This window comes from Ruegeria denitrificans, assembly GCF_001458295.1.
In the GTDB taxonomy this organism is placed as follows: domain Bacteria; phylum Pseudomonadota; class Alphaproteobacteria; order Rhodobacterales; family Rhodobacteraceae; genus Ruegeria; species Ruegeria denitrificans.
The window spans coordinates 56,994-114,664 of record NZ_CYUD01000001.1; the positions used below are offsets into that span (position 1 = coordinate 56,994).

Annotated in this window: 49 protein-coding genes and 6 pseudogenes (1 of these 55 only partly in view); 42 read left to right on the forward strand and 13 right to left on the reverse strand. The window is 53.0% G+C overall.

The features are described from left to right. Positions 1–109: 109 nt before the first annotated feature. Positions 110–838, forward strand: a complete 729-nt coding sequence (locus tag RUE5091_RS00270; RefSeq protein WP_058279892.1) for a dockerin type I domain-containing protein — start codon at positions 110–112, stop codon at positions 836–838. A gap of 147 nt (positions 839–985) precedes the next feature. Here RUE5091_RS00270 and RUE5091_RS00275 read toward each other — a convergent pair whose 3' ends face one another. Both RUE5091_RS00275 and RUE5091_RS00280 read right to left on the reverse strand, forming a co-directional pair. Beyond that, positions 986–1,417 carry a hypothetical protein gene (locus RUE5091_RS00275; protein ID WP_058279893.1) on the reverse strand — a complete coding sequence of 144 codons (432 nt, stop codon included), beginning with the start codon at positions 1,415–1,417 and terminating at the stop codon, positions 986–988. Positions 1,418–1,437: 20 nt separating this feature from the next. Beyond that, entirely contained in the window at positions 1,438–1,950 is a 513-nt protein-coding gene (locus RUE5091_RS00280) for an NYN domain-containing protein (RefSeq protein ID WP_243470686.1), read from the reverse strand. A 1,017-nt stretch (positions 1,951–2,967) separates the two neighbouring features. Here RUE5091_RS00280 and RUE5091_RS00285 point away from each other — a divergent pair. The 4 genes from RUE5091_RS00285 to terL (RUE5091_RS00300) all read left to right on the forward strand — a co-directional run bounded on the left by RUE5091_RS00285 (position 2,968) and on the right by terL (RUE5091_RS00300) (position 8,655). Beyond that, a complete protein-coding gene (locus RUE5091_RS00285; protein ID WP_058279895.1) occupies positions 2,968–4,485 on the forward strand; it encodes a hypothetical protein in 1,518 nt (505 codons plus the stop codon). 825 nt (positions 4,486–5,310) lie between these two features. Then, complete coding sequence (locus tag RUE5091_RS00290; protein ID WP_058279896.1) at positions 5,311–6,828, forward strand: site-specific DNA-methyltransferase; 1,518 nt, start codon at positions 5,311–5,313, stop codon at positions 6,826–6,828. Further along, positions 6,828–7,256: a DUF5681 domain-containing protein gene (locus RUE5091_RS00295; protein ID WP_058279897.1), complete on the forward strand. Its 429-nt coding sequence runs from the start codon at positions 6,828–6,830 to the stop codon at positions 7,254–7,256. Before RUE5091_RS00290 ends, RUE5091_RS00295 begins: the two co-directional genes overlap by 1 nt. After that, positions 7,243–8,655 carry a phage terminase large subunit gene (terL, locus tag RUE5091_RS00300; protein WP_082643496.1) on the forward strand — a complete coding sequence of 471 codons (1,413 nt, stop codon included), beginning with the start codon at positions 7,243–7,245 and terminating at the stop codon, positions 8,653–8,655. The genes RUE5091_RS00295 and terL (RUE5091_RS00300) overlap by 14 nt, the downstream gene beginning before the upstream one ends. A 297-nt stretch (positions 8,656–8,952) precedes the next feature. On the opposite strand, the gene RUE5091_RS00305 is transcribed toward terL (RUE5091_RS00300), so the two are convergent. Further along, positions 8,953–9,930 (reverse strand): LysR family transcriptional regulator, encoded by a 978-nt coding sequence (locus RUE5091_RS00305; RefSeq protein ID WP_058279899.1) that lies wholly within the window; start codon positions 9,928–9,930, stop codon positions 8,953–8,955. A gap of 242 nt (positions 9,931–10,172) precedes the next feature. Between RUE5091_RS00305 and RUE5091_RS00310 the strand changes: the two genes are divergently transcribed. From RUE5091_RS00310 to RUE5091_RS00380, 18 genes and pseudogenes are all read left to right on the forward strand, one after another. After that, positions 10,173–10,544, forward strand: a complete 372-nt coding sequence (locus RUE5091_RS00310; protein WP_058279900.1) for a DsrE family protein — start codon at positions 10,173–10,175, stop codon at positions 10,542–10,544. Positions 10,545–10,585: 41 nt separating this feature from the next. Then, positions 10,586–10,951: a rhodanese-like domain-containing protein gene (locus tag RUE5091_RS00315; RefSeq protein WP_058279901.1), complete on the forward strand. Its 366-nt coding sequence runs from the start codon at positions 10,586–10,588 to the stop codon at positions 10,949–10,951. A 266-nt stretch (positions 10,952–11,217) separates the two neighbouring features. Further along, entirely contained in the window at positions 11,218–11,376 is a 159-nt protein-coding gene (locus RUE5091_RS23940; RefSeq protein ID WP_503167652.1) for a YjiS-like domain-containing protein, read from the forward strand. 523 nt (positions 11,377–11,899) lie between these two features. Then, on the forward strand, positions 11,900–12,742 hold the full coding sequence (terL, locus tag RUE5091_RS00320; RefSeq protein WP_058279902.1) for a phage terminase large subunit: 843 nt from the start codon (positions 11,900–11,902) through the stop codon (positions 12,740–12,742). 98 nt (positions 12,743–12,840) lie between these two features. Further along, a pseudogene (locus RUE5091_RS23470) lies at positions 12,841–13,080 on the forward strand (IS110 family transposase); the annotation flags it as partial. Between the two features lie 303 nt (positions 13,081–13,383). Next, positions 13,384–13,563 (forward strand): annotated as a pseudogene (locus RUE5091_RS22840) (IS6 family transposase); the annotation flags it as partial. A gap of 200 nt (positions 13,564–13,763) precedes the next feature. Further along, positions 13,764–14,081 carry a DUF1622 domain-containing protein gene (locus RUE5091_RS00325; RefSeq protein ID WP_165590728.1) on the forward strand — a complete coding sequence of 106 codons (318 nt, stop codon included), beginning with the start codon at positions 13,764–13,766 and terminating at the stop codon, positions 14,079–14,081. Between the two features lie 323 nt (positions 14,082–14,404). Continuing rightward, positions 14,405–15,757 (forward strand): Na(+)-translocating NADH-quinone reductase subunit A, encoded by a 1,353-nt coding sequence (locus RUE5091_RS00330; RefSeq protein WP_058279904.1) that lies wholly within the window; start codon positions 14,405–14,407, stop codon positions 15,755–15,757. A 6-nt stretch (positions 15,758–15,763) separates the two neighbouring features. After that, the gene (locus tag RUE5091_RS00335; protein WP_058279905.1) at positions 15,764–16,984 is read left to right on the forward strand and encodes an RnfABCDGE type electron transport complex subunit D; all 1,221 of its coding nucleotides are present in this window, start codon (positions 15,764–15,766) and stop codon (positions 16,982–16,984) included. Further along, positions 16,981–17,763, forward strand: coding sequence for a Na(+)-translocating NADH-quinone reductase subunit C (locus tag RUE5091_RS00340; protein WP_058279906.1), 783 nt, complete (start codon positions 16,981–16,983; stop codon positions 17,761–17,763). Before RUE5091_RS00335 ends, RUE5091_RS00340 begins: the two co-directional genes overlap by 4 nt. 25 nt (positions 17,764–17,788) lie before the next feature. Next, entirely contained in the window at positions 17,789–18,469 is a 681-nt protein-coding gene (locus RUE5091_RS00345) for an NADH:ubiquinone reductase (Na(+)-transporting) subunit D (RefSeq protein WP_058280329.1), read from the forward strand. Next, the gene (gene nqrE, locus RUE5091_RS00350) at positions 18,466–19,074 is read left to right on the forward strand and encodes an NADH:ubiquinone reductase (Na(+)-transporting) subunit E (RefSeq protein WP_058279907.1); all 609 of its coding nucleotides are present in this window, start codon (positions 18,466–18,468) and stop codon (positions 19,072–19,074) included. The genes RUE5091_RS00345 and nqrE overlap by 4 nt, the downstream gene beginning before the upstream one ends. Before the next feature lie 2 nt (positions 19,075–19,076). Further along, the gene (gene nqrF / locus RUE5091_RS00355; protein WP_112297125.1) at positions 19,077–20,306 is read left to right on the forward strand and encodes an NADH:ubiquinone reductase (Na(+)-transporting) subunit F; all 1,230 of its coding nucleotides are present in this window, start codon (positions 19,077–19,079) and stop codon (positions 20,304–20,306) included. Between the two features lie 206 nt (positions 20,307–20,512). Next, positions 20,513–20,890: a CBS domain-containing protein gene (locus RUE5091_RS00360; protein WP_165590729.1), complete on the forward strand. Its 378-nt coding sequence runs from the start codon at positions 20,513–20,515 to the stop codon at positions 20,888–20,890. A gap of 10 nt (positions 20,891–20,900) precedes the next feature. After that, the gene (locus RUE5091_RS22845) at positions 20,901–21,551 is read left to right on the forward strand and encodes a cytochrome c3 family protein (RefSeq protein ID WP_112297126.1); all 651 of its coding nucleotides are present in this window, start codon (positions 20,901–20,903) and stop codon (positions 21,549–21,551) included. 124 nt (positions 21,552–21,675) lie between these two features. Then, the gene (locus RUE5091_RS00370; protein ID WP_058279909.1) at positions 21,676–23,208 is read left to right on the forward strand and encodes an ammonia-forming cytochrome c nitrite reductase subunit c552; all 1,533 of its coding nucleotides are present in this window, start codon (positions 21,676–21,678) and stop codon (positions 23,206–23,208) included. A gap of 114 nt (positions 23,209–23,322) precedes the next feature. After that, the gene (locus RUE5091_RS00375) at positions 23,323–24,345 is read left to right on the forward strand and encodes an FAD:protein FMN transferase (protein ID WP_082643502.1); all 1,023 of its coding nucleotides are present in this window, start codon (positions 23,323–23,325) and stop codon (positions 24,343–24,345) included. 252 nt (positions 24,346–24,597) lie between these two features. After that, a complete protein-coding gene (locus RUE5091_RS00380) occupies positions 24,598–24,984 on the forward strand; it encodes a hypothetical protein (protein ID WP_131726248.1) in 387 nt (128 codons plus the stop codon). Between the two features lie 134 nt (positions 24,985–25,118). Here the strand turns inward: RUE5091_RS00380 and RUE5091_RS00385 are convergent, their stop codons facing one another. Then, positions 25,119–25,958 (reverse strand): SDR family NAD(P)-dependent oxidoreductase, encoded by an 840-nt coding sequence (locus tag RUE5091_RS00385; RefSeq protein WP_058279912.1) that lies wholly within the window; start codon positions 25,956–25,958, stop codon positions 25,119–25,121. Positions 25,959–26,044: 86 nt separating this feature from the next. Beyond that, positions 26,045–26,530 (reverse strand): hypothetical protein, encoded by a 486-nt coding sequence (locus tag RUE5091_RS00390; protein WP_058279913.1) that lies wholly within the window; start codon positions 26,528–26,530, stop codon positions 26,045–26,047. 739 nt (positions 26,531–27,269) lie between these two features. Here RUE5091_RS00390 and RUE5091_RS00395 point away from each other — a divergent pair. After that, a pseudogene (locus RUE5091_RS00395) lies at positions 27,270–27,999 on the forward strand (IS6 family transposase). Between the two features lie 252 nt (positions 28,000–28,251). On the opposite strand, the gene RUE5091_RS00400 reads toward RUE5091_RS00395, so the two are convergent. Together RUE5091_RS00400 and RUE5091_RS00405 are read right to left on the reverse strand one after the other, a co-directional pair. Further along, positions 28,252–31,296, reverse strand: a complete 3,045-nt coding sequence (locus tag RUE5091_RS00400) for an efflux RND transporter permease subunit (RefSeq protein WP_058279914.1) — start codon at positions 31,294–31,296, stop codon at positions 28,252–28,254. A gap of 3 nt (positions 31,297–31,299) precedes the next feature. Next, entirely contained in the window at positions 31,300–32,559 is a 1,260-nt protein-coding gene (locus RUE5091_RS00405) for an efflux RND transporter periplasmic adaptor subunit (protein WP_082643504.1), read from the reverse strand. Positions 32,560–32,954: 395 nt separating this feature from the next. Between RUE5091_RS00405 and RUE5091_RS00410 the strand changes: the two genes are divergently transcribed. Together RUE5091_RS00410 and RUE5091_RS00415 are read left to right on the forward strand one after the other, a co-directional pair. Next, the gene (locus RUE5091_RS00410) at positions 32,955–34,220 is read left to right on the forward strand and encodes an MFS transporter (RefSeq protein ID WP_131726249.1); all 1,266 of its coding nucleotides are present in this window, start codon (positions 32,955–32,957) and stop codon (positions 34,218–34,220) included. A gap of 158 nt (positions 34,221–34,378) precedes the next feature. Beyond that, positions 34,379–35,530 carry a patatin-like phospholipase family protein gene (locus tag RUE5091_RS00415; protein WP_165590730.1) on the forward strand — a complete coding sequence of 384 codons (1,152 nt, stop codon included), beginning with the start codon at positions 34,379–34,381 and terminating at the stop codon, positions 35,528–35,530. 662 nt (positions 35,531–36,192) lie between these two features. Here the strand turns inward: RUE5091_RS00415 and RUE5091_RS00420 are convergent. Next, positions 36,193–36,534, reverse strand: a complete 342-nt coding sequence (locus RUE5091_RS00420) for a hypothetical protein (RefSeq protein WP_131726250.1) — start codon at positions 36,532–36,534, stop codon at positions 36,193–36,195. A gap of 382 nt (positions 36,535–36,916) precedes the next feature. Between RUE5091_RS00420 and gltS the strand changes: the two genes are divergently transcribed. Beyond that, complete coding sequence (gene gltS, locus RUE5091_RS00425; RefSeq protein WP_058279919.1) at positions 36,917–38,152, forward strand: sodium/glutamate symporter; 1,236 nt, start codon at positions 36,917–36,919, stop codon at positions 38,150–38,152. Positions 38,153–38,245: 93 nt separating this feature from the next. Here the strand turns inward: gltS and RUE5091_RS00430 are convergent. Together RUE5091_RS00430 and RUE5091_RS00435 are read right to left on the reverse strand one after the other, a co-directional pair. Next, positions 38,246–38,365: pseudogene (locus tag RUE5091_RS00430) on the reverse strand (transposase); the annotation flags it as partial. A 361-nt stretch (positions 38,366–38,726) separates the two neighbouring features. Further along, positions 38,727–39,164 carry an ion channel gene (locus RUE5091_RS00435; protein WP_165590731.1) on the reverse strand — a complete coding sequence of 146 codons (438 nt, stop codon included), beginning with the start codon at positions 39,162–39,164 and terminating at the stop codon, positions 38,727–38,729. Positions 39,165–39,501: 337 nt separating this feature from the next. Between RUE5091_RS00435 and RUE5091_RS00440 the strand changes: the two genes are divergently transcribed. The 4 genes and pseudogenes from RUE5091_RS00440 to RUE5091_RS23475 form a co-directional block, all read left to right on the forward strand. Then, the gene (locus tag RUE5091_RS00440) at positions 39,502–40,761 is read left to right on the forward strand and encodes a BamA/TamA family outer membrane protein (RefSeq protein WP_058279921.1); all 1,260 of its coding nucleotides are present in this window, start codon (positions 39,502–39,504) and stop codon (positions 40,759–40,761) included. 320 nt (positions 40,762–41,081) lie between these two features. Further along, entirely contained in the window at positions 41,082–43,217 is a 2,136-nt protein-coding gene (locus RUE5091_RS00445; protein WP_058279922.1) for an adenylate/guanylate cyclase domain-containing protein, read from the forward strand. A 61-nt stretch (positions 43,218–43,278) separates the two neighbouring features. Further along, a pseudogene (locus RUE5091_RS23915) lies at positions 43,279–43,353 on the forward strand (IS6 family transposase); the annotation flags it as partial. A 44-nt stretch (positions 43,354–43,397) separates the two neighbouring features. Then, positions 43,398–43,527 (forward strand): annotated as a pseudogene (locus tag RUE5091_RS23475) (integrase); the annotation flags it as partial. A gap of 163 nt (positions 43,528–43,690) precedes the next feature. Here the strand turns inward: RUE5091_RS23475 and RUE5091_RS00455 are convergent. Continuing rightward, positions 43,691–45,259 carry a tannase/feruloyl esterase family alpha/beta hydrolase gene (locus tag RUE5091_RS00455; protein WP_082643505.1) on the reverse strand — a complete coding sequence of 523 codons (1,569 nt, stop codon included), beginning with the start codon at positions 45,257–45,259 and terminating at the stop codon, positions 43,691–43,693. Positions 45,260–45,377: 118 nt separating this feature from the next. Here RUE5091_RS00455 and RUE5091_RS00460 point away from each other — a divergent pair, with 118 nt between their 5' ends. The 11 genes from RUE5091_RS00460 to RUE5091_RS22480 all read left to right on the forward strand — a co-directional run bounded on the left by RUE5091_RS00460 (position 45,378) and on the right by RUE5091_RS22480 (position 55,941). Beyond that, positions 45,378–46,211 carry an efflux RND transporter periplasmic adaptor subunit gene (locus tag RUE5091_RS00460; protein ID WP_131726251.1) on the forward strand — a complete coding sequence of 278 codons (834 nt, stop codon included), beginning with the start codon at positions 45,378–45,380 and terminating at the stop codon, positions 46,209–46,211. 339 nt (positions 46,212–46,550) lie between these two features. Then, the gene (locus RUE5091_RS00465) at positions 46,551–46,814 is read left to right on the forward strand and encodes a DUF3489 domain-containing protein (RefSeq protein ID WP_058279925.1); all 264 of its coding nucleotides are present in this window, start codon (positions 46,551–46,553) and stop codon (positions 46,812–46,814) included. Further along, positions 46,811–47,224 carry a DUF2924 domain-containing protein gene (locus tag RUE5091_RS00470; protein WP_082643506.1) on the forward strand — a complete coding sequence of 138 codons (414 nt, stop codon included), beginning with the start codon at positions 46,811–46,813 and terminating at the stop codon, positions 47,222–47,224. The genes RUE5091_RS00465 and RUE5091_RS00470 overlap by 4 nt, the downstream gene beginning before the upstream one ends. Then, entirely contained in the window at positions 47,224–48,852 is a 1,629-nt protein-coding gene (locus tag RUE5091_RS00475) for a recombinase family protein (protein WP_058280334.1), read from the forward strand. The genes RUE5091_RS00470 and RUE5091_RS00475 overlap by 1 nt, the downstream gene beginning before the upstream one ends. A 616-nt stretch (positions 48,853–49,468) precedes the next feature. Next, positions 49,469–50,893, forward strand: a complete 1,425-nt coding sequence (locus RUE5091_RS00480; protein ID WP_058279926.1) for a site-specific DNA-methyltransferase — start codon at positions 49,469–49,471, stop codon at positions 50,891–50,893. Further along, positions 50,893–51,315, forward strand: coding sequence for a DUF5681 domain-containing protein (locus RUE5091_RS00485; RefSeq protein WP_058279927.1), 423 nt, complete (start codon positions 50,893–50,895; stop codon positions 51,313–51,315). Before RUE5091_RS00480 ends, RUE5091_RS00485 begins: the two co-directional genes overlap by 1 nt. After that, positions 51,293–52,732: a phage terminase large subunit gene (terL, locus tag RUE5091_RS00490; protein WP_082643507.1), complete on the forward strand. Its 1,440-nt coding sequence runs from the start codon at positions 51,293–51,295 to the stop codon at positions 52,730–52,732. The genes RUE5091_RS00485 and terL (RUE5091_RS00490) overlap by 23 nt, the downstream gene beginning before the upstream one ends. Positions 52,733–52,847: 115 nt before the next feature. After that, positions 52,848–53,273, forward strand: a complete 426-nt coding sequence (locus RUE5091_RS00495) for a DUF6508 domain-containing protein (protein ID WP_058279929.1) — start codon at positions 52,848–52,850, stop codon at positions 53,271–53,273. Positions 53,274–53,577: 304 nt separating this feature from the next. Continuing rightward, a complete protein-coding gene (locus RUE5091_RS00500; RefSeq protein ID WP_058279930.1) occupies positions 53,578–54,891 on the forward strand; it encodes a hypothetical protein in 1,314 nt (437 codons plus the stop codon). Next, positions 54,881–55,489 (forward strand): hypothetical protein, encoded by a 609-nt coding sequence (locus RUE5091_RS23380; RefSeq protein ID WP_207383704.1) that lies wholly within the window; start codon positions 54,881–54,883, stop codon positions 55,487–55,489. The genes RUE5091_RS00500 and RUE5091_RS23380 overlap by 11 nt, the downstream gene beginning before the upstream one ends. A gap of 11 nt (positions 55,490–55,500) precedes the next feature. Then, positions 55,501–55,941 carry a thermonuclease family protein gene (locus tag RUE5091_RS22480; RefSeq protein WP_243470687.1) on the forward strand — a complete coding sequence of 147 codons (441 nt, stop codon included), beginning with the start codon at positions 55,501–55,503 and terminating at the stop codon, positions 55,939–55,941. Positions 55,942–56,185: 244 nt separating this feature from the next. On the opposite strand, the gene RUE5091_RS00515 is transcribed toward RUE5091_RS22480, so the two are convergent. Then, entirely contained in the window at positions 56,186–56,530 is a 345-nt protein-coding gene (locus tag RUE5091_RS00515; RefSeq protein ID WP_131726252.1) for a hypothetical protein, read from the reverse strand. 145 nt (positions 56,531–56,675) lie between these two features. Next, positions 56,676–57,671, reverse strand: the final stretch of a protein-coding gene (locus RUE5091_RS00520) for a sacsin N-terminal ATP-binding-like domain-containing protein (RefSeq protein ID WP_058279934.1). It continues 4,335 nt past the right edge of the window; the window shows 996 of its 5,331 coding nt (coding positions 4,336–5,331); its start codon lies off the right edge, out of view — the gene reads right to left on this strand; it ends in the stop codon at positions 56,676–56,678.

Sequence of the window (57,671 nt, forward strand, 5' to 3'; positions counted from 1 at the left end):
CGGGTTGCCGGGGGGCGTATGCTTAGATTTTTTTGTCAAAAAAGTGTCGAATTTTAAAGCCTTAAGCTGCTAAGGTGAGGGATGGTTAGTATCAAGTTGGAATTTGGGTATGGTTATCAAGAAAACACTTAACGCTCTGACTCCGTCTAAACAGTCGATGGATGTCAACGGTGACGGAAAAGTAGATTACAAGGACTTCGTCCGCGCCGCGAAGAAAATAGGAAGTAAGGCAATACCTCCAAAATCGGCTTTTGATGCCAATAATGATGGAGTAATAGACCATCGAGACGCCTTAATCGGCGCGAAGATTGCCGGAGCAACTGTCGTTGGAGCCGGAGCAGCATTGGCTGCGGGTGCCTATAGTGGTGCACTTATCGTCTCAGGTAGCGCAGCTGCTATTGCGACAGGCGTCGTTGGCGTTGCTGGAGCTGCCGCAGGCGGTTTCGCAGGCGCTGTTCTGGGCACGGCAACGACCTCGACTTACTTGGCCATGAAAACCGCGAGTGGGGCTATAATAATCGTTTCTGAGACCGCTGCAGTTGTCAGTCCCGGACTTGTTTCCGCGTTCTCAGCGGTTGGATCCACTGCAGGTGCAATGAATGGCACACTGATTGCAAAAGTAGCGGGCCTTCCGGTGATTGAGGCACTTGCCGTGAATGTGGGGGTTTCGAATGGTGCGTTGGTGATGATCTTTGGCATTCCAATAGCACGAGAAGTCGCTATCGCAGCTGGGCTGGTTTCTTTAGTTATCGTCGGCGGATATGCTTACTTGCTGCTCAACAAGGGCGTTGAGAAGAGCGATGTTAACAGCTTGTCCGGAAACCCTGTCGCCACGTAAGGTGCCCCCCACCAGAGCCAGCCCTCGTCAGCAGCCCGATAGAGCTCGTCAGCCCTAGCCAGCGGGTCTTTGGCAGTAGGAAGCGGTGGTCGACAGTCACTCTGGCGGAGGGAAACTGCCCCAGTGCACACGCTTCCTTCGTCCTCGCTAGCGCGCGCACTCGGCCCTGTATATGGCAACTTTGGTAGTCGCTGTGCCGATTTTATGAGATGTCCAAAGAACCTCACCTTCAGCGAAATTAAACGTATAGATGTCGGAGTAATTGGGATGCATTGCAGCGATCGTGAGTTTGCTTCCTGAACTTCCCACTGGAAAGACTGTGGCTCCATCTTCTCGGTATCCGTAAGAGCCTGCGGTGTCATCAAACTGGATGTCCCATTCGTCGCCTAGTTTCACCAAGACGATCTTTCCTTTGCTGATACCGTCATCCGCCCACTCAGGGCCGTCGGGGTTCACCAGTTCATCTTTGAAAAAATAACCTGTACCCTTCGAGGCTCCGCACCGTGCAAGAACTCCCTCTTGTGCATAGCCGATTTGAGCAACAAGTGTCAGGCAGACGATGGCGACGGTTCTAAACATCAAATGGGCTCCTATTTCCCTCAAGTTTTATTCACTGATCCGGCAGGGTCTGGAACATCCAGCCATAACTCACCGGACCTGTACCCGCCACGGATCAGGTATCCAGGCCGGTGGACTTCGGGATACTGGTCTGCCCAGTCACGGAAGCGGTCGTTCGTCACGATCTGAGCGCCTAGGTCACGCGCGGCGGCTAGGATTGCCGGGTCCGCCGGAGTGCCCTTCGGAACCACCATCACGCGCTCTTCCGGTATTCCCAGGAACTTGGCGAAAGCTCCGTTATGCTGGTACCGCCCGGACAGGAGGTAGCCAGCGTTGGCGTCAAACACGACCCCGGGCGTGTAACCTAGCCCCGATATCTGATTGACTGTTTCCTTGACCGTTTCAATCTGAGGAGAGCCGTCACACCAGTGCATGACGTTTGACCCATCCACGATGATCCATCGCGTACTCGACGCTTTCCAATGCTTGGCGCGCCTTGCGATAGCGCAGATGAGAAGAACGACGCTCGCCAGAAGACAGGGTGCGGTAACCATTAGGAAGTCCGACCAGTCGGGAACGAACAGGGTTGCCACTACGGCGATACTAGAAGCCAAAAGCAAGAAAATCGGAGCAATCATAGAGACTTGGTAACGTGCTTCGCATCGCCCGGCTAGGTGGAAAAACACCACCAGCCCCACCAACCGCCAGCACCAGCGACCAGTCTTCAGCACCCGGAATCGATCGTCAGCGGTCGTCTCAGCGCCAGTGAGCGGTCGGTTGGCGGTCTCGCAGTGGTCCTGTCAGCGGCCCCTCTAGCGGTCAGAAAAGCCCCGTGCTCACTGTTAGAAATGCCCCCGAAATTGCCCCAGTTCCGGTCACCGTTGGAAAAAGCTCATAGGTTTCATCGGACGACAAGGATTCCTACCACCCCAGCCAGTTCATCAGAACATCGAGACATAGACACCCGTGGCACCCGTTTGCTACGGAAAATGCCCCCGTTTATGCCCCCGCTCAGATCACACACGTCTTGCTAGCCTGTCTTGCTGTCTGCACGTCAGCGATGACCTCCCCCAGACAGAGGGAGAGGCCGATAGCGGTTATGGCTGAGTATAGTCGGGCATAGGGATAAGTAATGGAAAACGCAGGATAAAGAGGAGAAGAGAAACTCAAACCTCTCACACCCGATCATCCAGTTTTCTCATCCCCCCAGAGAATCCAGATACGCTATCCTCTCGTTGAAGATACGCTGACGGACCCGATAGGCGTGGGAGCGAGAAAAAAAAAAAATTATCTCCGTCAACTTGCAAAGCAGATAGTCATACCCATTTATTAATCTTGTTAACCGCCCGCATCCCGTGGGCACCATGATCAGCGTCTAGAGGCGCTATAGCGGTTTGGTCCGCTATGAGGCACCGGAAGGGCCTCCAAATCTCAAAGCACAACATAACCCACAGTCGAGTTGTATCTCGTCGATGGTTTGATGCCGTCTTCGGTTCCGCTCGGCTAATCACGTCTTCAGGGCCTCAGTGCGCTCTGGGCGTGGTCGCATATATTGAGGACCAAATTGACTCATGGAAGAAACATACGCTGGAAAGACCCTAGATGCTTTTCCGATCACAAATCCGCACTACTCCAAACTACTAGATGTTCACCGATATTCAGAACACCCGAATGTTACTCATCTGACCAAGCAGGTCTGGGCAAGATGTTATGGGGAACCAGAAAGCAGCAGCCCAAAGAAGGGTGGCGTAAGACCCAAGGCCAACAGTTTGACGCAGCTACGGGCTATATTGCTCGATCTTTATGTGGCTTGGGATGCCGACCCCGAGCTGTCTATTGGCGTAGCGATGAGCAACACAGCTTGGATCACCGACTCCCGCTATAACAAGATCGGGTTGTCTCGCTTAGCACCGAAGGTAATACATCGCTTGCATGAAGTTGGTTACATCTCATTGGCGGCTGGCAGCTATGCCGGTCCCGGAGCCAGCACAAACCGCACCACCCGGATTAGGGCGGCAGAACCGCTTAGGCAGATGTTTCGGGAAGCCAAGTTCGGACCACAGCATATCCTGACCCATCCGGGAAAGGAGTGCATTCTCATGCGATCCAGCGAGAAGTCAGAAAGAAGCATCGAATACAAGGATACTCCGGCGACTGAGCAGATGAGAGCAGATCTGATGAAGTACAACAGGCTGCTGCTGCGAACCTTCATCGACATACCCGATCAGGAGGACACGTTCATTGAGCGCCCGATTAAGTCTGGTGTCCGCGCGGGCGAGATAACCCGAGTTCCCATCTGTGGGTTCGATAACTTCGTTCACCGTGTCTTCAATCGCAACGACTGGTCATGCGGTGGCCGCTTCTATGGCGGCTGGTGGCAATTGGTCGGGTCAGAGGTAAGGAAGCGCATCCACATCAATGACGAACCCACTGTCGAAGTGGATTATCAAGCCCTTCATGTTGCGGTTCTGGCAGCAAAGAGAGAAGTGAAGCTGGAAGGTGATCCTTATGAGTTGGGTGATAATTTATTGCCTGACTTGGACACCGTGCAGCAGCGCAAGTTGGTGAAGCTGCTGATCCTCATGGCTCTTAATGCTAAGAACGAGCGGTCAGCTTACAGTGCGTTCCGGGACGCCTCTCCAGTTGGCTCGGTGGCCAAGTCGATGAAGAATGCGGAGCTTCGGTTGGTACTAGATGCTGCTATCAAGAAACACCCATTCCTTGAGGATGACCTCTGCGCGGACCGTGGGATATCGCTGATGAACACGGACAGTTTGATGGCTTCAATGGTGATCAGACACTTCACCAGACAGCGGATACCTGTCCTGTGCATCCACGACAGTTTCCTGATCGGTTACTCATACGCACAACGGCTCAAGACGACCATGACGCTTGCAGCCATGCGTGTTCTTGGTTGCCCGGTTGCCCTGTCCAATAATTATCTGGGGCTAGATGAGGTTGAACGAAGAACTCCCAGCTTGGTCGATGATTACATGGACATGCGTTATCTCCCTCGCTCCCACGCCTATCGGGTCCGTCAGCGTATCTTCAACGAGAGGATAGCGTATCTGGATTCTCTGGGGGGATGAGAAAACTGGATGATCGGGTGTGAGAGGTTTGAGTTTCTCTTCTCCTCTTTATCCTGCGTTTTCCATTACTTATCCCTATGCCCGACTATACTCAGCCATAACCGCTATCGGCCTCTCCCTCTGTCTGGGGGAGGTCATCGCTGACGTGCAGACAGCAAGACAGGCTAGCAAGACGTGTGTGATCTGAGCGGGGGCATAAACGGGGGCATTTTCCGTAGCAAACGGGTGCCACGGGTGTCTATGTCTCGATGTTCTGATGAACTGGCTGTGCTTGCAGTCTGCAGCTATCCAGTCTCGGGATTTCCCTGCTAACAGGGACTTTTACAAGGAAAACTGCCGGTTTCGGCCCAAAAGGCGAAATCTGCCTTCCTTTTATGATGAATTTTCAGTGGGTTGAGCGATAATTCCCTAAACTCCGGAACAGGGAATTTTATCTGCCGAGTAGGGACTGGTTTTTGAGAAAACAGGGACACGAAATCGTCCGCGTTCTTGCCTGGCTAAGAGCTCTGCTGGTCTCGCTCGGTTGAGTTGTCCCGGGCTTGGCGGTCACCCAAAAACGTGGCTGTCGCGATCAACAAGAAGGCTGGCCCGCAGCAATCATCAGCGGCCGCGATAAGACCAGTTCCTGTAACCCCAACAGCGCTTGTCAATATACGGTATGGCTCGCATTGACATATGCCATATCTGGTGTATTCTGGAGGCTCACCACAACCACCGCGCAAGCAACTCGGAAACTGGGTTGCTTGCTGAGAACAAAACGGCGGGTGTTGTGGTTCTCAATTGCCGCACTCACCGGATCAATGGATACGGAAAGGTACTGTGGCAATGGGTATCACAATCAAATACAAGCCTGCAAAAATGGGGCCCGGCGAGTTCCCGGAATGTACAGTGACGGAAACCTCGAGTGCAACCGACGTCAGGGGCAAGGAGCCGACGGCAGTTGCCTCGAAAACACTGCGCAACGACTTGCTGCCAGAATTCACGGTCGAGACAAGACCGCTTTCAACGCTTATTGCTGCGCGCCATCCAGTCAGGAAGTCCAGCAAAAGCCAGATTGCAAGGGTTGCGCAATCAATCCTTTCACAGGGATTTCGCGACCCCCCGCTGATCGAAAAGGACGGGGAAATTATCGACGGGCATATCCGTGTTGAGGCTGCGAAGTCCCTCGGGTTCGATGAGATACCATGCGTCGTTTCAGATTGCCCGTCCGAAGAGGACAAACGTCTCCTACGTATCGCGTTGAATCGGATTCAGGAGCGCGGTGAGTGGGATGAGTCGGCGTTAAAGCTTGAGCTGGCGTTTCTGCTGGAGTTCGAACCGGACCTGACGGTGACCGGCTTCGAGGCCCCCGAGATCGATCGGCTCGTTGTGCTGGACAATGTCGGGTCCGAGGAAGAAGATCCACTTGACAAGCTGTCGGGCCTTCCCGATCCCGACGCACACGCAGTCACGCGCCCCGGAGATCTATACCATCTGGGTGCTCATCGCATACTCTGCGGCAACGCCCGCGATATGGATGATGTCCGCCGGGTTCTTGCGGATCGCGAACTCTGCGTCGTGTTCACAGACCCCCCGTACAATCTTTCGATCAGGAGGGACATCAGAGTCGGTGCCGGCAAGTTCGCTGAATTCGCTGAAGGGTCGGGGGAGATGACCGAAGTCGATTACGAGGACTTCCTGACCATTACCACTCGCAACATGGTCCAGATGCTGAAGCCAGGTGGTATCCTCTTTCTCTGCATCGACTGGCGGCATGCCGAGGTCCTATTGCGCGTTGTGCGAACGCTTGGTCTGGATTTGATCAACACCTGTGTCTGGGCCAAGGACAAGCCTGGCATGGGGTCGCTCTATCGCAGCCAGCATGAACTGGTTCTGGTTGCGAAACGACCCGGTGCACCGCATCTCAATAACGTGAATCTCGGCATCCACGGCCGCAACCGGACAAATCTCTGGCGGTATGCCGGCGCTACCGGCGGCCGGAAATCAGAGGAAGATGACTTCTCACTTCACCCGACGGTGAAGCCCGTCCGTCTGGTGCGGGATGCGGTCCTCGACGTAACAGCCATGGGTGAGGTCGTTTTGGATCCTTTTCTGGGCTCCGGCACGTCGGTACTTGCGGCGGAGCTGTCGAAAAGGATCTGTGCAGGCATCGAGATTTCTCCAGCATATGTCGATGTCGCGATCGGCCGCTGGGAAAAGCTGACCGGGCTTGAAGCTGTCCATGAAGAGACCGGGTTGACCTTCGCCGAACTGAGGCAGAGCCGACAGGCGGGTGGCAACGGCAGCAGGTCAGGCGGGACCGGCGCAAGGACTTCGGGTTCCACTTTCGAGGGGGATTTCTGATGTCGGACGACAAGGACAAGGTTGGCGCCAAGGATGTGGGGTACTGCAAGCCGCCGAAGGAGCATCAGTTCAAGTCGGGCCAGTCAGGAAACCCGAAAGGCCGGCCAAAGGGTTCGAAAAACCTTCTGAAGCAGATCTCGAAACACGCGGCGAAGAAGGTGATGGTGATCGAGGGTGGTGTCGAAAAGAAGATGGCGAAAATGGACGTGGTCATTTCGGCAATGTTCAACAAGGCGTCCAGGGGCGATGTCAGCGCAGCGCGGCTGATTACACATCTGATCCAGGCAGCCTCGGTGCTTCCCGGGGAAAACCATCAGTCCGAAAATCCATTCACAGACGACGACTACGCATCATTGATGGACGAACTTGATTGGTTGGAAAAGGTGCAGAACGCAAAAAAACCGGAACAGTTAGATGGTCCCGAATGATGTTCATCGAATTCTCATCAGCGCCCGCTTGAGGGCGTTTTTAGGCCGCGCTTTTCGGTTTCTTAATCCCGGGAAATCATTGTCGTCAGCGCACTATGTGCGGGCTATGTGCTTCCAGCTTGAGCGTGTGGCGCGAGGCGAAGTTCGCCGGCTCATCATCGAACTACCTCCACGCCATCTGAAGTCGATAACGGCCAGCGTCTCATTTCCCGCGTGGATCCTTGGGCGCGACCCGACAAAAAGGGTTGTTTGTGTCAGCTACAGTAACGATTTGGCCTACTCATTCAGCAACAAATGCCGCCAACTCATGCAGGAAACGTTCTATCGTTCCATTTTCCCCGCGATGCAATTTGATCCCCAAAAGAATGCTGTGTCTGAGTATCATACAACTAAACACGGGTTCCGTCTGGCGACCTCTATGGGAGGTACTCTCACCGGAAAAGGGGGCGACATTGTCATACTGGATGACGTGATGAAGGCTCAGGACACCCACTCTCAAGCCGCCCGGGACACTGTGTTCCAAACCTATCAGGATACCATTGCCACGCGGCTGGACGATCCAAAGACGGGATCGATTATTCTTGTCGGACAGCGACTGCACGAAGATGATTTGATCGGTCGGCTGAAGCAGACTGGGAACTGGGAAGTTCTGAGCTTGCCAGCAATCGCGCTGCAGGATGAATTTATCGACCTCGAATTAGGCATTAATTTCAAGCGGTGTAAGGGTGATCCGTTGGATCCTGATCGGCTTGGTCTCGATGAACTTTCGCTTATTCGCGCCGAGATCGGGATGCTGGCGTTCGAAGCCGAGTATCAGCAGCAGCCGGTTCTGCCGGGTGGGAATCTTATCAGGCTGGAGTGGTTTAAAACCTATGAGAAGCCTTTGCCGCGTGGTCAGTATGAGGCGATCATCCAGAGCTGGGACACCGCGGCGTTGCCGGGGGAATCTAACGACCATTCGGTGTGCACGACATGGGGTCTCATCGGGCAGAATGTTGATCTCTTGCATGTGCACAGAGAACAGCACAACTACCCTGAGCTTCTGGCAACTGCTTTAAAGCTGCGATTAGACTGGAAGCCGGATCTGATCATCGTTGAGAAGGCCACGACCGGTTTTGCCCTGAAGCCCGATCTTGTGAAAGCCGGTGCCAGAGAAACCTTCTGGATGACGCCCGAAAGAGGCAAGGTCGAGCGCATGGTGGCGCAGTCTGCCAAGATCGAACAGGGACAGGTGCGGCTGCCGCAGATCGCATATTGGCTTGAAGCTTTCAAGGCAGAGGTGAAGGCCTTTCCGAACGGTAAATACGACGATCAGGTCGACAGCTTGTCACAACTGCTGCGCGCGCTGGATATGCGGCATCACACAGTTCGACATTGCAGCCGCTTCAAGGGAAAATGAAACAGGAGAAACAAATACCCCATCTGTTCAGTTTATCTGCGTGTCCCTGGATCTTTCCAGAGATTGGACCGCTAACAAATTCTCTTTCAAGGTTGGCCGCCGACAAGTCCGTAATCTCGCTAACTCTTGTTGGGTCACGTGCCTCAAGTTCATTGAGCAATGGGGTCTCCTACCAATATCCGGTAGCTTACGCGCCACGGCGTTTGCGACGTAACCATAGACCTCTGAACTGGTCTTACTGGAATCTGGTCAAGCATCATGACAACCGCGTACGGTCCGAAGCCTGCCTAAACCAACTCAAAATGTTTGAGAGAGCGGTTTGCTTTGCGCCGCTGATCCCTTTGTTCCATCAATCAAGGGGGCCTTTTTGCGCAGCGCTTCATAGAAATGTCTCATTGCGGCGCGTACCCGAACTGTGTGGCGAAGATCGGGATGGGTTAACACCCAAAGTTCCCGTGCAAGTGATTCAATCGGTTCTGTGACCCGTATCAGCTTTGGATGGATGTCCCCGAAAAAACAGGGGAGCAATACAACGCCCATCCCCTCTAAGGCCGCATTGGTGGCGCCCCGGGTCAGGCTGCTTGTGAGCGCAATGCGACTGTCGGCCAAAGCTCTGTTCTTCCAAATCAGAGGCACGAGCCAATCGACTTCGTTGTCTTTCATAACCCAGTCATGTTCAGCCAGTGACTTTTCCGGACGTTGTTCCAGATACGACTGGGCGGCGTAGACGCAGAACCGAAAATCACAGATTTTTCGCCCTAACAAAGCTTCTGGAGGTGCAGATGTCACACGGACTGCGATATCTGCCTCGCGCCGATTAAGATCCAGCGGGTCGCTGGTTGTGACAATCTGGAATAGAATATCGGGGTTGTTATTGCGAAAATCGTGCATCGGCCCCACGAGCAGATCCGTGGATACGTATTCGGGTGCTGTAATTCTAATCTTCCCCTGTAGCCGCTTGTCACGACCCAGAATATGACGGCCAAGCGTAAGCACTTCCGCTTCAACCCGCTCAGCGCACAGCATTGCTGCCTTTCCCGCACTGGTCATTCGGTACCCTGTTGGCAGGCGGTCGAAAAAACGAACATTTGTCTTCTCTTCGATCGCTGAGATTCGGCGAAAGATCGTGCTGTGGTTGACCTTCAAAATTCGCGCCGCGCCCGAAAGGCTGCCTGTTCGGCCAATTGCCAGGATCACAGACAGATCATTCCACTCCAACTCCATTTCAGGGACGTGAAGCAGATGGTCGGTGGGATCGGTGTCAGTGGTGCTCATTTGATCCTGTGCGTTTTTGCAAGCTGATCTTTCCAGATTAGCGAATTTTCATGCGCAATCAAACACCGCACCATTGGAAGCATCTGACGATCAAGCGTCCATCCAGATGAGATCGAACCAATGGTTGCCGGAATAGAAATTCAGGAAGTTTCAGCCAAAACACCGGCTCCTTCCGCGATCGAGACCCCTTCCGGCCAGCGCAACGCCTGAACCAAACCCCGTCAATATCGAAGGAATGAGTAATGACTGATCATCCCAAAAAACTAGCCATCGTGGTTTCACGCGGACTTGATGACGAACGCGCTACCGTTGCTTTCACCATCGCGAAGACCGGTCTCGCCTCAGGTCAGCAAGTGACGATGTTCATGGTGAGCTCCGGCGTCGACATTGTCAGGAAAGGTGCTGCCGACAATGTGCAGATGAACCCTTTTGACCCGCCGCTCAAAGAGTTGATCGACCATTTTCAGGACAGCGGCGGTCGCATCCTTGTCTGTCCACCTTGCGCCAAAGTGCGTGGCTATGCGGATGATGACTTCATCAACAACGCACAAGTTGTGGGCTCGCCCGCACTGCACGCGTTGATCCTTGATGGCGCAGCTACCCTCTGCTTCTGAAAACCAAGTTCGACCGAATGCTTAAACCAAGGAGAAATGTCATGACTTCCTGCAGCAACAACGGTTCCGTTACGAGATCAAGTGCCACTCCCATTTCGGCAAAAAAGGCGCATAGTTACTTCGGTCGTGCCGGCGTCGAATTTGTCGATCCTCGGCCGGCGGAGATCATCGCGGAAACGACCGGCAAGATACCAGGTGCTCGGTCGATATCCATCAGCGATGCCGAGGCTGGAAACCTGCCTCCGGCATTTGGAGATCGGACAATCCACGTCGTGGCCACCTGCCAGGCAGGTCCGATGGCGTCGAAACTCGCCGAAGTATTCACCCGACAGGGATTTCCAAATGTCAGCTGGATCGAGGGTGGCACACAGGCGTGGATCGATGAGGGCTACGAAGTCATCCGCTGACCTGCGAGCTCCTTAGAAACATACCAAAGAATACCTCCAGCCAGCGTCGAAGAAATATGATCGGTGCTGGCACCCATAGGGGAACGAATGCGCGAAACGTTATGGCTGACCCCGTAACCCATGATCAATGCCGCCTGGCAATCAAAGCTGGTCGTTTGACGCTTTGACATACGGAAGGAAACGTTATGGTCTTTCGGTCTATATATCATTCTTCAACCGGTTTTTTTGATGGGATGGAAAAGATAATTGACGACCTGGTTTCGCGTATGCTTGCGTCTGTCAGACACCGCCGATCGGCTAGAAAGGACCAGCAAAATCTTGAGCGTTTATCAGCCCGAATTCTCAAAGATATCGGCCTGTACCGGTCCGAAGTTCACGAAGCAGTCTGGTACACCGGGCCTACACGCTATGTTTGCCGTCGTTAATATGATTGAGACGACCAATTTTCGAAACACGGCCCACTATTTGCGTAGAAGCATCTGGGAATGACTATTTCAAAGCACACCGCATAACCACCAAGTTTTGCCCACTACCCCATAGCAGTCCAGTACCTTCGCGAAGGGTCTGAGCCGGTCGTCTGACGAAAGTGACCAGGTGATTGCACTGTCAGCTCATTCCCCGTTCGATGCAGGCTAATTGTACGGCGGTGGTGTCCGACTCCGGTCATTGGCGCATCAGGCTGAGAAGGCTCCAGGAGAGACCGTGGCAGACTTGCGATCAGAGCAGGATACGAAGCCGTCATTGCTTAGTGCTCAGTGAGTGCAAGTACCTTTCCAAAATTGCATTGAACTCTTCGGGATGTTCCCAAAACATGAAGTGACGCCCAAATTTTTCGAGCTGAGCATTGGGTAAGTTCGCATTAAGATAGGGTTTTCCACGGCTAGCTGGATCGATACTCCACTGTCGACGCGACTGAACCATCCGGCAAAAAGTGCGATGGTTCTTGTTATGCAGCGACTGGCAATGAATGATCCCGCCGCGCACCTTCAAACGCATGAGGATTGGCGATGTTTGAGGCTCCCGCCTATCGTTGAAAACGATCAGGTCGTCCCGTTAAGCAACACCAATATATATCATTTCAAGAAGGGTGAACTACTTGATGCGATGCGCTTGCCAAAGGAGATTCTGGACGTTCAGAGGGCTAAGCTGGGTGAGGCAAACTTCCTCGCCCAGTATCAAAAGCGGCCAATCCCTGCAGGTGGTGGCGATATCGATATCAGCCTCTTCCGGCGCTACAAGGTACTACCAAAACCATACGATGTTCGATTTCTGTGTGTCGACGCGGCTTCGGGCTCACAGGCTGGGTCTTACAGCGTTATTCAAGCGTGGCAAATGACCAACGGAAACATTTATCTGGTAGACAATCAACGTGGATACTGGACCTTTCCACAGCTGCAAAAGCGGGTGGTCGCTATCCAGCAATATTGGAAGGCTGACTTTGTCGCGATAGAGCGTGCCAGTTCTGGTCTGGCTCTGATAGAAGTACTTCGGGACTACTATTCTGACAATGCGCGGCGGAATCTGATCCAGGGAATTACAGTTAGCAAAGGTCTGTCAAAACAAGACAGGGCCGGCAAAGCGATGGTCGCCGTCGAACAAGGGCTGGTCCACATACCCTATGAGGCAGATTGGCTAGATGATTTTCTGGCCGAGCTTAGTGCGTTTCCTGCAGGCTTGAATGATGATCAGGTTGACGCCTTTTCGCACGCCGCCCACTTTTTCCGCTTGCTGCTCGTTAGCCATTATAATCCTGAATACAAGGGGCGAGGACGTGTCATTGCTCAGTGGTGACCAGTTCTTATCGAATTACAATGAGTTCTGAGTAACTGCCGGGCTTCTGTGGCTAACTTTGCCACAGCACCTGGCATCGGTACGCCGACATAATCTTGTTGCCTGCAACGACAAAGATGGGAGAACGTTCGCTGAGGCGACTATTGATCATCGGCGCCAACAGAGTAGTCATGTGGCGCGCTCGAAATAGAACGCGAACAGATCCCTGGCTTGATCGCCTGTTCGAACGCAAGCCGCCACTGCTGTTTCGCTTAGCCTTGGCCAACAAAATGGCGAGGATCGTTTGGGTCTTGATGAGCACAGGAGAAGTCTACCGGGCTCCGGCTGCCAACGCGTAATGCGTCTGCGGCTGTGAGACGACGGAAACGGAAGAGGACAATGGACGGTATGGCTTCAGGATCGTGAGACCGGATCGGGAAAACCAGCTTACGACACAGTGCTTCGAGAACGTGCTTTTGAATTGGACCGGATCCGCTAATACCATACGGTCCAGCGGCATGTGCAAAGGCCGCGCAACAAGCCGAACACATGTCAGTACCCGAACCGATGCAGATACGGTCAAAATTACCTCTTGCGTTTTGGGCGTCCACACCTTCAGAACCCTTCGCGATCGTCGCGGAATGCCATCGCGAGGTGCTGTCAGACGAAGAAAACACGCAATGAAACGTTTCCGCCGCATGCGAAGTTTGCAGAAATTCGCTGCTGTCCACTTCTATGTCTACAACCATTTCAACCAAGAAAGATCGTTGGCCCGCCAAGACACCTTCAATCTGCCACGCAGCGCCGCTCTTGCCGAGTGGCGCAATCTTTGTGCCGAGTAAAGGACAGCTCTACCGGCTTTGCTGAGACTGGTTCGAATTCGCCTTACTGCACCTTCGACATGGGATGGTATGATCACAAAAATTATGATCACATAGATTTCGTCGTTTGAGCCGTTGATCCGGGCAGCTATAGTATTCGCGATCAACGAAACCAATGAACGGTCCCAATCGTGACATTCGTCCACCACGCAGCCGAATTCTTGGCAGACATCATCGATCTTCTTGTTGTAGCGCTTCTCGGAGTCTGGGTCCTTACATTAGTCGTTCTAGCCGTGAAATCGTATTTCAAAGGCAAGAACCTAGAGCAGATAACCTACGATATCCGTATTAGCCTCGGACGGCCAATACTGCTTTCGCTTGAATTGCTTATTGTTTCCGATGTGCTCCACAGCATCGCCAGCAGGACGCTGGAAGATCTGGGTATCGTAGCCACCGTCGTCGTTATCCGGGTTTTCATGGCGTACTTCCTCGACAAGGAACTCGAGCGATTGAACAAACAAGGCCACGCACCGCAATAGGAGCGATCCCCCCTGAGCACTGCCCCTCATGAAACAGTGGCGCAGTTCTTCGAGCCGTTGCAGTGAGTTCGATAGATCCCAGCGTTTTCGGTGGCGATGATTCGCCCTAGATTAACATTCGAAACTGAGCCAATTCGGCTCGCCGATGTATTGACTGGGGGCAAGCCCAAAAATACGCTTTTGATACATACCGGGATCAGACCGGAGTCGACTTACGGGTTTGATTGCTGTCGTGTTGGTTGTGCTAACGGAGAAGATCTCGCTCTGGTAAGGCGTTCCGTGCAGAGCCAGGCTCCTAGGCATGGCGTGAGGGGGGCAAGATTTTGCAGCACGCTAAAATTACCAAGGGACTCGATATTCCGATTGGCGGCGCCCCTGCGCCAGTCATAGAAGACGCGGCCGGGTCGGGCACAGTTGCCCTCGTAGGAGCGGACTACATCGGTCTGGAGCCAAAAATGCTGGTCGCTGAAGGGGATCGGGTCAGGCTTGGCCAGCCTCTCTTCCAACAGAAACGCGATCCTGCCATTCTTTTTACCGCGCCCGCAAGTGGCACGATTGCCAATATCCATCGCGGTGAACGCCGTGTGCTCAAGTCGGTTGTCATCGACGTTGATGAAACCAGCGAACCTGATGCGACCACAGGCAACCCCGGTGGTGGAGACAAGGACCGCGACGCCCTGCGGATCCGTCTGCTGGAGAGCGGCCTTTGGACCGCATTTCGTACGCGGCCTTTTAGTCGCGTCCCAGCGTCAGACGCCGAGCCGAGATCCATCTTCGTAACGGCTTGCGACACGCGTCCGCTTTCCTGCGATCCGGATACAGTCGTAGCAGGATACCAGGACGATTTCGCGCGGGGATTGGATCTGATAGCGGTTCTGGCGTCAGAGACGGTGTTCCTTTGCACCGGAACCGGATGGTCGGGACCTATCGGGGAGTCCCCCTCGATAAAGCATGTCGTCTTTGAGGGGCCTCATCCGTCCGGCCTGCCCGGCACCCATATTCACCATCTGGATCCTGTCGGGACCGAACCTGAGGTCTGGCATATCGGATATCAGGACGTCATCGCGATCGGAAAACTCGTCGGCGAAGATCGAATTTGGACCGAACGCATCGTTGCATTAGGAGGCACCGGCTTCACAAGACCCAGAATGGTCCGTACCCGACTTGGCGCCGATCTTCCATCGCTCACAGCAGATGAGGTTTCACCACCGACTGCGGGAAACGAGCCGGCTCGGCTGATCTCTGGATGTGTACTGAGCGGTCGGCATGCCCGCGGGGCTGAAGCCTACCTCGGCCGATATCATCTGCAGATCTCGGCAGTTCCTGAAATGCAACCGCGCCGCTGGCGGCCATGGGCGAAACCGCAAGAGAACAGGTACGCATTCGGTGATCTCCTTGCAAAGGTGCTTGGCCGCCCGGATTTCACGACAAATCAAAACGGACGTGCGTCTGCGATGGTGCCGATAGATGCGTTCGAGCGCTTGATACCGATGGACGTTTTGGCGGTGCCATTGCTGAAGTCGCTTCTGATCCAAAATACGGATCAGGCCCAGGCGCTCGGAGCTTTGGAGCTGGACGAAGAGGACCTAGCTCTCTGTTCCTTTATCTGTCCGGGAAAGAACGACTACGCTTCGGTGCTGCGCAGGAACTTGGAAACGATCGAAAGAGACGGTTGATCCGGCATGGCGAAACCCAGATCAGATACCAGCGCAAGAGCCGACACAGGGAATCGGCTCGAACCGGACAATCTCGAACTGCTGCGGGAATTGAGTAGCCGCCTGGGATGGCGCATGACGATGCGAACCGTGTCGGCCCCCCATGTGCGCGACGCCAACAACATCGACCGCCTTCTAAATCGCTTCATCGTCGCCACCGTGCCTTGCTGGTTGATCGGCATGTGGAATGTCGGCGAGCAGATCGCAGTGGGAATGCAGATCGCCGGTATCCGGAACTTGTCAGGCTGGCGTGCGGAACTGGTCGAAGGCATCGGGCTGCCGATCGATCCAGAAAATATTCTGTCCTGCTGGTTGCACGGGTTCCTCTACTTCCTGCCGATATTTCTGACCTCGCTGATTATTGGCGTTCTCTGGGAAATCCTGTTTGCCGCCAACCGCAAGCGTCCGCTGGACGAAGGGGTTCTGAGCATTGCCTGGCTTTTTGCTTTGATCCTTCCGCCGACTGCTACCTTTTTTCAGGTTATCTACGGCATGACTGCAGCAATGGTGATTGGGAAGCTGATTTTCGGAGGAACCGGGCGATATCTTGTGAGCCCGGTCATCCTCGGCATATGCGTTCTTTTCTTTTCATACTCGAGCGTTCTCCACGGACCGGAAGTGTGGATTCCGCTGGCGGGCTATCAAGAGCCGACCACGCTGGAATTGGCGATCCTCGAAGGTGGGGTCCCGGCCCTGATCTCGGTCGACTACAGCTGGTGGCTGTTGTTTCTCGGCAACCAGCCCGGGCCTTTTGGCGTGACGTCGGCACTAGGATGCCTTCTCGGGGCGGCATACCTGCTGGCGACGGGGTCCGCGTCGTGGCGGATCATGGCCGGATCACTGGTGGGGCTGGTGGTGACGGTTAGCCTTGTCGCCTTGGTTGCACCGGCGGAGGCGGTTGGAATGAACATGCCGTGGTACTGGCACATGGTCCTAGGCGGATGGGCTTTCGGCACGGTCTTTCTGGCAACGGATCCGACGGCCGCTGCCACGACCCGAACCGGCCGGTGGGCGTTCGGGATACTGGTCGGCGTCGTGACGGTCATCGTGCGTCTGACCAACCCCGCCTATTTCGAAGGGGTGATCTTCGCGATCCTGCTGGCAAGCATCTTCGCCCCGCTCTGTGACCACTTCGTGGTGGAGCAAAATATCAAGCGGCGACGCGCCCGGCTGGAGAAAAAACAATGAACCTGGACGCCCTCCGTTCGCTTGGGGTTCTGGCCGGCGTCGCGTTGGTATGCTCCATTCTGGTCAGCGTGTCGACAACCACTCTGCGTCCTATTCAGGAGCGCAACGAAGCCTTGCAGCGGTACCGCAATGTTGTGTCCCTGACGGGACTTGTGGACGCAGAGGCCGATGACGACACGATCTTCGAGGTTGTCGCGCAACTCGATGCCCGGGTGGTGGATCTCGGGACGGGTGAATTCGCGGCTGATATCGACCCCGCTTCAGTCGACGCCCGGTTGGCGGTCAACGATCCTGACAGCAGCACCGCGATTCCGGCAGCTGAGGATATCGCCCGATTGGGTCGCCGCGCCAACCACGAGGTCGTTTACCTCGTCTGGCAAGATCAGGACTTGAGCCGGATCATCTTTCCAATCGAAGGACAAGGCATGTGGTCGACGATTTACGGCTTCCTCGCCTTAGAGAGCGACCTGAACACGATAGCCGCTGTCAGTTTTTATGAGCAAGCCGAAACAGCCGGACTTGGTGATCAGATCGAAGACGCGGAATGGCAGGCCCAGTGGCAAGGACGCAAGATGTATGACGATGAAGGAAACGTACAGTTCCGGGTCTCTGGTGGCATTGTTAGCCCTTCTTCTGCCACTGCAGCTTACGAAGTCGACGGTCTGACGGGCGCCACGATCACTGGCAACGGAGTGACCAATCTGGTCCACTACTGGTTCAGTCCGCATGGATACGGCGCGTTCCTTTCGAAGATATCGGGGGAGCCGCCAAAACGATGACGCACATGATGTGGGGGGACAGACGATGACAATTCGGTCTACACTCTTTGGTCCGGTTTTCGAGGACAATCCAGTACTGCTGCAAGTGTTAGGCGTATGCTCCGCACTGGCCATCACCAATTCGCTCTACACATCTTTAATAATGGGTGTCTCGCTGACTGCGGTCTGCACCTTTTCGAACGGTGTGATCTCTGCCCTGCGCCACATCATTCCCAGTAGTCTCCGGATCATTATTCAGATGACCGTGATCGCCACGGGTGTTGTGGTCGTCGACCAGGTCTTGCAGGCCTTTGCCCCCGATGCTGCGCGCACGCTTTCGGTTTTCATCGGCCTCATCGTTACCAACTGCATCGTTCTCGGGCGGGCCGAAGCATTTGCCGCCAAGAACAGCGTTGGCATGTCCCTGCTCGATGGCATCGGAAACGGGCTCGGCTATACCGCGGTCCTCGTCGCGGTCGGAACCATCCGCGAGCTTTTTGGTGCCGGTACGCTTCTTGGAGTGACGATCTGGCCAACAGCGACCGATGGCGGTCTGTTTGTCCCGAACCAGCTCATGCTGCTCCCGCCCAGCGCCTTTTTCATCATCGGCTTTTTTATCTGGGGCCTGCGGGCTTGGAAACGCGAGCAGATGGAGGCCCCTGAATACAACGAGGTGAAGGTGCGGCCAGAGCAACAGCCCGACTTGGTTGGAAAGAACGCCTCATGACCGAGCTCTTCGACATTTTCCTGCGGGCGATACTGATAGAGAACCTGGCACTGTCTTTCTTTCTTGGGATGTGTACCTTTCTGGCGGTTTCCAAAGAGGTGCGCACCACCATTGGCCTCGGCATCGCCGTGATCGTCGTGGAGACCATCAGCGTCCCGCTCAACAACCTCATCTACGTCTTTTTTCTGAAGCCGGGGGCACTATCGTGGGCGGGGTTGCCTGACCTCAACATGAGCTATCTCGGGCTGATCAGCTACATCAGCGTGATCGCCGCAATGGTGCAGATCCTCGAGATGTTCCTCAAGAAATTCGCGCCACCGCTCTACGCCTCATTGGGAATCTTCCTGCCATTGCTTACCGTCAACTGCGCGATCCTCGGCGCATCGCTGTTCATGGTGCAGCGCGATTACACCTTTATCGAAAGCACGGTTTACGGGTTCGGCGTGGGAACCGGCTGGGCAATCGCCATCGTCGCGCTGGCTGGCCTGCGCGAGAAGATGCGCTACAGCGAGGCGCCCGGTGGTCTGGAAGGGTTGGGGCTAACCTTCATAACGGTCGGCATCATGTCGCTGGCGTTCCTTGGGATTTCGGGGATTGAGTTGTAGAAATGGTCGGCATCGAAATCATCGTCTCGGTCGTGCTCTTCATGGTCATCGTGTCGAGCCTTGGGGTGCTGGTGCTGCTAGCCCGGTCCCGTCTAGTGCCCCAGGGTCAGGTGAACGTGAACGTGAACTCCAGTCGCGATATCAAGATGGATCCGGGCGGAAAGCTCCTCGTCGCGCTTGGTGAGAGCGACCTGTTTCTGGCATCAGCTTGTGGCGGCGGCGGCACGTGCGGTCAGTGCAAGGTGCGTGTGCTGGAAGGCGGCGGAGAGCTTCTGCCGACCGAGAAATCCTTCATCAACAAAAAGGACGCGGCGACGGGATTGAGGCTCGCGTGCCAAGTGAGCGTCGACAACGACATGAAAATCGAGGTTCCGGAGGATGTCTTTGGTGTCAACCGATGGACGTGCAAGGTTCGATCGAACGAGAACGTGTCGACCTTCATCAAGGAGTTCGTCCTCGAATTGCCCGAAGGCGAAAAGATCGATTTTCGGGCTGGTGGCTACGTTCAGATCGAAACACCGCCCTACAGCATTGACTTCGACCAGATCGACATCCCGGCCGAGTACCGGGACGACTGGGACAAGTACAAACTGTTCGATCTCAAGTCCGTCGTGAACGAACCGACGCTGCGCGCCTACTCGATGGCGAATTATCCGGCCGAGGACGACATCATTACCCTGAACGTTCGAATTGCAACGCCGCCGCCAGACGCGCCGTCAAATGCACCGCCAGGCATCGTGTCATCGTTCATTTTCGGCGCCAAACCCGGCGACAACGTGGTCGTCTCAGGCCCCTATGGCGAGTTCTTCGCGAAAGACACCGACGCCGAAATGGTGTTCATCGGAGGAGGCGCCGGCATGGCCCCGATGCGTTCGCATATCCTGCACCAGTTGCGCACCCTGAAAACCAAACGAAAGATCAGCTTTTGGTACGGAGCCCGCAGCCTGCGAGAAGCGTTTTATGTGGAGATGTTCGACGAACTTGCGCGTGAGATTGAAAATTTCACATGGCATCTGGTGTTGTCGGAACCCCTTCCTGAAGACAATTGGACCGGGCTGACCGGGTTCGTCCACGAAGTTCTCCTTGAGGAGTATCTCTCAGATCATCCCGAACCGGAGGACTGCGAATACTACATGTGCGGTCCACCGGTCATGAATGCTGCGGTGATCGACATGCTGGATTCTCAGGGAGTGGATTCTGAAAACATCATGCTGGACGATTTTGGAGGGTAAGCGAGTGGAAATGTTTCTTGTATCGTTCGTCATTATCTTTTGCAGTGCCCTGATTTTGGTGGGCATTCAGATAATGCGAAAGGACGTCTTGCCGACAGGTTGCACCCCAAAAGGATGCCAACGCTGTCGCAAAAACTGCCCAAACAAATCTGCGAAAATCGCGCAGATCGATGGCGGGACCGCTTGAGATGCGTGTGAGCGACTACATGACCCGCACGGTCGTCTCGCTCACGCGGGACACGGAAATCCTGAGAGCTCTGCATTTGATGCATGAGCACGACATCTCCAATGCGCCGGTGGTCGATGAAGAGGGCACGCTGATTGGAATCCTGAGCGACCGCGACTGTATCCGCGGCGTCATTCAGGGCACCTACCACTCCGAATTCGCGGGACTGGTCAGCGATTTCATGTCTGGCGAGGTCGAAACCGTCGGTCCGGACGATGGTTTGATCGAAGCAACGCGGCGGTTAATGGACCTGCCGCACAGGCTCTACCCGGTTGTGGCGGGCGGCGATCTGGTCGGGGTGATCAGCCGGCGGGACATAATCTCTGCGCTGACCGAAAAATGGCAGTGGTCGAGTTGATGGGGGCGACATGAGAAACTGGCGAGAACCTTCAAGACCCAACTGGCAGACGAACCAGATCGTTCTGATAGCGGCTGTTGTGATTGTGATTCTGACGCTCGGTGTCATCGCCAATAGGACCCAGGCGCAGAGCGCCCGGAACCTGCCGGAGGCAAGATACACTGGAGGTGGCCCGGAGGCCTGCCTGACTTGCCACGGCGGGCCGCATATGACGCTCATGGCGGACACACCGCACGGGGACGCGCGCGATCCGCACACGCCGTATGGGCAAGAAAGTTGTGAGTCCTGCCACGGGCCCGGCAGTTTTCATGTTTCCAGCGCCCGGGGCGGTATTGGTTTCCCGCCACTCAATGATTTTCGCTACGTCGGCCGACCGTTGCAGGGCCAGTTCAGTTCTTGCCTCGGCTGCCACGAAAAAACCAATGGTGCCCGAGTAGGTATCGGATGGGTGGGACGTGCACACGACAACAGTGGCATGTCCTGTTCTTCGTGCCACGAGGTGCACACGACCGAGAACCTGCTGGCAGACGTGACTCAGCAGCAAAACCTTTGCGCCAGCTGCCATGGTTTCGGCAACACAAAACACGCCGGCTTCGAGAAGAACGGCATTCGATTGGAGATACTGAAATGCAGCACATGCCACAACCCGCACGACCAATGAGTTGTCCCTGCGTGTCGGTTGCCTTCGGGAGAGTGCATTGGGCCAAGGCCCTTTGCCGCCAGCAATTTATGAAGATTGGAATTCGCTCGGGAGAGCAGCTCGCGAGCCAAAGGGAGGAATTGTGATGACTTGGAATCCTACGCGAGCAAATTTGATCACCGCAACGGCCGTTGGGGCGGTCCTAATTGCTGCCACCGCGATCGGAGAGTCAATTGACGAGGATCCTCGCATCGAGGCATGGGCGGACGAATGGCCTGACTACGTTGAAATGTATATGGTTACGAAGGAGATGGACTCGCCGACGCCATTCGGTGGCAACTACCCTTACAGCAAACTGATCCGCTATCCCGGTAAACAAGCGCTCTGGGCCGGATATGCGTTTGCCGTCGATTTCAATGAGGATCGCGGGCACTACTACACGCAGATTGACCAGATGGAGACCAAGCGCAATGACAAGGAATATCTTAACGCCCACGGTCTGCCGAACTTCAAAGGCCAGCCGGGTTCCTGCATGAACTGTCACAGTGGATGGGCGCCTATTCTGGCTGAACAGATGGGTTGGGAAGACTTCAACCGGACGCCCTATTGGGAGACGATCGAGAAACTCCGTTCCGACTATGGCCACGGCGTCGAGGGGGCTCAGCTTGGTAGTTCCTGTAACGACTGCCACAACCCCGCCGATATGAGCCTGCGGGTGAACCGGCAAGGTTTCATCGACGCCATGGTCACGCGAGGCTATGAGGCTGATCCGGTCAGTGGCATCAAAGGATCACCGGGGGAAATGCGCGACTACGTCTGCGCGCAGTGCCACGTCGAGTACTATTTTCAGGGCGAGGACGCGATCCTTACCTTCCCCTGGTCCGAATGGCCCAAGGGCCAGCCCCTGCGGTTCGAAATGGTCGAGGAATACTACGACAACGTGCGCGAGGCTGGAATATTCGCCCAGGACTGGACCCACGCCGTCACCAAGGCACCGATGCTGAAGATGCAGCACCCGGAGTATGAGGTCGTTTCCAGTGGTGTCCATTCCAGATTTATGGGCTGTGTAGACTGTCACATGCCAAAAACCGAGTGGAATGGCCGGCAAGTCACTGATCACACCATGGGATCGCCGCTCAACAAGATCGACAATTGTCTGAGCTGCCATAACGACATGACCGGGGACCAGATGTACCAACGTGTCTATGACATTCAGGTGGACATCATCGCGTCCTATCTGACCGCCGAAAAGGCGGTTCTCGCATTGATCGAAGACATTGCAATGGTGCGCGAAGAACTGGCCAAGAAGGACCCGTTTGCACAGATTGCCGATACGGCTGAACAGGAGCGCGCAATCACCGAAGAACTCGTCGATGTGCTCGATTTCCACCGCCGGGCAAGCATGCGCTGGGATTGGATCGGCGCGTCGAACTCAACCGGAGCGCACAGCTCGCGCGAGGCGCACCGAGTTCTGGATCAGGCGGTTGATGTTGCAAAAGACGGTCAAAGGCTCCTGGTCAAGGTCGCTGCGGAGCATGGCATTGATCTGGTGCCGACTACGAATCCGACGCTTCCCAGTGCGCCAGATGTAATTGATCCCGATGACATAGTCGGTTCGCTTCCACCGGCCATCACGCAGGCCGCGGATCGACGGGTGCAAGACAAGTTGAGCCAATGATGCTGACTTCGGGTGTCTCGATTTGGTGCGCCTGCCGGGGCTGACTAACTAGTCCACACCGCTGCAGTGCGTCATGAGTGCTTTCCGGAAACGGAAAATGTTGGAGTACAGACAATGATTAAGAGACGGACATTTCTGGTTGGCACGATGGGTGTCGTATCCGGCATAGCCTCAGGCCTCAGTACTCCGGCGGTTGCCAAGGCCACGGGTTTGGCAACGCTTTCCGGCGAGTCGATGGGAACCTACTACCGCATCTTGTTCCCTGACGACGCAGGAACTGTCGGATCGCTGCAGTTGAATGCGCTGGGGACGCTGGCGGAAGTGGACAGGTTGATGTCCACCTACCAACCCGATTCAGAGTTATCCAAGTTCAATTCCGCTGACATGAACTCACCGGTTACAATTTCGGACCACACCCGTAAGGTTATCGAAGAAGCCCGGCGCGTAAACAACCTGACCAGCGGCGCCTTTGATGCAACAATAGGCCCTCTTGTCGAGCTCTGGGGTTTTGGCGCTTCAGGACGAAGACTGGCACCTCCCACCACCGTTGAAATATCGCAAACCGCTCGGCGTATGGGAATGGATGCCCTCATGCTTGAGGGACCCGAGATATGGAAAACACGCCCCCAACTGGCAGTCGATCTCAGTGGGATCGCCAAAGGCTATGCTGTTGACCAACTTTCAGAAATGCTCGATGCGCGGGGTGTTCACAGCTATCTTGTCGATCTCGGCGGCGAGTTAAGAGCCAAGGGATACAGCCCAGACGGCCGACCGTGGCGGGTCGGAATTGAACGCCCGGAACGGAGCCAGAGGGCAGTTCACCGGATCGTCGAATTGAACGATCGGGCCGTCGCCACCTCCGGAGACTACCGCAACTTCATCAGGCAAGGTGGCCAGATCTTTTCACATGTAATCGATCCGCGCATCGGGCGACCGGTGGCTCATTCGTTGGCCTCCGTCACTGTTATCGCGCAAGACGCGATGACTGCGGACGCACTTTCGACAGCTTTGATGGTCATGGGGCCGGATGAAGGGCTGGCATTCGCGCAGCGACAGGGCATTGCGGCGTATTTCGTTATCCGAGATAGAAACAGATTGTTCGACCGCTACACCGCGAACTTCAAACCGTTTGTCTGAAACCGGCCGGAAAGAACGAGGCGCAGGGCATGTGCACGCATACCCTGACAGGACAAACCAGTGCTCGGCCACTCATCCGAAACTCGGATCTGCAAGCGGACCAAATGCGCTGCCAGGCGCGCGTGCTGCGGATCAAGATAGGTGAATATCGAGCACTTGAAGTCTTGATTCTCTGTGATAAACCTTCGTGTTATGAAGTTGGAATGCACTGAGACCGAACGAAACCAGCTTCGCCTTTGGCGGCGGTGGAAAGTGACATTTGATTGGTTCAACTATTCAGACCCACTTCAACGTGTTCACCAAGCTATGTGGGTGCATCAGCAAAGTTGGAGCACGCGTGCTCTTGCGACACATACCAACCTTTCGCAAACGACAGTCCGCCGACAGCTTGACTTGCTGGCCGTAGGTAACGCGATCGAGCGTACGGAGCGGGGCATCCAACTTACGGAACTGCAACTGGCATTTAATGTCAGTTTCTTTCGCGAAATTCGAAAGTATGTTCGTGGCGGCAGTCTCCTTGACAAAGAACTCTTGAATTTATTCAAACAATCTCAAGGTGTCGAGAAAATGAATTGGCAGATGTTGGAGCATCATGTTTGGTGGCCGATCATCGATGAACCAGACGCGCACCTCTTTTAGACACGCTGAACTGGCGTATACCAGAGGATCAATTATTCGATGAGTGCCAGCGTCACCTCAGAACCCTGTCGTGAAGCTTCTGCTTATCGGAACGAACCGGGATCCGGTCGACCTGCATGACGGTGACCCAGGTGTCAGCCCGCACTGCTTCCCGGGTCTCCGAGCAGAAATGCGTCGCCCAGTACGGTTTTTCCATCCAGACTGTGCACCTTGCCACCTACGTAATAGATGATCTCGCGGCTCGCGATTACTCGACCCACATGGCGCCCGGTGCACAACTCGAGCGCTGCCTCGGCCATCATTTCGACCGGCTCCAGCATATCCGGGTTGGTCTTGGCGATCATCCGCGTGAAGTCCGCGCCGGGGGTCAGCACGATGGCCGTTGGCCGCATGGAGTTCACGAAAATCCCGTACTCCTGCACTTCGCGTGAGAGTGCCAGGGTCGCGCGGTCCAGCGCCGCTTTGGTTGTTCCGTACCCCCCCATAGAGAGAGTCGCTTCCTTCGAAATGCCGTTGCGGCCAGGCAGTTCGTCTATCCTGGCCGATCCGCTGCCGATGTTCAGGACCCACCCGGCGCCGGCCTTCTTCATCTCAGGCAAGCATTGCCGCGCAAGGTCGACCGGCGCGATCACGTTCAGTTCGAACATGAAAGTCAGTTCGCCGTGTTCGATCTTGATGAGCGGTTTCATAATTCCGGCCCCGGCGTTGTTCACCAGTATGTCGACGGGCCCGAAGAACTCGCTTGCACGCTCAATGAGCCCCGCTCGCGCCTCTGGATCTGCTAGATCGCAAGCGATCGCCGCCGCCTTGCCACCCATCGCCTGAATATCCGCAACAGCGGAATCCAATGTGCCGGGCAGCCCAGCTTCCTCCCCCATTATTGGGGAGTTCAGAACAACGGATGCCCCTTCCGAGGCCAGCCGCATCGCGATGGCTTTGCCGATCCCCCGGCTCGCCCCGGTTACAAATGCCACTCGGCCGTCACAACGTCCCATTTCCTCAATCCCTCTATGTTCTATCTAATTCAGGGGCCACGCGGTCGCGGTGGCCTTTTGTTGTTCTAGTCCTGTGTCGCGGCCTCCGATCTCAAGCACATGACCAACCAAGGGAAGACCCAGAAGCAAATTGCCCCGAATGCCAAATCGTCGAGGTAAGCAAGTTGCATCCCTTCCTCCAGAACGATGTCTGCCGAGCCTAGGGTCAAGAAAATAAACAGGCCGAAGTTGCAGATGAGCGGCAGAATCTCTTTGATCTTGCACGCGATCGCGAGGACGATCGCAGCGATCGGAAACACCAATGCGAGGTCCCCATAAATGTAAGGCAATGCGGAGATCGACCAGGAGATCACTAGACCAAGTGCGCCGCCAATGAACACACCCGGAGCTTGTTCGAGTTTCATGCCGATGGCGCTCCAGATCGTAACCGCCACGAATGCGACCCAGGGGTCGTTAAGGCCAAGGAGCGACGTGACTAATAAGTAGGCTGCAGCTAGGACAAGGATTGTCAATGCGATCAGAATCGCTTTCCAGAATGGTAGATCTTGCATTCAAATTCCCCTGGCTTTGTCCAAACCTCGTCTTGAAAGAGGGATTTTCGCGGCGGCGGTCTTGTCGGCGTGCAGTTTCTAATCCAGGGCCTTCTTGGGCTCCCTTCCACACGAGAAATTCTGGACAGCATGATCGGCCATGAACCTGAGTTATATGTCAGAATCAGCAGTCCGCTAACGTTGATACCGTTGCGCGCGATTTCAAAGTCAAGACATCGGTCTTTCGCATCGAACGGCCCGACCGTCAAAATCGCGACGTTGAAAAAGAGCAAGCAAATCTCCCTCTCATCGACAACATCCACGACCTGCTCGTGCATGTCGTCGGTACTTAGATCGACTTTCACCGGCAAGTACTCGACTCCGTACTACGCGGCAGTCCGAACCCTACGTCATCCAGCGCGAACGGATCTATATCGTTGACTACCGCGCCGACCTCAAGCGGCGCAGCACCGCGGGAGTAAGTTTCTCTGATGCCCTGTGCTCCGCCTGAAATTAGCGTCCAACGCCCGTTTTTACTTTTAAACGACGGCATTGCGTTAATCCTCTGAAGCCGTGACTCCTTCTAACTCCTTCCAGTTCAAATTCGACTTCAGTTTGGTGTCGCTTGAGCATGATTATTGAGCGGATCGCCGGTTTTTGCCAAGGCCAACTGAGCCGGAATGGCTCAGTACATTTTTCAGAAGATTTTGTCAGAGGGACTTTGATTGAGCGGGGCAGGGGGTTTGCGTAGTGATTGGGAATTAACAAACCTGCCTCTTTCAAGCATTTCAAAACTAGTCCTGAAATTATCCGCTGGGCGGTGATGCTGTACATCAGGTTTCCAATTTCGTTGCGGGATGTCGAAGAACTACTTCACGAGCGAGGTATCGATGCCAGTCACAAAACCGTCCGCTATTGGCGGAACCGCTTGGGTCCGGTGTTTGCTTCTGAGATACGAAGAAAGCGAGTCCAGCGGCTGTGCGCATTCTCGAAATGGAAGTGGCACGTGGACGGGGTTTTCGTGAAGATGAATGGCAAGAGGCATTATCTCTGGCGCGCAGTCGATCATGAAGGTGAAGTGCTCGAAGCTGTCGTCACGAAGCGCAGAAACAAAGCTGCAGCATTGAAATTGTTCAAGAAATTGATGAAGCGGTATAGTTGTGACAAAGAGATCGTGACGGGTCGTTGTGCATCCTACAAGGCTGCACTTAGAGAACTGGGATCGCTCAAAAAAACAAAGGACGGGCAGGTGGCTCAACAATCGGGTTGAGAACTCACAACTGCCATTCCGACGACGAGAACTAGCAATGCAACGTTTCCGCCGCATGCGAAGTTTGCAGATATTCGCCGCTTTCCACTCCTCCGTCTACAACCATTTAAATCAGGAAAGATAGCTAACCAGCCGAGACACCTTCAAGCTAACAAGCAGCGTCGCTCTTGCCTGGTGGAGCGAACCTGGTGCGGAAAAAAGGACAGCGTCACTGGCCTAACAAAGACGAGATCAAATTTGTCTGACAGCAACACTTGTATTTCTCAGTCTCCCGTCTGAAATGTGCGGCGATCGCAGTCGCCACCGCCGTCTCCAACTTGCGCCCAGGCAAGCGCTATCCGGTCGGATCGGCTCCGTTTCTGATCAGCTGATTGGAGACACAATAGGCATGGCGATTAGACACAATTTGCAGGGTTCATGTGTTGGTAAGTTCTGGTTATCGTGCTTTGCGGCTACAATGAAATTGCAGTAGCTAAGCCTCTGTTTCGTGTTCATCTATTCTAAAGAAGATTGAGTAAAGAGTTGGGACTACGATCAGTGTAAGAACGGTCGCAAAACTCAAGCCGCAGATGATCACTACTGCTAGCGACTCAAAAAACGGATCCCACAACAACGGCATCACTCCGAGTACAGTAGTAAGAACTCCTAATGACACTGGGCGGACGCGTAGAACAGCTGAGTCAACAACAGCCTGTAGGCGAGGTTTTCCACCGGAAATTTGAGTATCGGTTTCGTCAATAAGGACGATAGCGTTTTTGATAAGCATCCCTGTTAGAGACAAAATACCCAGTATTGCCATAAATTCGAGCGGCGTTCTGGTTGCCGCGAGCCCCCAGACGACTCCAATGAGAGCCAGAGGTACTGTCAACCATATGATCAGTGGCTGACGGACTGCGTTAAACAAGAAGAAAACAACGACAATCATCGCGCCGAACCCAAGCGGCATAGTCGAAGCTAAACCGTCGTTTGCACTTTGCGAGTCGCCATACTCACCCCTCCATTCAAGAGAATACCCACTTGGCAAAATAATTGCCTCTACAAGTGGTCGGACTTGAGCGAAAAGGTCGCCTGAGAGTACTTCTGGTGCGTTATCGGCTTGTGCGGTGATTGCAAGCTTGCGGTCGATGCGCCTAAGGTTCCCAGCTTCGAAAACAAGGTCAAATCGGTCAACAACTTGGGATATTGGAATGTACCCTCCGGCTACATCGCTATAAACTTGGATGTTTTTTAGGTCAGTGATATTGTTTCGGTCTGCTTCGAATGGACGCATAACTACGTCCAAGAGGTTGTCGCCTTCGCGATAGATCCCTATTGGCGCCCCTACTTGATGCCAGTAAACTGCCCTGGATATTTCCGCTTGGGTGAGGCCCAGCCTACGGGCGTTTTCTGTGTCAATAACTGGTTGAATTACCTGCTTTTGTTCGCGCCAGTCGTCTTTTATCGCGATGGCACCGTTTTCAGCGAATATCAGTTTTGCCTGTTCGGCGAGTTCGCGAAGCATAACGGGATCGGGTCCAGAAAATTCAGCTTCGATTTTCGATCCACCACCAGGGCCCAGTACAAACTTCCAAACTTTTGCATATGAGTCAGCGTAGTTTTGGTTGATCCAAGTCTGAATTTCCGGCTGCAATGCATCGATCTGCCGATAATCCTCCACGTCCACCAAAATTTGACCATAGGCGGGGTTCTGGTCTTCACTGACGTATACCAACATGAAGCGTAAATGCCCGCTGCCCACAGAAAGATTTGTGGAGGTGACACCTGGTAGAGTTAAGAGATGCGCTTCAATTTCTCGCATGTCCTGACTAGTTTGTTCAATGTCAGTTCCCTCTGGCAAAAAGTAATCCACCACAAATTGAGCCCTGGTGCTGTTGGGAAAGAAACCCGGCGGTACTAACGCGAACCCTGCGATTGCAGAGAAAAAGAGCGTAACAATAAGTCCCACTGTAAGGTACCGGGATCGGATCGCATAAGCGAGGAGCGAACGATATGCACGGAGAATAGCATTCTCTGCAGGCGGTGTTTCCGAGGTTGGTTTCAGCAGCAAAGTGCAAAAATAGGGCGTGAGCCATATCGCTACCAACCACGAAAAGAGCAAGGAAATCGAAATGGTCCAGAAGAGGCTCCCGGCGTATTCTCCGGTGTCGTCCGGTGAAAAGCCAATTGGGGAAAACGCCAACAGCCCTACAACTGTTCCTCCAAGTAGCGGCCATTTGGTTTGATTTACGACAGAGATAGCAGCGTCGCTGGTGGCTTCACCGCGTTGCACACGGACCAACGTACCTTCGACAACGACAATAGCGTTATCAACCAGCATGCCGAGCGCAATGATCAGCGCGCCTAGTGAAATCCTTTGCATGTCGAGCCCCAAGAGCTGCATGCCGGCAAGCGTGCCTGCGACCGTGACCAACAGAATACCTCCCATGAGTATTCCGGATCTTAACCCCATAAAAATAAGCAATATGCCTACAACGATGATGAGCGCCAGAACCACGTTCATGACAAAGTCGTTGATCGATTCTTTTACCGAAGCAGACTGATCAGAGATTGGCAAAATCTGGATTCCGATTGGCCTTAGGTTCTCCAGCTCGTTTATCCGTTGCTTCACGGCTTCGCCCATGTTCACAACGTTTCCGCCCAGGCTATTCGATATTCCAATTCCAATTGCAGGTTGACCGTCCCGAAAAAGTAGGGGGCTTGCGGGTTCAACGTAGCCGCGCGACACGGTTGCGATATCTGAAAGTCGAAATGATGCACCACTACTCGGCACAGAAACGACCAGGTCTTTGATAGCGTCAATTGAGGCGACTGCCGCCGACGGCCTTATCTCTATGCGACGCGAGCTGGACTTGAGGGAACCAGCGGGCGATACGAGGTTCTGCCCCTCCAGAACTTGCCCAATTTGCTGTGGCGATATTCCAAGTTTTATTAACCTTGCTGGTGCATATTCTACAAAGATCGCTTCATTCTGTTCACCACTTAAGACCACCTTGGAAACACCGTTGACGGCAACCAACTCCCTCTGGAGCTCCTTCGCGTACTCGTAGAGCTCGGCTATAGAATAGCCATCGCCAACAATCGCGAAATACAAGGCATACACATCGCCGAAGTCATCGTAGACTTGCGATTGGAGTGCGTTCGGCGGCAGGCTAGTTTGAGCGTCAAGTATCTTTGCGCGCAGTTGGGCAAATCTTGCGTGAAGCGACGGAAAATCAGGCGTCGTGGGGATTGTAAATTCGACCGTAACGGTGCTGAGACCGGGTGAAGAGACTGACTTTACCTCTTTTACCCCTTGGAGTTCTTGTAGGGCATTCTCAACAACTTCGGTGACTTCTTCCGCGACTTCTTCTGCAGTGGCGCCCGGATAAGGTGTTATGACCTGAGCTTGCCTGATTATGAACTCGGGATCTTCGAAACGAGGAAGAGTTAAATATGCAAAATAGCCGGCCACCAAGATGAGAATAGTCACCAACGCCGAAATAAGGCGCTTCTCAATTGCAAACCTTGCGAGATCCATTTGCTACTCACCAACTTTTGAAATTGGGCGAACCACCATGTCATCCTGCAGTTCGCTCAAGCCTGCAGTGACAACCATGTTCCCTTCTTCAAGACCCGTTTTGACGAACACAAACTCGTTAGATATTTCCCCCAATTCAACCGGTCGACGCATAACGGTGTTGCTGGATCCGTCAAGCAGCCAGACATATGGGGAACCGTCGGGGCTTGCCGCCAGAGCCGAAAATGGAACGACAACCTGTGTGCCGCTTTGCCCGTCTGCCCTAATAATCACGCGTGCTACCATCCCCGGCAGTACGACTAAATCTTCAGGAGGGGTTACCGATAGACGACCACGATAGGTTTGTGTCGCTGCGTCTGCTTGCGTGGTAAACTCGACGAGATCTGCTTTCATTTCTACGTCTGGCAAGGAGTCAAACGTAACCATACTTACAACATTGTCGAAGCCGATTGACGACATTGCGATAATGTCAGCGCCGGGTAAGTCATAGCTTACATCTACAGTCGATAGATCTTGGATTAAGGCGATTGTTTCACCAGCTTGAACATTGCGGAAATTGTCCACGTTGCGCTTGGCAATCGTTCCATCGAATGGCGCTCGAAGCGTCGCGTCAGAAAGATTGTTTTTTGCCGATTGAATTTGTGTTTTTAGACCGCGGATCGACGCTTCTGCTGCAATTATCTCTTCTGGCCTCCCACCGACCCGACCAATTGTCAGCTGCTCTTCTCGCGACACCAGCTCGGCTTCTGCCAGACGAAAGGCAGCTTCACGTTGTTGGTACTGCGCAGTAGGAATTACCCCCCTTTCCAAAAGCTGAGCAGAGCGGATGTATTCTTCTCTTGCTTGATCTCGTTGAGCTTGAGCTGCCTGAACCGAGGCTTCTAAAGCTGTAATTTCTTCAGGGCGTGCACCTGACCTCAGCACAACTAAGTTTGCCTCTGCCTCTTCTAGTTGGCTATTAAGCCTTGCTACCTCGACTTCGAAGTCTCGGGTGTCTAGTTGGGCAACAATGCCTTCCTGCACAACATTGCTGGAGGCCCTAATTGGTAATTCTATTATTCGTCCGCTGACCCGAAAAGAGAGTTCAACTTCCCTCGACGGGTAGACAATTGCAGGATAAATTCTTTCAAAATCCGATGATGCTTTAACAACAGTGAAGACTTTAGCGGGCCTTGCCATTGCAGTGGTATCTTGTGCTGCTGCCACGCTGGGAAAAGCACTAAGTAAAATAGCCGCCAATGTCCCTAGGAAGTTTAGATGCATATTTGTTCACCTGCTTCTTCGAAGCTGCTCGCTTGTTACAAATTCGGAGAGGCACACGGAGCTTCGTGGGAAAAGAGATCGTTTGAACCAACTCTGCCCAAACCAGTAGTTTCCTACAAGTTTATGCGAGCCAAAATGGCTCGGTGCAAATTTGGATTAATTGGGTACGGTTTATTATTATATTACAGCGCGCAAGCTAAAAGTAGATCAATACACTATGTTCGCGAAAGCCGGAAGCTCCACTGTGGTGTCCGGTGGTTTTCGACTTTAGTAGAACTCAATGCTAAGAACCTAAAGTAGTAGCATTTTTTTGGGAAATACTGCGCGTCTACTTGAGTAGAAGCAAAAATCAGAAAAACTGACCCAGACACGTTTCAACTTGGAGATAGGCTGAATTGGCAATCGGAAACCAAATTCTTAATCTGCAATCACTCTTCATAGCAATGGCTGCTGTCCAGCTGGCTACCGCTGGATCAGGAACTTTAGTGCCACTTGCGTTCTCTGAAATCGGAGCATCACAAGAAGCAGCCTCGTTTGCCGCGTCCGCATACTCCCTGGGATTTTTGGTCGGGTGTTTTGTCGTTGCCAAGTCCATTTCAGATATTGGCCACATTCGTGCTTTTGCTTCTGGTGCAGCTATAACGATAGCAGCAGCCATTTTGTTCTCAGTTTCCATTAGCACGCCATTCCTTATTTTTTTGCGCTTCCTTACCGGATTGGCGACCGCAGGACTCTTTTCGATTGGTGACACATGGCTCAATGAAACTGCGGAGGACAAAACCCGTGGAAGAGTTCTCGCGGTGTATGCGATAATCGTCGGCGTAGTCGCCGTGTTCAGTCAGTTTCTAGTTTTTGTCGTGCCTGGGGATATTCGAGAGGCATTCGTTTACGTCGCTTTGTTTTACTGCATTTCGATTTTGGTTATCTCGACTACCCGCTCCACTCCTCCTAATAATAAGTCCAGAGTACCCATTCGCATACGCGGATTATTCGACGATGCTCCAGCTGCATTCTTAGGCGTGTTCGCCATGGGGATGGTGTCTACAACTTTGTTGAGCGTTGTCCCCTACAATGCTGCTCAGCTAGGGGTCGCCATTATTGATGTGGCCCTTATGGTCGCCCTAGTTTACCTTGGGCGTGTCCTTTTTCAGTTTCCGCTTGGATGGCTATCCGACAAGATTGACCGTCGGATAGTAATCTTGATAGCTACGGTCACCGCAACAGTAGTTCTTCTTCTGATGGCGGTTCTGGTCGATGTGGACTACGACCATAGCGTCAATTCATTCGGCTACAACTCAATCGGTTTCGCAGTACTTTCCATCATACTGGTGTTGCTGGGTGGTAGCTTGCTCACCCTTTACTCTTTGCTTGTGGCGCACGCGTTGGACCGAACGGTTCCGGTCTTTGTGTCTTCGGCGGCGGTAACTATGCTATTGGTTTGGACTTTAGGATCCGTAACCGGTCCCCTGATCGCGAATGCCGCTACCACCTACTTCAGTGACATCGCGCTCTATTGGGTGAATTTTGCAGTCATGCTCTGTTTTTCTTTGTATTTGGGACAAAGGGTATGGTCAGTTGGGCCTGTGTCTCGTGCTGAGCAGACATCTCACGCCGACGTCCTACCAACTAGCACAGAAATGGCCCCGACCGAAAAACGTTAGCGCGATGAGTTACTTGTTTTTATTTGGCATGCTATACTTGAACGCAACCAAAAAACTGCGACGCTCAATGCGCTTTCAGAGCCGGCACGACGATCAAGAGCAATGGTTCAGATAATAGTTACTGGCCCGTGTACTAGTTTAACCTAATGGAGCCAGCGGTGGAGAAGACGGGACGCATGCATTTGAATAAGCTGTGTATTTTGCTACTGCTGCTTTTCCAACTGGGGTGCTCAAGTCTTTCAAGAAATCCAGTAAGCGCGACAGATCTCGAGAACCCGCAGGTCCTTGGCATAGAAGGTGCTCGTTATTGGGCCGATGTCGCTCCTATCAATATCAGTGAAATTCTTGAGGAGGCTTATCGTCAAAGGCGCGCGTCGAGGTTTTCTTCGAATTACACCCTAACACTATCGGGCGGTGGCGAGGATGGAGCGTTCGCTGCCGGTATCCTGTCCGCATGGAGTGATTCCGGCACGCGCCCAGAATTTATGGCCGTTACAGGGGTTTCTACAGGCGCGTTGGCCGCACCATTCGCCTTTCTGGGTTCCAACTATGATGATGAGCTCAAAGAGCTCTATGGTGGGCTACCACCGTCGCGGATATTCAGAGGCCGATTTATAACTGGCATCCTAAGTGGTTCTTCTGTCAAAAGCTCTGACCCGTTAAAACAACTTATCGAAACTTACATAACCGACGATTTTCTATCGCAGATTGCCAAAGAACATCGTCGCGGACGGCGGTTGTTAGTTCAGACGGTGAGTTTGGATGCACAAAGACCAGTGCTTTGGGATATGGGCGCCATCGCGAACAGTAATTCACCAAATGCGAAAAAGACGTTTGGTGATGTCTTGCTCGCATCCGCGGCAATTCCGGGTGTTTTTCCTCCGGTTTTGATCGACGTCGAAACTCAGGATGGTGTTCGGGATGAACTTCACGTTGATGGTGGTGTCTATTCTCAAACCGCCTACGTGCCTGGATGGGATATCCCAAGGAAATATGTTCGCGGTGGCAAGCTATATGCGATCCGAAACGGCAAAGTTGAGCCAGAACTTAGAATTATTAATCCGGGGGTCTTCCAAGTATCTGCACGCTCGCTTTCTACACTAATCAAAGCTCAAGGCGTAGATGATCTTACGATTGCGTACAAACTAAGTCTGCAGAGAGACGCCCAATACCAAGCAACTTGGATCGGAAATGATTTCAACCATCCTCTAGATGAGCCGTTCGATCCAAAGTACATGCAAGCGCTGTTTGACTATGGTTATCAGCGTTTTAACTCTGGGACACTTTGGAGCGATCGTCCGCCTCGGTAAGCCACGATTACTTGTTACCGCTAATGGGAACGTTGCTTCAGCTGGCTTGTCAGCTAAATCATAATCATTAATGTATGCGGCTATGTCGATGAATGAAACTGAGCGCAATCGGTTGCGACGTTGGCGCCGCTGGCAAGTCACGTTTGATCATTTTAAGTATCCGCCCCCTATGCAGAGGGAGCATCAAGCGCTTGTTATCCATCCTTAACCGTGGACAACTCGCGGTTTGGCTAAATATACTAATTTGCCTCAGATCAGCGTGAGACGACAGCTGATCCTCCTAGCTAACCCGAACGTGCAACGTGTAGATGATGGGTTTCAAATCACAGAATTGGGCTTGGCTTTGAACTGGCCTGTGCATCGCGAACTGACAAAGTTCGTTCGAGGGGGGCATCCTTTCAGCCAAGAACTAATTTTCGCACACAAGCAGTCAACTTGTGTGAATTGTGTGGGCCGGGCCGACTATGAATGGCTCGCTTCGCATGTCTGGTGGCCTGTAATAGAGGCGCCTGAAATTCTGGACGCGTAGGTTCTGGATAGCTTGACTGTCCGTTGTCAGAGTTTACGGATTGCCTGCCAACTTAACGCTTCGTGACCAAAGGGTCACCTACCTGCTGGGGCGGAAAACCTTTATCACAAGACTTTAACTGATCGTCTTTCGGTCACTCAAAGCAGTGTTCGAAAAATTCGTCTATCTCACCTGATTGCAAAATTTCGGCTTCATCTTCGCTGTATGACTCTGGTATTTTTCCAGTGGTTCGATAACTGACGTATTTAAGAGCATAAATTAGGATAATTCCCTGCGCAAACTCATAGAGTACTCTGCTTTCGCTTTCATCTACTTCGACACCTTGTTTCATTATTTCATAAACACAGTTTTCAATGTCGTTTAGAACTGTCTCTTCGCCAAGGAAGATGTAAAAATGTTTTTTTTCTGCGACTGCAGAAGTGCCAGTAAAAGCAAGCAGGAGGATGCCAATAGCGCATTTGACTAGTTGTTTCACGTTGGTAGGCCTTTTGTGGTTCATGGGGTGGTAGTCTGTTTGTTTTTGGAACTAACCATACCTAGCAGCAGGACCGTTTCGTTGCACAATTCATATTTGCAATGAAGGAAACTATTCTCTTTGGCGCTGCACTTGATCTGATAAGCCTAACCGATATGAACTTTGTGTGGGCCTTCTATTGCCCCGCTCGGTTAACTGGAACGGATCACTTGCATTTTAGGCAGGCCAATCTGCGGATACCAGTTTGTTTTCATACTCAACTTTTGTTGTCCTGTTGCACTACTGTTCAAAAGTATTCTACCGTCTGACCACATCTTCTGAATGCACTTGTTCGGCTTGTTTATTGATCGACATGTTGTGTTGCAAAGTTTGGAGAAAGTTCATGGCAGAACCGATATTGGTGGATAGTTTTATTGCTGTGACACTGGGCATCGTTGTGTACTTTCTCGGTTCAAGGCTCACAGAGCAGTTTGAGTTTTTACGCAAGTACTCAATCCCCGAACCGGTTTCAGGGGGCTTGCTGGCTGCACTTGTGACGCTAGGCGTGGTGACTGTGACTGGGCGAGAAGTAGTTTATGATCTGGCTTCGCGCGACTCTTTGCTAATCTATTTCTTCACCACAATCGGGCTTAATGCCAGGTTTTCGGACCTAATAAAAGGCGGACCGCTTCTGGGTCTTATGCTTGTACTGACCATTGGGTACATGTTTATCCAAAACGGAATAGGCGTTGTCGGGGCTTCACTATTTGGGTTGCCATCTCAAGCTGGTGTGATGATGGGCACAACATCACTAATTGGTGGTCACGGTACAGCCATAGCGTGGGGCCCAGTGGTAGAAGAGCAATACGCTGTAGCGGGCGCAGCAGAACTCGGTATAGCCGCAGCGACGATCGGGTTGATCATGGCGAGCCTGATAGGTGGTCCAATCGCAAGCTACTTGATCGCCCGTGACCAACTAGAACCAAGTGCGAAGGAAAAAACTGCGGCTGCCAATTCCAACGAAGAAGGCAGTGGGATGGTTGCTTCAACCGATCCGACCGGTGGTCCGACGAATCCTGGAATGATGAGAGCTATTCTTTGGACACATCTAGCAATTGTGATTGGCTTCATTGCAGATGAATCGCTGGAATTAACCGGAGCAAACTTACCGCTCTTTGTGCCATGCCTTCTTTCTGGCATTTTACTTGCAAACCTGATGCCCAGAGTTTTTCCAAAGATCAAGACGCCAACGGGGACCGCCTCCTTGCAACTATTGCAAGACTTCTCGCTAGCGGTGTTTCTTTCAATGTCTCTAATGAGTATGCAACTTTGGACTTTGGCGGGTTCCGCAGGTGTTTTAGCCTTCACTATGACGCTTCAAGCTGCGGCTGCGGCTGCTTTCATCATATTCGTTGTCTATCGAACGATGGGGCGAAACTATTTTGCTGGCGTGATGTCAGCGGGTTTCGCAGGTTTCGCTCTTGGAGCTACACCAACGGCCATCGCAAACATGACTGCTGTTACGCATAAGTATGGCCCATCTCCGCTTGCCTTCATTGTACTTCCGCTGGTTTCAGCTTTCTTTGTCGATATTGCCAATGCATTTATTATCCAATTGTTTGTATCGAACTTACCTTAGAGTCAGGCTTAATTGAGTTTCATAGCCAGAAGTTGATCGCTGCAGCCAAAGCGACAGCGGAGAAGAACGTAGTTGGATACCAATCGTGTCGTCTTTGTAGAACGTGCCCTGGCTGAGGCCGTGCTTGCGGCAAACCTCCGCTGTCGGCATTCCGGCTTCCTGTTCCTTGATCATCCCGATGATCTGCGTATCGGTGAAACGGCTCTTTCGCATTCGTTTGCTCCTTCGAACGGTTGAGCAAACTCTACATCAGAACGAGGGAAGTTTCGGGGGGCAGGTCACGACGCTTGTCGTATTGAGCGGGCTTCTTGCGTCGTTTTTGACCTGGGATACAGACGTGTATCCTTTCGCCTCTCAATCCGCCGTGCAGTTCGCGTCCGAAATTAATTCAACTTGAAAGCTATTTTTTCATTCGGGCATTTCACGCTGACGCGCAGCGCATTTTGGTGCAGTTAGTCTGGTATATTATGTTCCCAGAGTGGGTGATCGAGCTTAATTGAAGTTGGTTCCAACTCTTTTTACATAAAGGTATTTCGAGCAGGAAAAACTCCTGCTTGCCGCCAACAGCAATTTATTAGTCTTTCAAGCCGCGTTGCATCCTTCCCACGTGGCGAAAAATATCAGTGAGCATTGCTGTCATCAAACCAAACATAAAAAAACCGTTTGCACCTGTCATCCCGCCAAGCAATCGTTGGTCCTGTGGGACGACTACATCGCCAATACCCAAGGTCGTATATGCTACCAGTGAGTAGTACACCGCCTCTTCCATCGTGCTGAATACTGACATCTGCAAAAAAACTAGGGCCCACAACCAAACGCCGAATGTGGTCACGCTCATTATGCAAACCACAACCATGATCAAAACCACTACAAATGACATAAATCGGTTTTTCGAATGTCGAAGCCACGGCTCCATTTTTTCAAGTACCTCATTGAGAACGCCCCACATTATCGCGCCTGTCATAATTGAGAACAGCGTGATAACTGAGCCCAGCAACAATTGACCAATCACGAGACTTTCTCCTTTGCCGTTTCTTGTACCGGTGCCGCCAAGGCAAAAGTTGCTTCGCACAGAGGTCCGCGCGCGGCACATGATTTTAAAGGTCGAAGGCGGTAACCCAAAGATTTCGAGTGCGGCTTATTTCTCCAGAACCAACTTTCTGCGTATCGCGAAGTGGCATTCGTCAGTTTTTGAATTGTCACACCGAAACATTCTTTTACCGGTAGCGCTTAAAATCATTATCAAAATCCTTCGACCTTTTATATTCTAAAATACGAATGAAAAGGGGACTTTAGACTTGATTTCTGAGGTGCCAAAGCCACGCGATTGCAGACCGAACGCGGTCGCCATGCAACTTTTGGCCTTGTTTCTCATGTTTAGCGCTTTAACGCCTTCGGTGTTGGCTGAGGAAGTTGAGGACTATTCCGGTCTCAGACTCAGCCTTCCATTTGCCTTTTATAATGAAACATTTGGTCTGAGCGCAGGCTGGGTAGAAGGACGGGTAGGTTATCTGCAACCTCAGGCTAGGATACTTGGCACAATTATTGCTGGTGACACTGGCTCAGCAACAGGTTTTCTTGCTGCGGAAGACTTACAGGTCCCTCGATGGAAGCGCCTCTTTATCGATCCCATATTTTCTCTCGGTTATTACAACGACGCAGACACATATGTAGACGGCAATCCGGATTTCGCAGGGGAGCGAGCTGGAACGAATGACTCGAACAAAGACAACTTTGTCACAGGAAGCGGTTCGGACGTGTTTTCGCGAGTCCGGTTCAAGTATCTTTTGCCGATAGGTCACGGTCGCAATCAAGTTGTTCCTGACTACAGTATACGCGATGGCTTCCTGGTTTCCGGCGCGACAGGTGGATCGTCTCTGAACCCATTTGAAAGTGGGCGAAGCTTTTTTGAGATAAGGCCGTTTCACAGAGCGTTGGTGAGCGACGGAGATGATTTCGACGGCGAGTTACGAACGAATGGTCTTGATTTCGTCTACTTCTGGGATAACCGTGACTTTCCGGTGAACCCCACGAAAGGCGTTGGCCTCAAGCTGCAATACTCAAGGGATTTCGGCTGGTTTGACAGCACAGATTCCTGGACTGTGATGCAGGCTGAATTTGATGCCTATCACGATTTTGGTGAGTCTGCGTGGTTTCGTAGTCGTGTGCTTGCATTCGATTTCTGGACTGCAGACACACCGTCATGGAGTGAAAATGGTGGAGTTATCTCCAATCGTCCTCCTCCTTACACTGGAGCCACGCTTGGAGGTTTGTTTCGTATGCGCGGCTTTCCGGAAGAGAGATTCAATGATCGTTCTGCCATTTATTATTCTGCGGAACTTCGCATGACTCCGCATTGGAATCCATTCGACCAATGGCCCTCCGCCCAAGAACTGTTGGGTGTTGAGTGGGTACAGGTTGTTCCATTTGTTGAGATGGGGCGCGTCGCAGGCAGTTACGATCTTGGCGAACTGCATTCTGACATGAAATGGAGCGCTGGTATTGGGTTGCGCGCCTGGGTTCAAGGCTTTGTAGTCAGAGCAGATACCGCATTTTCTGACGAAGGAGTTAGGCTGCAAATGATGATTGGACAACCATTTCAGTTTTGAAACGAACGCAGTTTCCTTCAGCCCAATACTACTATTTCTACGGTTTGGAGATCTTGGAAGCCAATTTTCGAAGTGCTAACTGTGAAGGCAGTGGTATGTGCCACAACAAAAGCTTAAGTGCGAGTGTTCAATACATTGGCGAGGCTTGAACCCCCGTCTGACGATCCACCCGTTTGGGCGAACCAAAAGCGCTAAAGGAGCCAAGGAAGAACACTAGTGCCAATACTTTTTTGTCCTAAAGGACCAATTTCCTCAAGATTTTCATTATTGAGACGACGAGCGGCTGGACTTCCATTGCCACATTTCAACTAATTGCCGGTATGAAAGTACGTCTCCATATCGGTGTTGCGATATTATTCACGTTACTGACATTAGTCGTAACAGCAATGCTGGTTGCCATTCTTTATTTTGGCAACAGAGAACTCGCCATTCGTACCGCGAAAGAGCGGATGGCCGAGGCCAGAAGCCAGTCAGTTGATGAGATGCTAACCGTAATACGCGGAGCGGGAAATGTCGTATCTTCTACATCTGTCTTTCTTTCTAAGTTTACGGAGTATGCTGGCTCAAGTGCAGGATTGGACGTGCTCTATTCGCAGATGCAGGGTAATGAGCACTACTATGGTTTATATTTTGGAGAGGAAAAATCCGGCGACTTTTTCCAAAACATAAACCTGCCAAAACACTGGAAAACCTTTGGGCCGAGCGCCTTGCCAGTGCCGGAAGGAGTAGATCGCGTCCAACGAATAATTTCCGATCAATCTGGCGAGCGCGTCGAAACATATTTTTGGTCCAATGGCCGTTCGCTGGCCACGCCATTTCGTAGTGGAACCACTGTCTACGATCCTCGAACGCGCCCTTGGTATCGCGGGGCTTTAGAGCAAAGCGGCATTTACGTTTCACCGCTTTATCAGTTTGAGAGCACAGGGCGTCTGGGTGCAACGTTCTCAAAAACCGTAGTCGACGACGAAGGTAAATTGCTTGGCGTCGTCGCGCTCGACATAACAATATCGGCACTTTCGCAAATCCTAGACGATATCAGGATCGGCGATCATGGTTTGGTTTTTATGTTGGATCGCGAAGGTCGCCTACTATCGTACACCAGCTCGCGGTCCGAAGGTGGAGCGGCGCGCTTCGTGAGTTCCAATACGAACGAGTCAATTGAAGGCAGTAGCAAAATTATTGACAGTGTCATTGATAAATGGCGAGAAAGTCAGCAGGATTTTTTCCGCATAGCTTCAGCATCCGATGAAAGAAACTATATCACATCTGTGATGCCAATCCCTGAAGTCTTCGGTGCCCAACCTACGCTCGGGCTTATAGTGCCGGAAGATGAGTTTATCGGAGAAATAAAACGAAACACGACCCGTGCTATGCAAATCGGCGTACTTGCTTTGTTTCTGGCTGTCGCATTTACCTTTGTTGTCGCCCGACTGTTGAGCAAAAATCTTGTGCGCGTGGCCACGGAAGCGAGAAAAGTCAGTAACTTTGAACTAAGTGAGAACTTGAACCTGAAATCAAATATTCAGGAAGTCGCCGAACTCGAAACAGCCATTGCAAGTATGAAGGCTGGATTGTCGAGTTTCGGTGCGTTCGTACCAAAGGAGCTGGTGCGCTCTATCCTTTCAAAAGCAGAGAGAATTAGCGTTGGGGGAGAAACGCGCGACGTGACTCTTATGTTCGCCGATCTCAAAGGGTTTACGCGCCAAACCGAGGGACTTGAACCCGAAGTTCTGATGCCTGCTTTGTCCGAGTATTTCGAAACAATGGAAAAAGAGATATCCGGTAATCAGGGTACAGTGGACAAGTACATTGGAGATGCCATCATGGCTCTATGGAATGCTCCGCTCGATGATACTGATCACCCTGTCCATGCTTGCCGAGCAGCTTTGGCGTGTTTACAGGCTGAGACGATACTCAATTCTGATAACGGAGCTTTACCGTTTCGTCCCTTGCACACACGTTTCGGCCTACACACGGGTCGCGTCGTTGTCGGTAACGTTGGGTCTCTCTCAAGATTGCAATACACTGCGCTTGGTGCTGCCGTTAATTTTGCTTCCAGACTGGAAGGGTTGAATAAAGTTTACGGCACAAGAATTCTCGTATCGTCAGATGTGGCCGTTCATGTCGAGAACAAGTTTGTGCTGCGCGAAATTGACTTTGTCGTGCCTGCTGGAACTAGCTTCCCTAGCCGCATCTTTGAACTAATCGCGGAAAAAGATGATGACGGTGGTTTTCTGGTGAGCGCAGCCAAGAAACGCGAACTCGAAGAATGGAGCTCATGCTACGCCTTATATCAGTCGGGAGAATGGGGTGATGCATTGGACGCGCTGGAAAGGCATCGAGAAACCGCTTCCAACAAGCAGCTTGTGGATATCTTTGCCAAAAGATGCAAAAGGTTTGCGTCTAAACCACCGGCCTCTGATTGGGATGGCATTTACTGGTTCGAGAAGAAATGAATGAGAGGTCGGTCGTGTCAGAACAACTTTGCTTGAGCGGGGCAGGACGGTTGCGTAACTTTTGTCCATGACCAGACCTGCCTCCTTCAAGTACTTCAAAACCAGTCCCGAGATAATCCGCCTTGCGGTGATGCTGTCAAACTGGCGTCAAAACCATGGAGAAGGGCGTTGGTTGATCGCATTTACCAGCGCACCTAACCTTCGGGCCGTCCAGCTTCTGCTCGGACATACAAAAGTAGATAGCACGGTTAGGTATCTTGGAATCGAACTCGACGATGCATTGAGCATTGCAGAGAAGATCGATCTTTGAGGATTTGGCAGACGGCAGCAGCCGTCCGTCATCTCAACTTAAACCGAGTGTTCAAACGTCTAGACGCGAACGGCCGCTCCTCTGGATAGCAGACCTTATTCCTTTTGCGTTCGATGACCTACTTGCGGGACTAAGCCGACTTTCGGTGTTTACCTGTATCACCTCAGTTGCCTGCGTCACAGTTGAAACTCGCAGGGTCCCGGGGGTCGCCACGACCGTCATATTGGGCAACACTTGGATAGGCGCAAACGGGTCGGCCACCGGCTGGCTGAGCGCTGTCATCCAGCCAAAGGGCCGTAATGTGATCAGGCGCTTCTCCGGTTTCCGCCCACTTGTCGATCTCAACTAGAAAATTGACCCAGGAGGGCCCGGGACCGCCAAAGCAGTGCTCTACGCCGGGCATCATGAACAGGCGAATATCGTCGGCTGCACTTGGATCATGAGCCAGAACGTCTTCGTAATACCCGACCATTGCAAGGCCCGATTGCGCGTTGTCGGACCAGCCGGAATACAGCAGCATCTTGCCACCACGAGCGCGGTAGGCGGACAAATCCGGGTTTGTCGCATTCAGAGTCTCCGCAGCCGCGGCAGAATCCTGTGCATAGGTGCCGAAATCGAAGTTCTCATAGGTCCAATTGGGATCGTGATAGACGAAATTCTGCATAATGCCGTTGCCAAAGCTGAAAAAAGCGCTCGGCGACACAGGTTCATCAAATCCACCTGATCCGACGCCCTCCTGGAAGCTCCCATCGTCGTCCTGATACTTCATGCCACCTGTCAACCAGCGGCTCCAACCTCCCTCGGCTGTTTCGCCGCCAAATGGGAAACCGTAATACAAGCTGTCGCCATCGGAGTTCTTGGGGCCGTCATAGACCGCCTTGAACGCAGCAACTTCTCTGGCGCTCAGACAGTCTTCGGAATTGTCGCCTTCGCATTGCAGGCTGGCCACGTCAAACCCGCACTTCCGGGGGTCATTGAGGATGCCATCCTCGAGCCCATCCAGCCCATCGCAGACCGCCAGATATGAACTCTCGACCAGCGCCTGAGCTTCTGGCCCAATGACAGCCTCTTCGATATTGTTTGGGTCTGGGTACATCGCCTGGTTGATCTGAGTTGCCTGCACGGCAATTCCCGTCCAGTCAACCGCATAGGCGCCAGCCGCAACCGCGTCAAAATCTTCTGGGTAACGCATAGCGGACATTATTGCCTGTCCACCGCCCCGGGAGCACCCGGTAAAGTAGCTTCGAGCAATTGGTTTTTCATAAAATGCCTTGGTCAGGGCCTTGGCTGTGACTGCTGTTCGATGAACTGCCAGATGTCCGAAATTGACCAGCGCCTCGAGGTCGTTGAGGGCCCAACTGGCGTCGGCTGGATGCCCCTGATGTCCTGTGTCAGTGCCGACAGTGGCGTAACCCAATTGAAGTGAGCCATCGATAAGGGAGGTATTCATCACGGAACCGACGAATCCGCCTCCACCGCCCATGACAAATTTGCCGTTCCAATTTTCCGGTAGCAGGAGTTCGAAATTGATCTTGCCACCAATCACACCGGAAACTTTGCAATGTGGCGCAGGGGCGGGCACTTCTGCGACCGAAGCAATTGAAACATCGGGGAGCTCAGGCAGGGTCTGGTTCGCACATATTGGCCGGGCATGGGACGGGCATCCAATTGCCGACGCGCCCAATACAGCGCAAGCCACAAGTTGGTATGCTTTAGTAACCTTTGTGTTCATTACGCTTCCCCCTCAACGGAATAACGAGTTTTGCCCCAAAGCTTTTGGCTAACTTCCGATTTATGTTAGGTCATAGACTGGTTACCGGATACCCACCTTTGTCAGGAGACTTAGAATTTTGAACGCCCGTATTTTGCTCGCCTTGTTTGTGATTTTCCCCGTGTCGGCTCTCGCTCAAGGCGTGGACAAACTTGCTGACAAGTTGGCCGACCTGCGATTTGAGGGGCGTATTGAAGCCAGCATGCGATCTCAGGTCGCCAATTCTGTAAATGGCTTTCTGACCGATATCCATTTCACAAAGGGAGACCGCGTCGAGGCTGGCCAATTGCTCTTCTCGTTGAGCAGTGTGGTGTATGAACATCAGGTAAATGCCGCCCAGGCTCTCTTGGACAGGCGGCAGATTGAGTTGGCCCAAGCCGAGGCAAATGTCGAGCGTGTCAGCAAGCTCGAAGACAGGGGAACCGCGACGCAAGTGCAGCTAGAGGATGCGTCGGCGCGGCTCGCGCTTGCAAAGGTTGCCGTTGACGAGGCGCGGATTGGGCTGGATCTTCGAAAGCTTGAGTTGGCCAGTACAACGATTACCGCACCTATTGCGGGGTACATCGACTCGCCGCGCCTGACCCGCGATGCCTATCTCAAAACCGAGACTGGAAAGCCGCTTGCGGAAATTGTTCAGGTTGACCCAGCGCTGGTTTCGTTTGCGCACCCATATGACTCTTTGCTGGAGTTGCACCATGCCGCCCCGGAGCGCATCGAAGAGTATCTGGATCGTTTCGCTGTTCACGTGACGTTGCCGACAGGAGAACGCTATGAGCAGACCGGAAAAGTGGCCTTCGTTGGAACAGAGTTGAATTCCGATGGCGGGTTGCAGGTCTGGGCGGAAATCCCGAATCCTGAGGTCATACTTATTCCGGGATTGCAGGTAAGTGTCAGCATCGAGCTAAAAAAATAGATCGTGTCACGTTTCCCACTGTGGTTTTACCGACTAATTTTAATTCGAAACATCAGGAAAAGCCGACCCTGCGTGGCTGAAACTGCGGCCCGCGCAAATGTCGAAGATGGGCTCGGTGCTGACATCCGAGCATTTTACTCAGATGACTGCTTAAGAGCGGAAAGCAGACACAGAAGCCTGTGCCCTGCGATCTAGTGAGGCGAGAACATTTTTTACAACTGGACTGGACTTCCTGGCGGTTCAGAGCGGTACTGTCTGTGTCGCATTCGCCCGGGATCACCGGGCTCCACTCAGTACGGGGCGAGGGATGGACCTTTGCTCGCAGAGTGGAGAAACACGATGACTACACGAAATGCGGTAGCGCAAAGTTCGGCCAGAACCACAAAGTTTGGCAAAAAGCTGACCCGTCATAAGCAGCTTCACAGAATGCTCACGCGGAAATCCGGCGTCACAATCGCACAACTTCAAAAGACCTTCGGTTGGCAGGCGCATACGGCACGCGCCGCGATATCCGCGCAGCGCAAAGCCGGATGCGTTGTGGACAGACTGGAGACAGACAAGGGATCGGTTTACCGAATTGTCGAGGCGCAGAGCACCCAATGAAAGTGGAGCAAAACGAAAAGGTATCGATCCTGATATCAGAGATCGCCGCCCTTGATCGCGCTGCGTGCCTCGACCGATGGCGTGAGGCCTTCGGTCGCTTGCCCCCAAAGTATCTTTCGCCACAGTTCATGAAGCGGGTGCTGATCTGGGATATGCAAAACAAAACGCTGGGCAGTGTGTCAGCGAAAACCACCCGACGCCTGAAGCAGATTGCGGCTGGGAAAGTGTTGCCCACGACCGCCAGGCCTGGGTCTCATCTGGTCCGGGAGTGGAACGGACAGACCTATCAGGTCGAAGTCACTGAAGGCGGGTACGTCATGGATGGTATAACGTGGCGTTCCCTGTCAGCCATCGCAAAGCACATCACCGGAGCGCATTGGTCAGGCCCGCGCTTCTTCGGGGTTCAATGATGCGACGTATCCGCTGCGCCATTTACACGAGGAAAAGCTCGGAGGAGGGGCTGGAGCAGGATTTCAATTCGCTGGATGCCCAGCGGGAAGCCTGTGAAGCTTACATCTCCAGCCAGAAGCACGAGGGATGGGAACTTCTGCCGGACTACTATGACGATGGCGGTATCTCGGGCGGTCATCTTGACCGCCCTGCGCTACGGCGGCTGATGCAGGCTGTAGATGAAAATCGTGTTGACCAGATTGTTGTCTACAAGATCGATCGGCTGACTCGTTCGCTGGCTGACTTCGCGAAACTGGTCGAACGTCTCGACGCAGCCGACGCATCGTTTGTGTCCGTTACTCAGTCCTTCAATACGTCTACCAGCATGGGCCGCCTGACACTCAACGTTTTGCTCAGCTTCGCCCAGTTCGAACGGGAAGTCACCGCTGAACGCATCCGGGACAAGATCGCAGCCTCGAAACGCAAGGGTCTGTGGATGGGCGGGAATGTTCCACTCGGGTATCAGGCGGATGGCCGAACGTTGAAAATCGATGAAAAAGAAGCTGAGATCATCAGGGCGCTCTACGATCTCTATCTGGAGCATCGGAGCATTCTTGATGTGAAAGAGCAGGCTGAGGCACTGGGTCTCCGTTCGCGCCGTCGGGAGCGCCCGGGCGGACGTGTGGCAGGCGGTAAGTGCTTTGACCGCGGACACATCCATCATTTGCTCAGCAATCCTATCTATTCTGGCCGCATCCGACACAAGGGTCAGGTTTATGAGGGGCAGCACCCTGCCATCGTTGACCCGGCAGTGTGGGAGCGGGTGCAGCAGCTTTTGACGGATGGAGCGGCAAGGGAGCGTGGAGTAAAGCAGAAAGCGAAGCGATCACTGCTCGCCGGAAAGCTTTTTGATGAAACCGGAGATAGGCTGACGCCCAGCCATAGTCGCAAAAATGGGAAGCGTTTGCGTTACTATATCTCCGGCCGGCTGGTGACGGATCGCAGTCAGAAGCATTCTGATGCGTGGCGGTTGCCGGCAGAACAGCTCGAGAGCCTCCTGGTCGAAGTGATCAGGCAATATCTGAAGCGACCGAACGCCGTGACATCAATGGCGCGGGATATGTCAGCGGCCGAGATTGCTTCAGCAACGGAGCTTCTCAGAGATTGCCAGTCCGTCAGGAAATACCTCGGTCTGATTTTGCGGGCAGATTTGCAACAGGGGTCTCTGAGGGTGCAACTGGATCTCCAGGCACTGGCACAGATGATTGAGTGCAGGGTAGATCAGGTCGATGCCAGGGAGCTAACAATCGAAGCGCCATTCCGGATGCGCCGCAGAGGCGTGGAGCTGAAACTGCATCTTGGCGATTCACCGCCTGAGATCGATCAAACACTTGTCCGCAACGTCGTTAAGGCGCGCCGGCGGTTGGCGATGATTATTGATGGCAGAACGTTCTCAGAAATTGCGGAAACAGAGGGCACTTCCAAACGACGAGTTCAGGATGTGGTCGATCTGGCCACGCTGGCGCCTGACGTCCTGGAGGCCATCGCTGCAGGCGAACAACCTGACGGTCTGACCACGGATTACCTGATCAAGTCCGGCTTCCCTGCTATCTGGTCAGATCAGCACGAACAGTTCGCTGCGCTCTGATCTGCAGACTCTCCCAAAGTTACCAAACTCGTACCGCCGGAATCGCGAACTGAGACTGCGGCCCGAAATCGACCATTGTTGCGCATAAACTAGGGTCTCAGCTGGAATAGCCGGATGATAACCTGCTGAAAGCAAGCGATAATATGCGGCACAATATTCAGTGCGTGATTTTAGGGAAAATCATGGCTGTGCTTGCAGTCTCCAGCTATCCAGTCTCGCGATTTCCCTGAGAACAGGGAAATTAACAGGGAAATTTCGAAAGCACATTCCTACGTCGGGGCAGAGGGTATTCTCTTGTACCAGAGCACTGTGTTCCGAATTGCGACCTCACCGCTTCATCGGCCGAATTCCTGTCTACTAGAACGCTCAAGGCACCGCTTTAGTCAACTCGAAAGAGAACGAAACTTAAGGACCTTCGCTGCGTTTGTCAATCAAATCATAGGCTTATATTGACTTGGGCGGCGACTCATTATATTAATGCAGCGTGGCGAGATGCCCGGCCGAGGATTCCGGTGTCTCGTTAAAATTGTGATGGACGACCTTTTTGGTATTCCCGTCTCGGCCTGGTCGACGCCCCATCGCGACTTTCCTGAAACTGGATTTCAAGGAGGGCGTGATGACGACCTATCCAAAGCCGGCGAGTCCGGAACATTCAATTTCTAAGAAAAACGATCTGCTGTCTGAATTGTGCGTTGAGGCAGTTTCAATCAACGATTTGCAGCACGCAAAACACAATGTTCAAAAGCAGAGCAATCGGCAGATAGCCAAGTGCCGAGCGTCGATCGGACGTTACGGCTTGAAGCGTCCGGTTTTGATTACAACAGACAACGAAATCATCGACGGTCACGCGATCGTCGAAGCGGCCCGTCAACTCGGGCTGACAGAACTCCCGTGCATTCGAGTGGCGGATCTCACCGACTTAGAAGTTCGTGGCCTGAGAATTGCCCTGAACCAGATACAAAAAACCGGGGAGTTTGACCTGCCCAAGCTGACTCTCGAACTGGCCTACCAGCTCGAGTTCAACACGGATCTGACAGATCTCGGATTTGACCCGCCGGAACTCGATGGGCTGTTTGAGACGCTGCCTGAAGAGGGGAGCTATCCAGACCTAGCGGATCAGATCGCTTCCTCGATACACTCTGCGTCCCCAGTCACTAAGGTCAATGATGTGTGGCGGGCTGGAAATCATCTGGTTGCATGCGCCGACATGCGGAACTGTGGTCTGTTATCTAAGCCGCTTGGCGAAAAACCAGTCGATTTGGTCTTTGCGGACCCTCCTTATAACACGAAGGTCAACGGTCACATACGCGTCGGCAACTCTGGATTTAATGAATTTGCTGAAGCGTCAGGTGAGATGTCGATCGAAGAATTCATCCTGTTTCTGATCGCCTTTCTGAAGAGCGTGTTGTCCAGGCTGAAGCCCGGTGGCCTAATATACTGTTGCATGGACTGGCGGCATGAGTGGGAACTCCACCAGGCGATCCGGGCGACAGGTCTCGAGCTGCTGAATAAATGCATCTGGGTGAAGCCAAATGGCGGGATGGGATCGTTCTATCGGTCCCGTTATGAAACGGTGTTTGTGCTGAAGAAGACCGGCGCATCGCACACCAACAACGTTCAATTAGGCTCATACGGTCGATATCGGACGAATGTCTGGGAATATGCTGGCGCCACCGGTGGACGGGCGGACGAAGCAGACGACTTTACGCTGCATCCGACGGTCAAGCCGGTTCGCCTCGTACAGGATGCCATCCTCGACGCGTCGGCGGTTGGTCAGATTGTTATGGATCCATTTTTGGGAAGCGGCACAACGCTTTTGGCCGCAGAACGAACCAAACGTGCCTGTATCGGGTTGGAGATCTCGCCTGCCTATGTGGATGTGGCAATCCGTCGTTGGCAAGAGCTGACTGGCAAACAGGCAACTCTTCTAAAGACCGGCCAAACCTATGCTGAGAGGGCGGCAGAACTTGCGGTCGGGACCGATGAGTGCGCCGAACCAGAAACTCTGGAAAACGATTCCGGGACGGAGGAAATATTCTGATGAGCAACAACAAGAACCGTTCCAACGTTGGGTTCGGCAACCCGCCAGATGCCCACAAGTTCAAGCCAGGTCAGAGCGGCAATCCTGGCGGGCGACCAAAGGGCTCAAAATCATGGAAAACCGTTATTGAGGCTGAGCTCGCCACAGAAATCGGCCTGAAGGAACAGGGCGTCGAATTGAAAGTCACCAAAATGGAGGCTTTTGCTAAGCGCCTCGTGTCGGACGCACTGGCAGGAAATCCCAAGGCGTTGGGCGAATTGCTCCGGCAACTCAACAAGTACTTTGGCGATGTGACACCAGCCGAAGCAAAGGATTTGCCCGCCAGTGAAGCAGATGTCCGCTTGCTTCTGAAATACGCAGAGAAAGCAATAAAGACCAAGGTTCAAAACGGAGGGGCCGATGACCAAGCCAACGAATTCTGAGTTCTACGCTCTTCTCCGGCTAAGCTTTTTGGCCTTCGTCGCAAAGGTTTTTGAGACCTTGCACAACGGCAAGGAGATGCACGACAACTGGCACATCGAAGCGATTTGCCATGCGCTCGATCAAGTCCAAAATGGAACCGAAAAACGGGTCATGATCCACGTTCCGCCGCGGTGTCTGAAGTCGATCATTGTTTCCGTGGCATGGCCCGCCTTCGTGCTTGGGCATAAGCCGGGGCTGCAAATTTTTGTTGTTTCGCACAACCTTGATCTGGCGACCGGTCTTGCCAACAAATTCCGTCAGATCGTCAATGCCGACTGGTACAAGGTCGCGTTCCCGACAATGTCTGGGGCACCGCTAAAAGACAACGAGCGGATTTTCGTTACTGACGCTGGAGGGTTCAGAGAAGCCATTTCTGTCAACGGCGCTGTTATCGGCAAAGGGCCAGATATTTGCATTATGGACGACTTACTGGACGCGTCGGAGGTGGCCACTGAGAACGGCTGCGTAAAGGTCAACCATTGGATCGATACGTCGCTGTCGACGCGACTGAATGATCCGGCAAGCAGCGCAATGGTTCTTGTGATGCAGAGATTGGCCATAAATGATCCGGCCGCGCACCTTCAAAAACCTGAAGGTTGGCGCTGCTTGAACCTCCCGGCAATCGCCGAAGAGGACCAAATTGTCCCCATCAGCGATGTCGAAGATTATCACTTCAAGAAAGGTGAGCTTCTTGATGCGGCGCGATTGCCAATGGATGTCCTTGACGTTCAGAGGGCTAAGCTGGGTGAGGCAAACTTCCTTGCTCAGTATCAACAACGCCCTGTTCCCGCGGGTGGCGGCGAGATCGATATCAGTCTCTTCCAGCGGTATAAGACTTTGCCAAAAGCATATGATGTTCGATTCCTGAGTATTGACGCAGCCTCAGGCACACAGTCAGGGTCATACAGCGTCTTTCAGGTGTGGCAAGTGACGAACGGAAACGTCTATCTGGTGGACAATCAACGCGGATATTGGACCTTTCCGCAGCTGAAAAAGCGGGTGGTTGATACTCAGATCCTTTGGAAAGCTGACTTTGTCGCCATAGAGCGTGCCAGCTCTGGTCTTGCTCTTCTTGAGGTGCTTTGGGATTACTATCCTGACAATATTCGGCGTACTCTTGTTCAGGGACTTACATTTAAAGGTTTGTCGAAAGAAGACAGGGCTGCCAAAGCCATGGTCCTCGTGGAACAAGACCTGGTTCACATACCTTATGAAGCCGACTGGCTAAATGATTTTTTTGCGGAACTTGGCGCGTTTCCCGCAGGGTCAAACGATGATCAGGTTGACGCTTTCTCACACGCCATTGAGTTTTTTCGCAAGTGGCTCGTGAGCCGCTTCAACCCGGAATACAGGGGGCGAGGGCGTGTCTTGAAATAGTGGTGATCTGTTCTTCTCGTGTGAAAACGAGTTCTGGATAAATGCCAGGCGTCAGAGGTCACGTTGACCGCTGAGCGGCAAAGGCAGCGTTTCTGAAAAGTGTAGGAGGGTGCAAATGGAAATCTCGTCGGAAGATCGTGAAAGGTTGCAGGCTCTGGCTGCATTTCTTCCAATTGTTGAGGCTGCAAATTTTACAGCCGGAGAAATGGTGGTCCCTCCTAACACGCCCAGCGGTGTCACGCGATTTCCATACGCCGCTCCCAGCGATCCGGTTAGTCAGTTTTTCGAGATGGTGTATGAGAAGAATTGGGTAGCGTCCTTCGACTGGACGGAGTGGAGCAGCTCGCAAGAAGCCAAGGAGCTGTTCGCGGAAGATGGGCTCGCCCTTTCCAAAGCAAACACCGAGCAGTTGAGCAGAATGCTGACAACTTGCGTTCGTCGTGAAAAGTTCGCTGAAGGTTCGTTAATTGCCGATTTCGAGTCTGGTCTGATGGTACGGATAATACGACGCGCAGATCAATTGCTGCATGAGGCAGATTAAAGGCAGTTGGGCGATCTACTCGTTCCCTTTTTAGGAACCGGTGAACACACTTCAAATGGCGGCTTGGAGCACAAAGACGCCATTTGATCCGATTAAAACCGCGGCCGAATTGAGCGGTCGCGGGATCCAAACATGGCAAGATGGATTTCTGAACTTTTCGGCTGCCGTATTCGCGCAGCGGTAATATGACAGGTTTTGTCACCCACGAAACTTATTCTGGAATCGCTAACGAACAGCACCGGTTGTTTCGCAAGTACAGCGGCGGTGTTTTTGCGTGCGAACATTGCGAGTGGGAATTGGTAAATTGAACAGTGAAAGTAGAAAGATTATTGCCGTTGCGTTTGGTGCAGAGTTCCTCATCATCAGTGCTGGTTTGTCGTTGGCCGCAGCCATCGGCTTGCAGTCCTTCGGTGAGCATCAAGACCTTACTCTTGCGATGTCGGCCGCAGCATTTCCGCTGATCCTCGCTTGCCTGGAATTCTTCAAGATACCGGCAGGCTATGCCCTCTACAGGTCGCGCTGGATCATGAAACCCTTTGCCCTTCTATTGCTCCTCGGTGGCATAGTTGCCACCTTTGAGACTGTAACGATGGCAGGATCGACATGGTTTCGCTCGGTACAGCATGATGTCCAGCTGGCACAGACCGAACTGGAAGCGTTGCGGCAGCGCAGGGAAGGACTTGCAACGGACGTGTCATTTGAGGCGCAACAGGCTGTGATCGCAGCCCTGCAAGCACAGCTGGACAATCTGACAACCTCCCCTGCAAGCAAGGACCTGAACGCCAAGCTCGTTCAAGCCAAGGCAGATCGCGCGGCGCTTCTGCAAAGGGCGTCCGAGATGCGCGACAAGTTTGGTTCAGAATGGGATGCTCAAACAGCCGACAATGAGCGTCGGGCGGCCAGCGATAATCCAGTAATTCGTAGTCAGGGAGAAGCCTCCCAGAGATCTTTGCCGACACGCGCGAACTACATTGCTAGTGAAATGACACGCTGGCAGGCAGGCGAGGGCAGTCTGATCGAGGCTGAGGTCAAACGGATCACTGCTCTGATTGCAGATGCCGAAGCAGAGCAGGCTATCCTGGTTATATCGGAAGACCCCGGACCGGAAATCGCGATTGTGCAGGAACAGCTTGCCCGGGCGAACGACGCCCTCCTGCAGGCTCAGAATGCCGCCGCGCAGGCTGTGGTGGACAAACTTACTCTGGGGGTCGAGATAGAGAAGGCGCGCCTGCACGTGGCTGAAAAAGCAGGAGCTTCGATCATCTATGACATTGCTGCAAAATGGTACGCCACGCCGATTGGCGAGGTCACCGAGAAACAAGCCAACGTGGTAACCAAGTGGATCGTTGGAGGTGTGGCGACCGCTGCAGCGCTGTCTACCGGTATGGCTGCTTTTGTTGCCGCGCATATCGGGTCTTCGCCTCCGGCCTTGTCCATTGGACAGGCCTTACGGCGGTACGTTCTGCGCCGACGCTGGCGGCGGAAAAAAACGGTAGAGAAGATCGTCTACAAAGACCGGGTCGTCCACAAATACCTGCCAATAACCGGGGGTCTGACCGACCTCAAGGATCGGTCGATCAGGGAGGAATTGAAACTGAGGAGCGTCAATGATGGATAAGGTTGAGCACGATTTCAGCGCCATCGAACAAGCGTTGGCCCAAAATGAGGCGCCGATGCGGATGCGCGAGCGGATCGGTAAAGGTGCTATGGCCGGGTTGGTTATTCTTGCTGCCGGTGTTGCAGTAACAGTTGCGGCGCTTGGCATAGGCAAGGGGATCTTCTGGGCAAAGGAAGAAAAGATCATCGAGGTCGAAAAGACTGTTGAAGTTCCGGTGGAGAAAATCGTTGAAGTCGAAAAGATCGTCGAGGTGCCCATGTCCGCGCCGTCGCTGCCGCAGGCCCCGCCCCAAACGAATGCGAAGATTGTACGAAATTACACAATTTTTCAGAACGTCGATGTTCCTGTTGTTGCAGGGAAGTACAACGACGACTGGTTTGTAACGGCCGGGCATAATTACAAAACCAGCCAGCAGCGCATTTATGATGAAGCATACTGCTACGCGATGTCATTTATCGATGGTGTCTATGTTCGTGTAAACCTGTCGACGAAGTCGAATGCGGGCATTGTCACCAACGAAGTTGATTTAGGAGCTGAGAAGATGGGTGTGAACATAGCTGACCTGCGCCAGATGCGTGGCCTGTGCCCTTATCTTTAAGGAGTATATTGTTGAAACCGTTTTTGATTGCATTTGCTTTGCTAATGGGAAGAGCGACGAACGCTATGGCTGGTGAGCAACCCGACGTGGTCGGCGCAGCTCAAATCCGCGACGTCGATACGGTCGTTGTATCCGGCGTACCGATCCGCTTGAACGGTGTCGACGGCCCGGAGCTCGGCACAGCAGCTGGGCGAGACGCGCGACGCTGGATGGTAAATCATCTGCGCAATAGAACCGTTGCCTGCTTCCTTACCGGAGCAAAAACATACGACCGCCATGTCGGTTCATGCTTTATTCAAGAGAACGGAACAAAGCGTTGGATTGATATCGGGGCTTCAGCAATATCAGCGGGCCACGCCCTCGATTGCCGTCGTTACTCTGGCGGAAAATACGCTGACCTCGAAACACCTGCAGCAAAGTCAAGGATCAAGCGAGCCGACTATTGTAGGTAAACACCGGCTTGCTCTGCGGTTGAGCCAGTTCGCAGAAGCTTTTTGTGAGAGCCTGCAAATCAAATTGCCTTTTAACTTTATTTTCTTGGATCTAGCGCTGCCGATAACGGTAAGTTGTTTGGTCGAAACCTAGTCCAGAGAACCCTCTTACATGGACAAGCGGTGGAGCTTGCGATGCCGGCATCTAACATTCGTCCGCATTTGATAGCCTCTTTTGAGAAAGTCGATCCTTTCAAAAAAAATACTACCCGACCTTCCCTTCTTCGACCGACCCAGTCTCCGGTATTCCTAGTGCTTCAGCGATTTCTGAACCGACCTCGTATTCCTGCAAGCTTCCTGGAGCAAAGGGTAGGAACCGTACGGTTCCATTTGGAATTGGCTTGCATCGGACAGACATGCCTTCTTTCAGTGTAGCTTCGATCACCTCTAGAGGGTCCTCCGTTCTGATGACTTGACCACCATACCGGTTCTCGTTTTTCGGTCTGAACATGTAGCCTGGATTCTTGCTGCCACCATTCTTGGCAAGCCGGTAGAGATTACCATCGGCGTGGCGGAAGACCACACGGCGGGTTCTTGTAAGATTTGTCAAAACTCGTCCTCCTAAATTATTGTATTCAGTTAGCGCACCCAAAACCACGGCAATTCTCCGAACTTAGCAACCGACGAACTCACATCAAGAAGTTTAAAAACCATTTTTCGATCATGATGTTACGTTGTTCATCTCGCTCCAAATGTTAGCGGCGCTCAAACCGCAGACGAAGCGAACCGCGTCCCGCGACAGAAAACTGCGCCTGAGTTTCTTTGTCCATCGGGTTGGGAAGTTCTAAAACACACCATTTCTCCGGCGAAAAGACATAAGGAACATAGAGAATGCGATATCGTCTGCGACCAGTGCGAGAGGCCGAGCTAGCGACGCGAAGCTCGTTCGAGGTCAGTTCAAATTCACATCCATCCTCCAAGGTGGACTTGACCTCAAACATCCAGTCGATCTTTGGAGTCTGCACAAGAAAGTCGTAGCCGGCTGAGTCGTCACCTTCGCTACCACCAAAGAAATTCATTCTATTCTCTGAGACCCACGAGCTCTCGTCGACGGCATCGGGAAGTCGTCTTTTAAGGTACTGATAGGCTAACCATTCACTCGTGATGCCCATTGCGATCTTCTGCGTTTCTGTTAGCCGCCTTGCTCGCTGTGCCTTTTTGCCACTTTCTACGTTACCGCTGCCAGAACCTGATTCCGATAATCCGTCAAGCTTTACCAGCCTAGTTCGCTGACGGCTCCGTTTGAACCAGCCATCGTCGAGCGCGATAGTGGCCTCGGCAATGCTTTGCATAGCTGTGGCAAAAGAAGGGTCGCCTGGATCAAGATTACGTCCGGCAAATTGGATGATCCGCTTGCTGCGATCACGCTCCTGCTGCTCTATAGCCTTCCGCTCCTGTTCCTTGCGTACTGAACTTTCGTCAAGCCCTAGGCTTTCCGGATCAATGCTTGCAGGCATTTCCTCGGGCCATATGCCGACGCGCTTGCATAGAGCTGCAACTCGGTCCGCGTCGACCACATCGAAGTCAAGCAAGCCCGCATTCTCCACAAAGCGCACGACGTCCTGCGCCTCTTCTCGTTCCCAGATGTCTGGAAGGTCAGCATGGTTCTTGCGACACCACACTCCTATTATGGGTTTGGCTTCGTTTGCAAAGGCGCGAACCACTTTGCGGTTCTCACTAATCATCTTATC

Excerpts from the sequence above, each read along its gene's own strand:
- RUE5091_RS00360 (WP_165590729.1), top strand. The coding sequence starts at position 20,513 with ATGACCCGCACGGTCGTCTCGCTCACGCGGGACACGGAAATCCTGAGA.
- RUE5091_RS00290 (WP_058279896.1), top strand. The coding sequence starts at position 5,311 with ATGGGTATCACAATCAAATACAAGCCTGCAAAAATGGGGCCCGGCGAG.
- RUE5091_RS00370 (WP_058279909.1), top strand. The coding sequence starts at position 21,676 with ATGACTTGGAATCCTACGCGAGCAAATTTGATCACCGCAACGGCCGTT.
- RUE5091_RS00295 (WP_058279897.1), top strand. The coding sequence starts at position 6,828 with ATGTCGGACGACAAGGACAAGGTTGGCGCCAAGGATGTGGGGTACTGC.
- nqrF (WP_112297125.1), top strand. The coding sequence starts at position 19,077 with ATGGTCGGCATCGAAATCATCGTCTCGGTCGTGCTCTTCATGGTCATC.
- RUE5091_RS00340 (WP_058279906.1), top strand. The coding sequence starts at position 16,981 with ATGAACCTGGACGCCCTCCGTTCGCTTGGGGTTCTGGCCGGCGTCGCG.
- RUE5091_RS00480 (WP_058279926.1), top strand. The coding sequence starts at position 49,469 with ATGACGACCTATCCAAAGCCGGCGAGTCCGGAACATTCAATTTCTAAG.
- terL (WP_082643507.1), top strand. The coding sequence starts at position 51,293 with ATGACCAAGCCAACGAATTCTGAGTTCTACGCTCTTCTCCGGCTAAGC.
- RUE5091_RS00335 (WP_058279905.1), top strand. The coding sequence starts at position 15,764 with ATGGCGAAACCCAGATCAGATACCAGCGCAAGAGCCGACACAGGGAAT.
- RUE5091_RS00345 (WP_058280329.1), top strand. The coding sequence starts at position 17,789 with ATGACAATTCGGTCTACACTCTTTGGTCCGGTTTTCGAGGACAATCCA.
- RUE5091_RS00280 (WP_243470686.1), bottom strand. The coding sequence starts at position 1,950 with ATGGTTACCGCACCCTGTCTTCTGGCGAGCGTCGTTCTTCTCATCTGC.
- RUE5091_RS00405 (WP_082643504.1), bottom strand. The coding sequence starts at position 32,559 with ATGCATCTAAACTTCCTAGGGACATTGGCGGCTATTTTACTTAGTGCT.
- RUE5091_RS00305 (WP_058279899.1), bottom strand. The coding sequence starts at position 9,930 with ATGAGCACCACTGACACCGATCCCACCGACCATCTGCTTCACGTCCCT.
- RUE5091_RS00285 (WP_058279895.1), top strand. The coding sequence starts at position 2,968 with ATGGAAGAAACATACGCTGGAAAGACCCTAGATGCTTTTCCGATCACA.
- RUE5091_RS00375 (WP_082643502.1), top strand. The coding sequence starts at position 23,323 with ATGATTAAGAGACGGACATTTCTGGTTGGCACGATGGGTGTCGTATCC.
- nqrE (WP_058279907.1), top strand. The coding sequence starts at position 18,466 with ATGACCGAGCTCTTCGACATTTTCCTGCGGGCGATACTGATAGAGAAC.
- RUE5091_RS00455 (WP_082643505.1), bottom strand. The coding sequence starts at position 45,259 with ATGAACACAAAGGTTACTAAAGCATACCAACTTGTGGCTTGCGCTGTA.
- RUE5091_RS00495 (WP_058279929.1), top strand. The coding sequence starts at position 52,848 with ATGGAAATCTCGTCGGAAGATCGTGAAAGGTTGCAGGCTCTGGCTGCA.
- RUE5091_RS00470 (WP_082643506.1), top strand. The coding sequence starts at position 46,811 with ATGAAAGTGGAGCAAAACGAAAAGGTATCGATCCTGATATCAGAGATC.
- RUE5091_RS00315 (WP_058279901.1), top strand. The coding sequence starts at position 10,586 with ATGACTTCCTGCAGCAACAACGGTTCCGTTACGAGATCAAGTGCCACT.
- gltS (WP_058279919.1), top strand. The coding sequence starts at position 36,917 with ATGGCAGAACCGATATTGGTGGATAGTTTTATTGCTGTGACACTGGGC.
- RUE5091_RS00390 (WP_058279913.1), bottom strand. The coding sequence starts at position 26,530 with ATGCAAGATCTACCATTCTGGAAAGCGATTCTGATCGCATTGACAATC.
- RUE5091_RS22845 (WP_112297126.1), top strand. The coding sequence starts at position 20,901 with ATGAGAAACTGGCGAGAACCTTCAAGACCCAACTGGCAGACGAACCAG.
- RUE5091_RS00275 (WP_058279893.1), bottom strand. The coding sequence starts at position 1,417 with ATGTTTAGAACCGTCGCCATCGTCTGCCTGACACTTGTTGCTCAAATC.
- terL (WP_082643496.1), top strand. The coding sequence starts at position 7,243 with ATGGTCCCGAATGATGTTCATCGAATTCTCATCAGCGCCCGCTTGAGG.
- RUE5091_RS00485 (WP_058279927.1), top strand. The coding sequence starts at position 50,893 with ATGAGCAACAACAAGAACCGTTCCAACGTTGGGTTCGGCAACCCGCCA.
- RUE5091_RS00310 (WP_058279900.1), top strand. The coding sequence starts at position 10,173 with ATGACTGATCATCCCAAAAAACTAGCCATCGTGGTTTCACGCGGACTT.
- RUE5091_RS23940 (WP_503167652.1), top strand. The coding sequence starts at position 11,218 with ATGCTTGCGTCTGTCAGACACCGCCGATCGGCTAGAAAGGACCAGCAA.
- RUE5091_RS00475 (WP_058280334.1), top strand. The coding sequence starts at position 47,224 with ATGCGACGTATCCGCTGCGCCATTTACACGAGGAAAAGCTCGGAGGAG.
- terL (WP_058279902.1), top strand. The coding sequence starts at position 11,900 with ATGCAGCGACTGGCAATGAATGATCCCGCCGCGCACCTTCAAACGCAT.
- RUE5091_RS00270 (WP_058279892.1), top strand. The coding sequence starts at position 110 with ATGGTTATCAAGAAAACACTTAACGCTCTGACTCCGTCTAAACAGTCG.
- RUE5091_RS00465 (WP_058279925.1), top strand. The coding sequence starts at position 46,551 with ATGACTACACGAAATGCGGTAGCGCAAAGTTCGGCCAGAACCACAAAG.
- RUE5091_RS00445 (WP_058279922.1), top strand. The coding sequence starts at position 41,082 with ATGAAAGTACGTCTCCATATCGGTGTTGCGATATTATTCACGTTACTG.
- RUE5091_RS23380 (WP_207383704.1), top strand. The coding sequence starts at position 54,881 with ATGATGGATAAGGTTGAGCACGATTTCAGCGCCATCGAACAAGCGTTG.
- RUE5091_RS00400 (WP_058279914.1), bottom strand. The coding sequence starts at position 31,296 with ATGGATCTCGCAAGGTTTGCAATTGAGAAGCGCCTTATTTCGGCGTTG.
- RUE5091_RS00440 (WP_058279921.1), top strand. The coding sequence starts at position 39,502 with ATGCAACTTTTGGCCTTGTTTCTCATGTTTAGCGCTTTAACGCCTTCG.